This window comes from Clostridium coskatii, from assembly GCF_001675205.1.
GTDB classification, from domain to species: domain Bacteria; phylum Bacillota; class Clostridia; order Clostridiales; family Clostridiaceae; genus Clostridium_B; species Clostridium_B ljungdahlii.
On record NZ_LROR01000088.1, the window covers coordinates 1 to 57,120 of the forward strand.

Annotated in this window: 67 protein-coding genes and 7 tRNA genes (1 of these 74 only partly in view); 27 read left to right on the forward strand and 47 right to left on the reverse strand. The window is 31.7% G+C overall.

Features of this window, described 5'->3' with window-relative positions; translation table 11 throughout:
• The 13 genes from CLCOS_RS18500 to CLCOS_RS18555 form a co-directional block, all read right to left on the reverse strand.
• On the reverse strand, positions 1 to 496 hold a 496-nt coding region (locus tag CLCOS_RS18500; protein WP_193756609.1), incomplete at its 3' end, for a PD-(D/E)XK nuclease-like domain-containing protein.
• Between the two features lie 24 nt (positions 497 to 520).
• Complete coding sequence (locus CLCOS_RS18505) at positions 521 to 757, reverse strand: hypothetical protein (protein WP_063601170.1); 237 nt, start codon at positions 755 to 757, stop codon at positions 521 to 523.
• Positions 758 to 1,555, reverse strand: a complete 798-nt coding sequence (locus tag CLCOS_RS18510) for a RecT family recombinase (RefSeq protein ID WP_063601171.1) — start codon at positions 1,553 to 1,555, stop codon at positions 758 to 760.
• A gap of 10 nt (positions 1,556 to 1,565) precedes the next feature.
• The gene (locus CLCOS_RS18515) at positions 1,566 to 1,772 is read right to left on the reverse strand and encodes a hypothetical protein (protein ID WP_063601172.1); all 207 of its coding nucleotides are present in this window, start codon (positions 1,770 to 1,772) and stop codon (positions 1,566 to 1,568) included.
• A 7-nt stretch (positions 1,773 to 1,779) separates the two neighbouring features.
• A complete protein-coding gene (locus CLCOS_RS18520; protein ID WP_063601173.1) occupies positions 1,780 to 1,995 on the reverse strand; it encodes a hypothetical protein in 216 nt (71 codons plus the stop codon).
• The gene (locus CLCOS_RS18525; protein ID WP_063601174.1) at positions 1,961 to 2,194 is read right to left on the reverse strand and encodes a hypothetical protein; all 234 of its coding nucleotides are present in this window, start codon (positions 2,192 to 2,194) and stop codon (positions 1,961 to 1,963) included. Before CLCOS_RS18525 ends, CLCOS_RS18520 begins: the two co-directional genes overlap by 35 nt.
• Before the next feature lie 41 nt (positions 2,195 to 2,235).
• Positions 2,236 to 2,736 (reverse strand): helix-turn-helix domain-containing protein, encoded by a 501-nt coding sequence (locus tag CLCOS_RS18530; RefSeq protein WP_063601175.1) that lies wholly within the window; start codon positions 2,734 to 2,736, stop codon positions 2,236 to 2,238.
• A gap of 63 nt (positions 2,737 to 2,799) precedes the next feature.
• Positions 2,800 to 2,964: a hypothetical protein gene (locus tag CLCOS_RS22575; protein ID WP_156496374.1), complete on the reverse strand. Its 165-nt coding sequence runs from the start codon at positions 2,962 to 2,964 to the stop codon at positions 2,800 to 2,802.
• A complete protein-coding gene (locus CLCOS_RS18535; RefSeq protein WP_063601176.1) occupies positions 2,961 to 3,149 on the reverse strand; it encodes a hypothetical protein in 189 nt (62 codons plus the stop codon). Before CLCOS_RS18535 ends, CLCOS_RS22575 begins: the two co-directional genes overlap by 4 nt.
• Complete coding sequence (locus CLCOS_RS18540) at positions 3,143 to 3,406, reverse strand: hypothetical protein (RefSeq protein ID WP_063601177.1); 264 nt, start codon at positions 3,404 to 3,406, stop codon at positions 3,143 to 3,145. The genes CLCOS_RS18535 and CLCOS_RS18540 overlap by 7 nt, the downstream gene beginning before the upstream one ends.
• Positions 3,403 to 3,594: a hypothetical protein gene (locus CLCOS_RS18545; RefSeq protein WP_063601178.1), complete on the reverse strand. Its 192-nt coding sequence runs from the start codon at positions 3,592 to 3,594 to the stop codon at positions 3,403 to 3,405. Before CLCOS_RS18545 ends, CLCOS_RS18540 begins: the two co-directional genes overlap by 4 nt.
• Complete coding sequence (locus tag CLCOS_RS18550) at positions 3,587 to 4,000, reverse strand: hypothetical protein (protein ID WP_063601179.1); 414 nt, start codon at positions 3,998 to 4,000, stop codon at positions 3,587 to 3,589. Before CLCOS_RS18550 ends, CLCOS_RS18545 begins: the two co-directional genes overlap by 8 nt.
• Positions 4,001 to 4,921 (reverse strand): hypothetical protein, encoded by a 921-nt coding sequence (locus CLCOS_RS18555; protein ID WP_063601180.1) that lies wholly within the window; start codon positions 4,919 to 4,921, stop codon positions 4,001 to 4,003.
• Between the two features lie 82 nt (positions 4,922 to 5,003).
• Between CLCOS_RS18555 and CLCOS_RS22580 the strand changes: the two genes are divergently transcribed.
• Positions 5,004 to 5,174, forward strand: coding sequence for a hypothetical protein (locus CLCOS_RS22580; protein ID WP_156496375.1), 171 nt, complete (start codon positions 5,004 to 5,006; stop codon positions 5,172 to 5,174).
• Between the two features lie 4 nt (positions 5,175 to 5,178).
• Here the strand turns inward: CLCOS_RS22580 and CLCOS_RS18560 are convergent, their stop codons facing one another.
• Both CLCOS_RS18560 and CLCOS_RS18565 read right to left on the reverse strand, forming a co-directional pair.
• A complete protein-coding gene (locus CLCOS_RS18560; protein ID WP_063601181.1) occupies positions 5,179 to 5,412 on the reverse strand; it encodes a hypothetical protein in 234 nt (77 codons plus the stop codon).
• 92 nt (positions 5,413 to 5,504) lie between these two features.
• A complete protein-coding gene (locus tag CLCOS_RS18565; RefSeq protein ID WP_063601182.1) occupies positions 5,505 to 5,738 on the reverse strand; it encodes a helix-turn-helix domain-containing protein in 234 nt (77 codons plus the stop codon).
• Positions 5,739 to 5,919: 181 nt separating this feature from the next.
• Here CLCOS_RS18565 and CLCOS_RS18570 point away from each other — a divergent pair, with 181 nt between their 5' ends.
• The 5 genes from CLCOS_RS18570 (at position 5,920) to CLCOS_RS18595 (ending at position 9,445) form a co-directional block, all read left to right on the forward strand.
• Positions 5,920 to 6,309 carry a helix-turn-helix domain-containing protein gene (locus tag CLCOS_RS18570; protein ID WP_063601183.1) on the forward strand — a complete coding sequence of 130 codons (390 nt, stop codon included), beginning with the start codon at positions 5,920 to 5,922 and terminating at the stop codon, positions 6,307 to 6,309.
• A 21-nt stretch (positions 6,310 to 6,330) separates the two neighbouring features.
• A complete protein-coding gene (locus tag CLCOS_RS18575) occupies positions 6,331 to 6,774 on the forward strand; it encodes an ImmA/IrrE family metallo-endopeptidase (RefSeq protein WP_063601184.1) in 444 nt (147 codons plus the stop codon).
• Positions 6,775 to 6,793: 19 nt separating this feature from the next.
• Entirely contained in the window at positions 6,794 to 7,936 is a 1,143-nt protein-coding gene (locus tag CLCOS_RS18580; protein ID WP_192847902.1) for a tyrosine-type recombinase/integrase, read from the forward strand.
• 392 nt (positions 7,937 to 8,328) lie between these two features.
• Positions 8,329 to 8,982 carry an HAD family hydrolase gene (locus CLCOS_RS18590; protein ID WP_063601186.1) on the forward strand — a complete coding sequence of 218 codons (654 nt, stop codon included), beginning with the start codon at positions 8,329 to 8,331 and terminating at the stop codon, positions 8,980 to 8,982.
• Between the two features lie 64 nt (positions 8,983 to 9,046).
• Positions 9,047 to 9,445 (forward strand): hypothetical protein, encoded by a 399-nt coding sequence (locus CLCOS_RS18595; RefSeq protein ID WP_013240758.1) that lies wholly within the window; start codon positions 9,047 to 9,049, stop codon positions 9,443 to 9,445.
• A 38-nt stretch (positions 9,446 to 9,483) separates the two neighbouring features.
• Here CLCOS_RS18595 and CLCOS_RS18600 read toward each other — a convergent pair whose 3' ends face one another.
• From CLCOS_RS18600 to CLCOS_RS18610, 3 genes are all read right to left on the reverse strand, one after another.
• Positions 9,484 to 10,194, reverse strand: a complete 711-nt coding sequence (locus tag CLCOS_RS18600) for a 2-phosphosulfolactate phosphatase family protein (protein WP_063601187.1) — start codon at positions 10,192 to 10,194, stop codon at positions 9,484 to 9,486.
• Positions 10,195 to 10,531: 337 nt separating this feature from the next.
• The gene (locus CLCOS_RS18605) at positions 10,532 to 11,464 is read right to left on the reverse strand and encodes a TIGR01212 family radical SAM protein (RefSeq protein ID WP_063601188.1); all 933 of its coding nucleotides are present in this window, start codon (positions 11,462 to 11,464) and stop codon (positions 10,532 to 10,534) included.
• A 59-nt stretch (positions 11,465 to 11,523) separates the two neighbouring features.
• Positions 11,524 to 12,627, reverse strand: coding sequence for a hypothetical protein (locus CLCOS_RS18610; RefSeq protein WP_013240761.1), 1,104 nt, complete (start codon positions 12,625 to 12,627; stop codon positions 11,524 to 11,526).
• A gap of 415 nt (positions 12,628 to 13,042) precedes the next feature.
• Between CLCOS_RS18610 and CLCOS_RS18615 the strand changes: the two genes are divergently transcribed.
• Positions 13,043 to 14,092 carry a YkvI family membrane protein gene (locus CLCOS_RS18615; RefSeq protein WP_013240762.1) on the forward strand — a complete coding sequence of 350 codons (1,050 nt, stop codon included), beginning with the start codon at positions 13,043 to 13,045 and terminating at the stop codon, positions 14,090 to 14,092.
• 78 nt (positions 14,093 to 14,170) lie between these two features.
• On the forward strand, positions 14,171 to 15,070 hold the full coding sequence (locus CLCOS_RS18620; RefSeq protein ID WP_063601189.1) for a radical SAM protein: 900 nt from the start codon (positions 14,171 to 14,173) through the stop codon (positions 15,068 to 15,070).
• 103 nt (positions 15,071 to 15,173) lie between these two features.
• Here the strand turns inward: CLCOS_RS18620 and CLCOS_RS18625 are convergent, their stop codons facing one another.
• Both CLCOS_RS18625 and murI read right to left on the reverse strand, forming a co-directional pair.
• Positions 15,174 to 15,842: a S24 family peptidase gene (locus tag CLCOS_RS18625; protein WP_063601190.1), complete on the reverse strand. Its 669-nt coding sequence runs from the start codon at positions 15,840 to 15,842 to the stop codon at positions 15,174 to 15,176.
• An 87-nt stretch (positions 15,843 to 15,929) separates the two neighbouring features.
• The gene (murI, locus tag CLCOS_RS18630; protein ID WP_013240765.1) at positions 15,930 to 16,715 is read right to left on the reverse strand and encodes a glutamate racemase; all 786 of its coding nucleotides are present in this window, start codon (positions 16,713 to 16,715) and stop codon (positions 15,930 to 15,932) included.
• A gap of 341 nt (positions 16,716 to 17,056) precedes the next feature.
• Here murI and CLCOS_RS18635 point away from each other — a divergent pair, with 341 nt between their 5' ends.
• Positions 17,057 to 18,955 (forward strand): glutamine synthetase, encoded by a 1,899-nt coding sequence (locus CLCOS_RS18635; protein ID WP_063601191.1) that lies wholly within the window; start codon positions 17,057 to 17,059, stop codon positions 18,953 to 18,955.
• 229 nt (positions 18,956 to 19,184) lie between these two features.
• Here the strand turns inward: CLCOS_RS18635 and CLCOS_RS18640 are convergent, their stop codons facing one another.
• Complete coding sequence (locus CLCOS_RS18640) at positions 19,185 to 19,733, reverse strand: 2'-5' RNA ligase family protein (protein WP_063601192.1); 549 nt, start codon at positions 19,731 to 19,733, stop codon at positions 19,185 to 19,187.
• Positions 19,734 to 19,950: 217 nt separating this feature from the next.
• Here CLCOS_RS18640 and CLCOS_RS18645 point away from each other — a divergent pair, with 217 nt between their 5' ends.
• The 12 genes from CLCOS_RS18645 (at position 19,951) to CLCOS_RS18700 (ending at position 31,020) form a co-directional block, all read left to right on the forward strand.
• On the forward strand, positions 19,951 to 20,118 hold the full coding sequence (locus CLCOS_RS18645; RefSeq protein WP_013240768.1) for a DUF1540 domain-containing protein: 168 nt from the start codon (positions 19,951 to 19,953) through the stop codon (positions 20,116 to 20,118).
• Positions 20,119 to 20,378: 260 nt separating this feature from the next.
• Positions 20,379 to 21,641 carry a UDP-N-acetylglucosamine 1-carboxyvinyltransferase gene (locus CLCOS_RS18650; protein ID WP_013240769.1) on the forward strand — a complete coding sequence of 421 codons (1,263 nt, stop codon included), beginning with the start codon at positions 20,379 to 20,381 and terminating at the stop codon, positions 21,639 to 21,641.
• A gap of 29 nt (positions 21,642 to 21,670) precedes the next feature.
• Positions 21,671 to 22,456 (forward strand): MBL fold metallo-hydrolase, encoded by a 786-nt coding sequence (locus CLCOS_RS18655; protein WP_063601193.1) that lies wholly within the window; start codon positions 21,671 to 21,673, stop codon positions 22,454 to 22,456.
• Positions 22,457 to 22,519: 63 nt separating this feature from the next.
• Positions 22,520 to 22,681: a CxxH/CxxC protein gene (locus tag CLCOS_RS18660; protein WP_013240771.1), complete on the forward strand. Its 162-nt coding sequence runs from the start codon at positions 22,520 to 22,522 to the stop codon at positions 22,679 to 22,681.
• Positions 22,682 to 22,912: 231 nt separating this feature from the next.
• Positions 22,913 to 23,413, forward strand: a complete 501-nt coding sequence (locus CLCOS_RS18665) for an SEC-C metal-binding domain-containing protein (RefSeq protein ID WP_063601194.1) — start codon at positions 22,913 to 22,915, stop codon at positions 23,411 to 23,413.
• A gap of 123 nt (positions 23,414 to 23,536) precedes the next feature.
• The gene (locus CLCOS_RS18670; protein ID WP_063601195.1) at positions 23,537 to 25,354 is read left to right on the forward strand and encodes a DUF4434 domain-containing protein; all 1,818 of its coding nucleotides are present in this window, start codon (positions 23,537 to 23,539) and stop codon (positions 25,352 to 25,354) included.
• 244 nt (positions 25,355 to 25,598) lie between these two features.
• Positions 25,599 to 26,990: an asparagine--tRNA ligase gene (asnS, locus tag CLCOS_RS18675; protein ID WP_013240774.1), complete on the forward strand. Its 1,392-nt coding sequence runs from the start codon at positions 25,599 to 25,601 to the stop codon at positions 26,988 to 26,990.
• A 103-nt stretch (positions 26,991 to 27,093) separates the two neighbouring features.
• Complete coding sequence (locus tag CLCOS_RS18680) at positions 27,094 to 27,339, forward strand: TM1266 family iron-only hydrogenase system putative regulator (RefSeq protein ID WP_063601196.1); 246 nt, start codon at positions 27,094 to 27,096, stop codon at positions 27,337 to 27,339.
• Positions 27,340 to 27,637: 298 nt separating this feature from the next.
• Complete coding sequence (locus CLCOS_RS18685; protein WP_063601197.1) at positions 27,638 to 28,102, forward strand: dUTP diphosphatase; 465 nt, start codon at positions 27,638 to 27,640, stop codon at positions 28,100 to 28,102.
• A 114-nt stretch (positions 28,103 to 28,216) separates the two neighbouring features.
• On the forward strand, positions 28,217 to 28,648 hold the full coding sequence (locus CLCOS_RS18690) for a DMT family transporter (RefSeq protein WP_013240777.1): 432 nt from the start codon (positions 28,217 to 28,219) through the stop codon (positions 28,646 to 28,648).
• 97 nt (positions 28,649 to 28,745) lie between these two features.
• On the forward strand, positions 28,746 to 29,639 hold the full coding sequence (locus CLCOS_RS18695; protein ID WP_013240778.1) for a selenium metabolism-associated LysR family transcriptional regulator: 894 nt from the start codon (positions 28,746 to 28,748) through the stop codon (positions 29,637 to 29,639).
• A 181-nt stretch (positions 29,640 to 29,820) separates the two neighbouring features.
• A complete protein-coding gene (locus CLCOS_RS18700) occupies positions 29,821 to 31,020 on the forward strand; it encodes a S8 family serine peptidase (protein WP_013240779.1) in 1,200 nt (399 codons plus the stop codon).
• Positions 31,021 to 31,093: 73 nt separating this feature from the next.
• Here CLCOS_RS18700 and CLCOS_RS18705 read toward each other — a convergent pair whose 3' ends face one another.
• The 13 genes from CLCOS_RS18705 to CLCOS_RS18765 all read right to left on the reverse strand — a co-directional run bounded on the left by CLCOS_RS18705 (position 31,094) and on the right by CLCOS_RS18765 (position 42,820).
• The gene (locus tag CLCOS_RS18705; protein WP_013240780.1) at positions 31,094 to 32,041 is read right to left on the reverse strand and encodes a phosphoglycerate dehydrogenase; all 948 of its coding nucleotides are present in this window, start codon (positions 32,039 to 32,041) and stop codon (positions 31,094 to 31,096) included.
• Positions 32,042 to 32,079: 38 nt separating this feature from the next.
• The gene (locus CLCOS_RS22585; RefSeq protein WP_013240781.1) at positions 32,080 to 32,925 is read right to left on the reverse strand and encodes an acetyl-CoA carboxylase carboxyltransferase subunit alpha; all 846 of its coding nucleotides are present in this window, start codon (positions 32,923 to 32,925) and stop codon (positions 32,080 to 32,082) included.
• Positions 32,926 to 32,952: 27 nt separating this feature from the next.
• Entirely contained in the window at positions 32,953 to 33,828 is an 876-nt protein-coding gene (gene accD / locus CLCOS_RS22590; RefSeq protein ID WP_013240782.1) for an acetyl-CoA carboxylase, carboxyltransferase subunit beta, read from the reverse strand.
• Between the two features lie 101 nt (positions 33,829 to 33,929).
• Entirely contained in the window at positions 33,930 to 35,273 is a 1,344-nt protein-coding gene (locus CLCOS_RS18720) for an acetyl-CoA carboxylase biotin carboxylase subunit (RefSeq protein ID WP_013240783.1), read from the reverse strand.
• Between the two features lie 24 nt (positions 35,274 to 35,297).
• Positions 35,298 to 35,753, reverse strand: a complete 456-nt coding sequence (fabZ, locus tag CLCOS_RS18725; protein WP_063601198.1) for a 3-hydroxyacyl-ACP dehydratase FabZ — start codon at positions 35,751 to 35,753, stop codon at positions 35,298 to 35,300.
• Between the two features lie 22 nt (positions 35,754 to 35,775).
• Positions 35,776 to 36,273, reverse strand: a complete 498-nt coding sequence (gene accB, locus CLCOS_RS18730) for an acetyl-CoA carboxylase biotin carboxyl carrier protein (protein WP_063601199.1) — start codon at positions 36,271 to 36,273, stop codon at positions 35,776 to 35,778.
• Positions 36,274 to 36,275: 2 nt separating this feature from the next.
• Positions 36,276 to 37,514, reverse strand: a complete 1,239-nt coding sequence (gene fabF / locus CLCOS_RS18735; protein ID WP_063601200.1) for a beta-ketoacyl-ACP synthase II — start codon at positions 37,512 to 37,514, stop codon at positions 36,276 to 36,278.
• Positions 37,515 to 37,539: 25 nt separating this feature from the next.
• Entirely contained in the window at positions 37,540 to 38,286 is a 747-nt protein-coding gene (gene fabG / locus CLCOS_RS18740) for a 3-oxoacyl-[acyl-carrier-protein] reductase (protein WP_063601201.1), read from the reverse strand.
• 10 nt (positions 38,287 to 38,296) lie between these two features.
• Positions 38,297 to 39,235 carry an ACP S-malonyltransferase gene (fabD, locus tag CLCOS_RS18745; protein ID WP_063601202.1) on the reverse strand — a complete coding sequence of 313 codons (939 nt, stop codon included), beginning with the start codon at positions 39,233 to 39,235 and terminating at the stop codon, positions 38,297 to 38,299.
• A 21-nt stretch (positions 39,236 to 39,256) separates the two neighbouring features.
• Positions 39,257 to 40,195, reverse strand: coding sequence for an enoyl-[acyl-carrier-protein] reductase FabK (gene fabK / locus CLCOS_RS18750; protein ID WP_063601203.1), 939 nt, complete (start codon positions 40,193 to 40,195; stop codon positions 39,257 to 39,259).
• Positions 40,196 to 40,264: 69 nt separating this feature from the next.
• Positions 40,265 to 41,245 (reverse strand): beta-ketoacyl-ACP synthase III, encoded by a 981-nt coding sequence (locus CLCOS_RS18755; RefSeq protein WP_063601204.1) that lies wholly within the window; start codon positions 41,243 to 41,245, stop codon positions 40,265 to 40,267.
• Positions 41,238 to 41,714: a MarR family winged helix-turn-helix transcriptional regulator gene (locus CLCOS_RS18760; protein ID WP_063601205.1), complete on the reverse strand. Its 477-nt coding sequence runs from the start codon at positions 41,712 to 41,714 to the stop codon at positions 41,238 to 41,240. The genes CLCOS_RS18755 and CLCOS_RS18760 overlap by 8 nt, the downstream gene beginning before the upstream one ends.
• Positions 41,715 to 41,752: 38 nt before the next feature.
• Positions 41,753 to 42,820: an NAD(P)H-dependent flavin oxidoreductase gene (locus CLCOS_RS18765; protein ID WP_013240792.1), complete on the reverse strand. Its 1,068-nt coding sequence runs from the start codon at positions 42,818 to 42,820 to the stop codon at positions 41,753 to 41,755.
• A 355-nt stretch (positions 42,821 to 43,175) separates the two neighbouring features.
• Between CLCOS_RS18765 and CLCOS_RS18770 the strand changes: the two genes are divergently transcribed.
• Both CLCOS_RS18770 and CLCOS_RS18775 read left to right on the forward strand, forming a co-directional pair.
• Positions 43,176 to 44,174, forward strand: a complete 999-nt coding sequence (locus CLCOS_RS18770; RefSeq protein WP_013240793.1) for a DnaD domain protein — start codon at positions 43,176 to 43,178, stop codon at positions 44,172 to 44,174.
• Positions 44,167 to 45,153 carry an ATP-binding protein gene (locus CLCOS_RS18775; protein WP_063601206.1) on the forward strand — a complete coding sequence of 329 codons (987 nt, stop codon included), beginning with the start codon at positions 44,167 to 44,169 and terminating at the stop codon, positions 45,151 to 45,153. The genes CLCOS_RS18770 and CLCOS_RS18775 overlap by 8 nt, the downstream gene beginning before the upstream one ends.
• A 50-nt stretch (positions 45,154 to 45,203) precedes the next feature.
• On the opposite strand, the gene CLCOS_RS18780 is transcribed toward CLCOS_RS18775, so the two are convergent.
• The 9 genes from CLCOS_RS18780 to CLCOS_RS18820 form a co-directional block, all read right to left on the reverse strand.
• Positions 45,204 to 45,279, reverse strand: a tRNA-Thr gene (locus CLCOS_RS18780).
• Between the two features lie 5 nt (positions 45,280 to 45,284).
• Positions 45,285 to 45,361 (reverse strand) — tRNA-Asp (locus tag CLCOS_RS18785).
• A gap of 5 nt (positions 45,362 to 45,366) precedes the next feature.
• Positions 45,367 to 45,442 (reverse strand) — tRNA-Val (locus CLCOS_RS18790).
• Positions 45,443 to 45,457: 15 nt separating this feature from the next.
• Positions 45,458 to 45,532 (reverse strand) — tRNA-Glu (locus CLCOS_RS18795).
• A gap of 144 nt (positions 45,533 to 45,676) precedes the next feature.
• Positions 45,677 to 45,753: transfer RNA gene (locus CLCOS_RS18800), tRNA-Asp, on the reverse strand.
• Between the two features lie 5 nt (positions 45,754 to 45,758).
• Positions 45,759 to 45,834, reverse strand: a tRNA-Val gene (locus tag CLCOS_RS18805).
• A gap of 15 nt (positions 45,835 to 45,849) precedes the next feature.
• A tRNA-Glu gene (locus tag CLCOS_RS18810) sits at positions 45,850 to 45,924 on the reverse strand.
• Positions 45,925 to 46,149: 225 nt separating this feature from the next.
• Positions 46,150 to 46,965 carry a pyruvate, water dikinase regulatory protein gene (locus tag CLCOS_RS18815; RefSeq protein ID WP_013240795.1) on the reverse strand — a complete coding sequence of 272 codons (816 nt, stop codon included), beginning with the start codon at positions 46,963 to 46,965 and terminating at the stop codon, positions 46,150 to 46,152.
• A 10-nt stretch (positions 46,966 to 46,975) separates the two neighbouring features.
• Positions 46,976 to 47,356, reverse strand: a complete 381-nt coding sequence (locus CLCOS_RS18820; protein ID WP_013240796.1) for a CoA-binding protein — start codon at positions 47,354 to 47,356, stop codon at positions 46,976 to 46,978.
• A gap of 341 nt (positions 47,357 to 47,697) precedes the next feature.
• Between CLCOS_RS18820 and CLCOS_RS18825 the strand changes: the two genes are divergently transcribed.
• Positions 47,698 to 48,927: an NAD(P)/FAD-dependent oxidoreductase gene (locus tag CLCOS_RS18825; RefSeq protein ID WP_063601207.1), complete on the forward strand. Its 1,230-nt coding sequence runs from the start codon at positions 47,698 to 47,700 to the stop codon at positions 48,925 to 48,927.
• A gap of 24 nt (positions 48,928 to 48,951) precedes the next feature.
• Here the strand turns inward: CLCOS_RS18825 and CLCOS_RS18830 are convergent, their stop codons facing one another.
• The 3 genes from CLCOS_RS18830 to CLCOS_RS18840 form a co-directional block, all read right to left on the reverse strand.
• Positions 48,952 to 49,707 carry an acyl-[acyl-carrier-protein] thioesterase gene (locus tag CLCOS_RS18830; RefSeq protein WP_013240798.1) on the reverse strand — a complete coding sequence of 252 codons (756 nt, stop codon included), beginning with the start codon at positions 49,705 to 49,707 and terminating at the stop codon, positions 48,952 to 48,954.
• A gap of 281 nt (positions 49,708 to 49,988) precedes the next feature.
• Entirely contained in the window at positions 49,989 to 51,275 is a 1,287-nt protein-coding gene (locus CLCOS_RS18835; protein ID WP_013240799.1) for an adenylosuccinate synthase, read from the reverse strand.
• 64 nt (positions 51,276 to 51,339) lie between these two features.
• Positions 51,340 to 52,743 (reverse strand): NAD(P)/FAD-dependent oxidoreductase, encoded by a 1,404-nt coding sequence (locus tag CLCOS_RS18840; RefSeq protein ID WP_063601208.1) that lies wholly within the window; start codon positions 52,741 to 52,743, stop codon positions 51,340 to 51,342.
• Positions 52,744 to 52,919: 176 nt separating this feature from the next.
• Here CLCOS_RS18840 and CLCOS_RS18845 point away from each other — a divergent pair, with 176 nt between their 5' ends.
• The 3 genes from CLCOS_RS18845 (at position 52,920) to hydF (ending at position 56,029) form a co-directional block, all read left to right on the forward strand.
• A complete protein-coding gene (locus tag CLCOS_RS18845; protein WP_023162498.1) occupies positions 52,920 to 53,216 on the forward strand; it encodes a hypothetical protein in 297 nt (98 codons plus the stop codon).
• 160 nt (positions 53,217 to 53,376) lie between these two features.
• Positions 53,377 to 54,774: an aspartate ammonia-lyase gene (locus CLCOS_RS18850; protein WP_013240801.1), complete on the forward strand. Its 1,398-nt coding sequence runs from the start codon at positions 53,377 to 53,379 to the stop codon at positions 54,772 to 54,774.
• A gap of 19 nt (positions 54,775 to 54,793) precedes the next feature.
• Positions 54,794 to 56,029 (forward strand): [FeFe] hydrogenase H-cluster maturation GTPase HydF, encoded by a 1,236-nt coding sequence (gene hydF, locus CLCOS_RS18855; protein ID WP_013240802.1) that lies wholly within the window; start codon positions 54,794 to 54,796, stop codon positions 56,027 to 56,029.
• A 63-nt stretch (positions 56,030 to 56,092) separates the two neighbouring features.
• Here hydF and CLCOS_RS18860 read toward each other — a convergent pair whose 3' ends face one another.
• A protein-coding gene (locus CLCOS_RS18860) for an Nramp family divalent metal transporter (RefSeq protein ID WP_063601209.1) crosses the window boundary here: on the reverse strand, positions 56,093 to 57,120 show its 3' portion. The gene runs 202 nt beyond the window's last position; the window shows 1,028 of its 1,230 coding nt (coding positions 203-1,230); its start codon lies beyond the right edge, outside the window — the gene reads right to left on this strand; the stop codon is at positions 56,093 to 56,095.

The window sequence follows — 57,120 nt, forward strand, 5'->3', positions numbered from 1 at the left end:
ATAAATAGTCATAGTGTGTTATGAAATTCTCATTTCCATTAAACTTTGAATGAATATTCCTTGTAGTCTTTAAATCCACGATAACTTTTTTCTGAGGGTTATATATATCAAACATGGCTTTCCATGGGACACCGAACAGCTCCGCAGTTTGGATAACTTCTTTTTGACCTTCTCTAGCTTCTTTGACTAGTTTATCATCCTTTAAAGTGGCAATCATGCGGTCTGCAATCTGGAAGGTAGATTTTAGCTGCCCTTTGGTTTTACCCCTAGTGGAATACATTTCTGGATGCTGGACCTTGAATTCTTCTAATGAACCTTCTGACCATGCGTGAACATAGCTACCCAGTAAAAGAGCGTCTTTGTTGTCGTCCTCCCATTCTCCGTTAAGTCTTGCCATTGTTTTGGCTTCACATTTCTTAAAAGATTTAAACAAGCTTACAGACATATATTCTTTGTCATTTTCTGGTGTAAAATAATTTTCTTTAGTTACTACCATTTACTTCACTTCCTTTATAATTTTCTAGTGTAGAGTTGGACCTAGTAAATCAAATTCTTTTGCTAGTTCGCTTTCTTCGTACTCTTTTATAGCTTCATCTTCAAGTGTTAAACAAATTTTTTCTCTACACTTTTCACATAAGCTAAGTGAAATATTCGTTCTTTTTTTAGCTTTAATACTAAGAATCTTTACATTTTTAGTTGAACCGCATATCCAACATTCACTGCATTCTTTACTCTTTTTTATTTCTGCAATCTCCATTTACTCACCGTCCTCAGGAACATTGTTTTCATTATCATCTTGAACCTCTACATCAGCTTCAACTATTTTATCTTCATCAATATCTTTTTTATCAAAGTTTGAAACCTCATGTTGTTGATTTTCGAACTCAAAATCGGAAGTTTCATTGTAAACTTTTTTACACTCAACACTGTCAAAATCAAGTTCAATTAATTTGCATAACCTTCGGAGAACGGTTTTCTTGTACATTTCCCCCGGAGTCTTTGTCCATGCCGGGCTATTTGGAGCTTTTGAAAAATTTTTTCTTGTGTTTTCAATTTCTTGTTTTGCCATGGTTTCATATAACATACTGCCATCTTGGAAGAGGCATACCGCAAATGCCCCTATAATCTCACCATTATTAAACGGTACTGGCGTAAAGTTTATGGTTTGTTGGCCATTAATAATAGCCTCTTGAAAATCATCACCCTGTCTTACTATCTTGGCATATATGTCCTTTATAGGATTAAAACTATACTTTTTAGCAAGTTTAATTTCGCCCTTATAATCTGTTTGAAATTGCAAATTATCTTTATATGGTATTGCATAACATTCCTTATTAAAGAAGTCTAACCCTAGAAATGCACCCTTTAGCATTGTCCTTGCTACAGTTATAGGCTGACATTGTTCAATTCCCTTGGTGTCCTGTAAAACCGTCATGCAATTTTGCAAGAATCTTGCTTTGTTGAAATCCTTTGGCAATGCCTCCTGTTTAGTCTCTAGTAATTTATTTAACATTGTGTGGCTTTCATTTAAAACCACCATTTTTTTATCTGACATATTATCCCTCCTAAATTATTTCCCCTTCTTTTATTGAATTTCCAATCTGCTCTAAATAACTTTGTTTCAACGCAATTTTTACAAAATCTCTATCAATCATAAACATAGTGGGTATATTTGCTTTTACTCCTTCGCCATCTTTTAAACATTCCGCAGTTATTGTTGTTACATCTGGCTTTTTCTTAACTTCCACTATCTTGAATTTCAAATCATCCATACTTATATCAATCCTCCTTACAAGTAAATTTCAGTTCATCATCCTGCGGATCATAAGCAACCTTCCCGATATAATATTCAGGATTTTCAACATCATAAAGTTTGTAACCCATATCATTTAGCATTTGAATTTGACTGTTAATTGTTGCCACTAATGCTGTAAATGGTCTGTTTATCTCATTTGCTGACTTACTTATTTTCTTCAGCTTCTTTGGGTATTTCATAACCTGTAGGAGTAACTTCTAACTTTTCATCACCTAAAAACTCTATTGACAAATTTAACTTTACAGGATAGTCTTTGTAATTCTTTAGCTCAGGAAGGTTATTCCTAACAAGTTTTCCTAGATCTATACTGTTTATGCTTGCACCATAATCATTTACCTCTAACAAACAATTTTCTGATTTTATATTTAATTTTTTCACTTTCATTCCTCCATTTAATTTTTAAGTACTTTTTGAATCTTCTATTTTTCAACCTCTTGGTCTTCTTTAAACCTAGGTAACTTATCCTCTAATTCTTGCTTAACTACAGGTACGCCAACTAATTTAACAAAAACTCTAGTTCTTGGAGTACTGAACCATGTATGCCCTTCGTCATTTAGCTTTTTCTCAAGTTTTAAAAAAGCCATTCTTTTATTACTAGCTCTTGAGTATAACTGAAAGTTTTCGCAATTCTCCACATACACAAGATACAAACAGTCACCAGCTTGACTTTCTATTTCTGAATTAATTAGATTATTAACAGTTACATCTAACGCTTTTGCCAAATGTTCAATTTCATCAAGCTTTATACGATATTGAACATTCTCGATTTTACGCAATCTACTTAATTTTATTGCTGTCTTTTTACTTAATTCTTCTTGAGTTAACCCCAACTCTTTTCTTTTATTAACAATATTTATTGCAATATCGCAATAGAAATCGTATCCTATTTTTTCTAAAATCTCGTCTTCATAAAATTTCATTTTCATTCCTCCATTGACTTATTTCCAATCCTATATTAAGATTGAACTAACAATTTTTTTATTTTAGTCCTTTTGATAAGGGCTTTCTTTTTTTACTTCAAAACTAAGATTGCAGGCACTATTTGTGCTCTTACAAGCATTAGGACAATTTTTATTTTTTGTACAATAAATACAACATAAAGCTTCTTTTAACCCCCTTGGACATCTTCCAACCTTACAATAAATCAATTTATCATCACCCTCTCTATTACCTTATAAGCTCTTAGAGCTATACGAGATACTTCATTTAAGTTTGTCCTTTTATCAAATTTAATGCGGTTCTCTCTTATATCATCTGTAGTCATTTTTAAAATTTCTTTAAACTCCTGATCCGTTACTTCAATACCTACATCCTCAAATAATTGCTTTAACATGATTTCACCTTCTTTCTAAAAGCTTTTAACCTCCTAAATGTGGCGTTCATACTCATTCCATACATTTCGCCAATAGCTCTATATGTGAGGCCTTGAACTCTTAATCTTTCCATTTCCAGAAGATCCTCATTAGTTAGCTTTACATACTTTTCCTTTCTGCCTGTAATCCTTTTTCCACTGTCTAAAATCTGAAATGCCTGCTCGACAGTAACCGGAAACTGGCTTGCTATTATTAAAGCATACCAATTCTCATTCAACTCTTTTTCCTCCTTTCAATCTCCCTTCTAACTACTGCAATCCTTGTGCTAACTTTCTGTCCTTCCCTTTCTTCCTTTGTTAAACTTGCAAGCAGCATGTATAATCTAAAAATCTTTGTTTCCTTCAAACCTTTCCTGAATTCTTTGCCTTCTACTGGCTGCCTGTACCATGGCTTGTCCCTATTCATTTATTTGCCTCCTTTTCTGATCTGCTTCAATGTCCATAGATAACTGCCCATCCAAAATTTGTTCCCTCACATCAATCTTTCTAAGAGATTTATTTAAACCTCTATATTTCTTAGATAGTTGCTGCCTGACTTTTTGCAAGTCTGCTTTTTCTGTAGTCCTACTTACATTTACATACTCATTGCCGTTATCGGCTTTAACGGAGAAGCAATCTCTTACGCCCTTTTCGTCTTTATAACCAGACATAATCCTTTGAGCCATCCTTCTGTATTCCTGATTAATCAACTTATCTGTATCTGGTTTTGGTGCGTACTCTTTAACTATTTCCACGAGTTCATCCATGCCTATATGAGGTTTGCTCTCCATAATAGAATTGATTTTTTCTTTTATCCTTTTATCAAGTGCCATTTATTTCACCACCTTGATTTTTTTCATATTTTGAAAAATTGATTTAACCTCCTGCAATTTCTCTATTGCTTCATTACATCTAGCAATATGCTTATCCATATTTTCCTTTGGAGAATATTCCAAGTAATATCCTATTTTTTCCTCATCAATGTCTACAGTTAGAATTCCAAATATAGCATCTGCTATTTTATCCGCAATTTTCTTTTGCCTGTCTATCTCTTTGGCTTTAGTGTCATACTGCTGATTTAAAAGCTCTGTTGCTTTGTCTTGCTTTTTATCTTCCTGTAAGTCCTTAACTTCCTTTGTAATGTTATAAGCCTTATTTACACTTATATGATTTTCTTTAGCTGCATCCTTAATTACTGAAGGTGCTTCATGCTCTATGATCTCAACTTTGTGTATGGTATCATGGCTTACTCCTGCTATTTTCGCTAATTCTTTTTTAGTATCAATACTTGTTATTACTGGTTTGCTATTAGGGCTATTTTCCTCACTAACTATTTCTTTAAAAGTTGATTCTTCATTGCTTTTAACATTTGTCATATTTCTGACAGAAGTTAAGTCACTTCTAATGCCTTGATTTTCTTTAGCTTTCTCAGCTATGCTTTCCTTAAGTTTCAAAGCCAACGCTGACCTCTGATAAACAGATATATTTCTTCTAGCAAATTGATTTTTAATGATCCACTGTTTGACTTCTTCTTTATCCTCAAACTCATAATCCATACTAAAAGTTTCATATTCAATTCCATTCTCAGTACATAACTCATATCTGTTGTGACCATCTATTATAAAGCCATTCCAAGTTATAATTTTGTCTCTGCATCCAAACATCAATAGGCTCTTTTTAAGTCCTTCTCTTTCCTCTGGTGTCAATGGTGAAATGAGGTCTTTAAACTCCTCATTTACTTTTAATTTTTGCAACTTATCAACTCCTTTACATATTTTTCTAAAGGTATTGGTACTATTTTGTAGAATTATCACTTTGTGAAAGGTGGTGATAATCATGCCTGATACTGAAGACATTGCTCGTGATTTAACTGTTATATATCTTCAAAATAATTTTAATAAAAATCTTTCTCCAGAAGATTTAGTTAAAAAGTATAAAGAAGTATATAAAAAGTTTGAAAATGCATCTAAAGAGCCAATCCAAAATGTACAAATACTGGATTTATAAAAAGTTACTTTGAAAACCAAAAACCAAGTTTCATTTTATTGTCATGAATTACTATTTCAGTATTTGCGTCAATTAAAGAGCTACAATACTCTAGAGTTTTCTTTGCATCAGCAATTGAAAGTTTATAGTTACAAATTAAAGTAAACGTCTGTATTGCAATTTGTTCTTCGATACTACGTTTTGATTTTTGTTGCTCCTGAGCTTGTCCTTCAGGGGCAACTTTTTTATTATTTTCCATTTAATTTTCATCCTTTCTATTTTTTTATTGCCATTGCGGCACTATTGAAATGTAATATGTTTGATGTGATGTGATAGGCTTTGGAAATGATATTAGCTTACTTCTTGTTGCGTGTCACGTAACTCATGACTAAAAAAAATTTGCGCTGGATTTTTAATTTTAAGGACATTGACTATAGATTCCATTTCCTTTTGTGTAAATTTTTCTGGAGAATGGTTTAACTTAACTGACAATGTTTTAGGCGTAATGCCAATTTCACTAGCTAATTTTGTAATAGTATATCCATGAAGAGCCATTTGTGCTTTTAATAAATTAGATCTAAACATTTTATCACCTCTATTTCCTTGTAACGTATTACGTAACTTTATTTTTATAATAGCATGGACTTATTTTCATGTCAATACATATTGCGAAACTTTTTACATGAAAATTGATATTATCGTTGCATATTACGTAATTTGTGTTATAATATATGTAAAAATAGTAAGATAATATGAGGTGCGAAAGATGGAAATTAATGAAAAGATTAAAAATAGACGTGAAGAATTAGGATTGACACTTCAAGAAGTTGGAGAATATTTAGGAGTTTCAAAAGCTACTGTTCAAAGATATGAAAGTGGAGAAATTAAAAACTTAAAGCTTGGTACTATAGAAAAATTAGCTCAGATATTGAAAATATCTCCATCTTATTTAATGGGATGGAATGACCCTGAAGAAAATAAAGTGTCTAAAATTACAGATATTAAAGAAGCTATAAAGGTAATTATGACTCAACCTGGTTTAATGTTAAACGGAGAAGCTTTATCAGATGAATCTAAAATTGCTCTTGCAAATGCCATTCAACTTGGTATTCAATATGCAGAGCAAATGCAAAAGAAAGAAAAGGAGAATAATTGATTAATCTGAGGGGATGATTATATGATAAAAACTATTGTATCTAGACTGATTAAAACATACGGAACAAATAATCCTTTTGAATTATGTGATTTTTTGGGTATAAAAATTATGAAAAGTGATTTAGGTAATGAAATTAAAGGTTTTTTTCAAAGAACGGCTAATGGGTATAGCATTGTTCATTTAAATAATAATTTAAATAATAATGAAATTAAATATGTATGCTCTCATGAGCTCGGTCACGCAGTTATACACCCCGATTTATCTATTAGATTTTTTATGATAAATAAATTGCAAGTTAAAACTAAATATGAAATTCAAGCTGATAAATTTGCGGCTGAATTATTACTACCTAATAGATTAGATTGTGAATATAAAAATATGAATGTAAGCCAGTTAAGTTCTTGTTTTAGCGTCCCAAAAGAGCTTATAAACTACAGATATAGGAGGGAAAGCATATATGAGTAAACAACGTAATCCAAATGGCATGGGAACATTTAAACAACGTAAAGATGGACGTTATGAATGGCGTCAAAAGATTGATGGTCAGGAAAGATATATCTCGGCAAAAACTATGAAAGAACTAAGAGAAAAAATTAAAAAAATAACAGATCTCCCTATAATAAAAAATAAGTATAAAGTTGACGATTGGTTTCAAAGATGGTTGGAAATATATATAAAGCCTCTTAAAAAAAAGGCTACATATGACCAATACAGAATAATCTATAATACTCATATAAAAACAGTTCTTGGTAATAGAAAACTATCAACCATAAAAACATATGATATACAATCAGTTATAGCTAAAATGAATGAAAAAAAATTAAGCACTTGGACAATGAAACATGCAAGAAAAATTATGAATATAGCATTTTCTAAAGCATTTGAAGAAAAAATCATTGCAGAAAATCCAGTAAAAAGCATTGAAATACCTATAAAGCAAGCCAAACCTCGTAAGACCCTTACTATAGAGGAATTGCAAAAATTATTTAAGGCCATGGAAAATAGTCGTTGGCTATGGTCAGTAAAATTTGCTTTAGTTACTGGTTTAAGGCGTGGTGAACTGCTCGCTTTGAAATGGTCCGATATTGATTGGCAAAATAAAAGAATAAGTATAAATAAATCTAATAGTGTAACAGGGTTAGGAGACACTAAAAGCAGTAAAATACATTATGTTCCCCTTTCTGAAAATGCAATTCAGTTTTTAAACGAGCAAAAAGACATGCTAAAAAAAGAATTCAACCCAATTTTATATAATGAAGATTTAAAAGGTAAGGCTTTGATATTCCCGAGTGAATCTGGTAAAATGATCCGCCCTGATTCTTATTACACACTTATAAGACGTTTTTCCGTTAAAGCTGGAATAAAAGCTTCTCCTCATTGTTTTAGACATACCTTTGTATACTTAACTAGGGGGAACTTATCATTAAAGGATTTGCAAAATATTTTAGGACATTCAGAATCCACTACAACACTTGATATTTATGGTAATATGCTAAATGACAATACTAAGAAAAATATAGAACAAATTGACAATGTTTTTAATACTGTTGATAAAGAGATGGATAAAATCAAGGAAGAGAAAATAAAAAATACAGGAAAAATAATACCATTTAGAAGAGCAAAATAATACCCACCTTTTACCCACCTTTTTTGAAAAAGTATATAAATCATTGCATATTTTAAGAAAATGCATTTAACCTATAATTCCTTTAACCAGAACGTTTTTACTTGTATTGAGAAATTTACTTACCATGAAATATCTTGCTTCGGGAGCAAGAGGTCGCAGGTTCAAATCCTGTCACTCCGACCATTGATATAGGTAGGTTAAGATGGTTCTATTAATAGAAGAATTTAAAAAATACCCACCTTTTCTCAAATTTATATAAAGTTTATGAAAATAAGAAGCTCCAGCTTAATTTTAGGCTGGAGCTTTTAACTGTTAATTCAATTAATTGGAATATACCAGAACATTTATCTAAAATCATTTTGATGTTATACTTAAAATGAGGTGATATATAAATGCTTAAAAACATTAAAGGCGCTATTTTTGATATGGATGGCACTCTTATTGACTCAATGTGGATGTGGGAAAACATTGATGAAAAGTATTTGGCAAGAAAAAAGCTAACTGTTCCTCCAAGCTTAAAAAGTGATATAGAACATATGAGCTTTTATGAAACTGCGGAGTATTTTAAAAACAAATTTAATATTCTTGATAGTATAGAAGAAATTCAAAAAGAATGGTATGATATGGCCATTTATGAATATTCTCATAATATCTCACTTAAACCAAGAGCTAAAGAGTTTTTGCTTTTATTAAAGAAAAAAGGTATTAAAATAGCTTTAGCTACAAGCAATTATAGAGAAATAACAAACGTATGTCTCAAAAAGAATAAAATATATGACTTATTTGACTCAATAATTACAGGCGATGAAGTTTCAAAAAGTAAAGCTTTCCCTGATATATATATTTGTGCTGCACAAAAGCTAAATTTAAATTCAAAGGATTGTGTAGTTTTTGAAGATGTGCTGTGTGCCGTTAAAGGTGCAAAATCAGCAGGTATGACTGTAATAGGTGTACATGACCTATATTCTGAGTACCAGTGGAATGAAATAATAAACTATTCGGACATGCATATATCTAATTATACCGAATTAATAGAAGCAATATAATTTTCATTTTTAAGCACCTTATTGAATATACTAATATAAAAGTACTTAAATGAGGAGATTTGAAATGCTAGCTTTTTTATTCCTTCTAATTATAGCAGGAAATGCTGTTATTCTATACAAATTTAACGATAAGGTCTCAGTTCAGAGAAGACAAATACTTTCTTTAAAGTATGAAAATGATGATTTGAAATCAAAATTATCAAAACAAACTCCCAAGAAAATAGACATTAAATACGTCACTCCTCAATTTTTAAATGCAGTAGTTACTATAAGTGGAACTCTTCATCTTTCACCTATTTCAAACTCCAGCATAGTTAATACTTTAAAAGAAAATACTTCTTTAAAAATTCAAGATAGTGCTCAAATTCAAAGTCAACTTTGGTATGAAGTTTTTTTGCCTGGGGACAACAGGCTGAATTCTAAAGGATGGATAAAATCTAATTATATAAGGATAATTGAATAAAGCCCTTTGTTACTTAAAACTAGGGCTTTTTAACATTTCTATAATAATTTAATAACTCCATCTAAATATTCGGGAACACCTTTTATTATATCTTTCTTGCAGCAGTATTTTAAATCATCATACAAATCTAGCTGTTGTATCCTTTTGTAGTGAGATGCATTTTGTATAAATCCTACAATATCTGGATTCTTTTCATAAACATATAATGCGGTTTTGGATATATCTGTAAGTTCCACCTCTGTCTTTTCCAATATGCACTTTATTATATATCCGCTGCATATAAAATCGTCCATGGAAAATTGTCCGCTTGTTCCAGAATTAACTATCGTTACATCATTTCTTAAGTTTACTAGCTTATCTGCCACTTTAGCTCCATTTATAAGGGCTCCTATTAGCATATTTTTTGCTGCAGCACTTCTTTTTATTGCTCTAGTTCCATTAGTTGTAGTCATTATAAGAATTTTATCTTTTACAACTTCTCTAGTATACTCAAGTGGAGAATTTGAGCAATCAAATTCTGGTATTTTTAAGGCATTTCTCTCCCCTCCAAGTATATATTTTTTCCTATCTCTCCCTGCTATTTCTAGAGCTTCTTCTACAGTTAGAACAGGTATCACTGCCTTACATCCATTGTCCATAGCAGTGGTAATTACTGAAGTTGCCCTAAGCATGTCCACTATTACCACAGACTTGTCCGCAATTTTCTCGTCTTTTATATCATCTGCTGATATTATTACATCTATTTTCAATTTTTAATTTCCTCCTCTAAAAATAATCACACATTATTTATATCTCAACTTTCGCGCATACAAAATTTTTTTAGTTAATAGTTAAGAATGAATAATTAATAGTTAATGTGGATTTTTTTCCGTTACACTACAAAAAATCTTTAATTAAATTTTTGAAGACTCGTTTTGCTAAAGCAAAACATTACTAAGCACTGACTTATATAAACTTAAAAATTTTTTGCGAAAGCTAAAAATCATCCTTCACTATTAATTCTTCATTATCAATTCTTCATTATCAATTCTTAACTTGCCAAGCTTTACTTCGCAATATTTTAAACTGTATAAGTTGAGTAATTAATTACTTCTTATTACTTCCACAATATATTCCCTGATAGATGTTCCTATCCTTCATAGTTTTATCTATGTCATTTAAAACTTCCCACTTTTTAAGACTCCATTTGGGTCCTATAAGTAAACTTCTAGGCGCATCTCCAGTTAACCTGTGAATTACAATATCTGGTCGGGTATTTGACAGTGCTGAGCATATTACATCTACATAATCTTCTTGACTCATAAACTTCAACTGTCCTTCGTTATACAATTTTACAAGAGGAGTATGTTCCATTAAGTGAAGCAAATGGAACTTTACTCCCTGTATATCCTGAGTTGATACATATTTTACTGTATTCATCATAATGTCTTTATTTTCATAGGGCAGTCCCATTATTAAATGAACTACCACTTCAATTCCTATTTTTCTTAAATTTTTTACGGATCTTTCAAAAGTTTCTAATTTATATCCCCTGTTTATCTTTTCTGCTGTAAAATCATCGGAACTTTGCAGGCCAAGCTCTACCCAAGTATAAATTTTATTATTAAATTTCTCAAGTAATTCCAACACATCATCTCCAAGGCAATCAGGTCTAGTAGCTATTGCAAGACCAACTACACCTTCTTGATTTATAGCTTCCTCATACTTCTGCTTTAGTATTTCTACAGGAGCATAAGTATTTGTATATGCTTGAAAATAGGCTATATACTTTCCATCTTTCCACTTCTTATTCATCATTTGCTTTATACCCTGAAACTGATTTGATATAGATACATTCCTATTTCCTGCAAAATCCCCAGATCCTTTTTCACTGCAAAATATGCATCCGCCTGTACTTATAGTACCGTCTCTATTAGGACAAGAAAATCCACCATCCAAAGATATCTTAAATACTTTACATCCAAATTTTCTCCTCAAATAATAATTCAAACTATAGTATGTTTTGTCTCCCCACAGCATTCTAACCCTTCATCCTCTCAATCTCCCAATAAATAATACATTGTCATTATATCACAATATTACATTTTCACTGCTTTAAAATTCTTTAAGCTTAACTTCCACTTACCAGTTAGTTTAGAAAGCGATTCACTACTATTATTTTTTGGTGTAACATCAAAGTTTAATATATCTTCATCAAAAGAGGAAAAAACTACATCCACTTTATCAAGAGGAAATTTTTCTTCAAACTTGTAATCCACTATATCTCCTGAATTTGCCTTATATAGTCTTATACAATGCCCTATATTTGCATTTGTATATTGTGCCATGACAAACTTCTCATCTTGAGAAAATGTTACAAATTCTACTTTAGAACCCTTTAGAAGATCTAAAGTAGTTATATTTTTACCTACTGTTTTCTCGACTTCACCCTTTTTACCGCCTTCTCCTCCATCCTTACTATCACCGCCATCACCCTGTTGTCCGTCAGAATCTTGGGATTGTGCTGACATGCTTTCATCTATTTTTATTACACCTATATATGAATCTTTGTTATAAGTAACCATTGCCATGTTATCTCCTGTATAGGAAAAATCAATTATGCCAAAGTTGTTTTTTGGTACAGCAGCCTTATCTATATTTACCTTATCATCTTTTGGGAATACATAATTAGGTACATTTGTTATATCTATTACTACATTTGTCTTTACATCATTTTTATTTCTCATTTTTATTTTATCTTTTTCAATAAATGCTTCCCTATCGACAACATCACTAGTCTTATCAATCTTATAGTCATTACCTTCCTTTACTACTTTTATAGAATATTCATCTAACACTGCAAAAGGTTTGCTTAAATCTACTCTTGCCACCTTTACCTTAAATTGACCCGACTTTCCAATTTCACTGCTGTCACTTAAACTATATCCAACAATTTTTAGATTTTGATTTTCACTCTTTATGGGACTTTTTAAGAGTTCTTTGGAATATAATTTTTTAATATTCTCAACATCACTTTTCATGAGATATTTCATATAAGTATCTACCGTATTGCCTGCTGCTTTCATATCAAAACTTTCATTTGATTCTTTAGTATCTTCTTTTTTATTTAAATTGCATCCGCATATTAAACTACAAGAAAAAATTATAAGTACTAAGGTACAAATTATACTTCTTTTTCTCATATATTTCCTACTCTCAGTTTTTACTCTGCAGTAGAAATTCACCTCCTTCTATTAAGTTAAGTAATTTTGAAAGAAATAACTAGTTATCATGCCAGCCTATTTTCTTTCAAATGTCTTAACTAATTCACTTAAACTTTATTTTTCCCGTAAATAAAATTTTAATTTATAATTCATTATTTTTATATGTTATTTATATATTTATATATAGGACATATTTATCCGATGACTACCTGCTCTAATACTCCCACTTCTTCAAGTTGGAGTAAAAAGCAGCTACGTCCCTGGATAACGATTTCTAAACATCAGTTGGAGTCAAAACTCCATCTGATGCCAAGAACTCTGTTTATCCGATGGCTGCCTTTTCGGAAAAGTGGACATAAGTAAAATTAAAAATTATATTACTGGAGGTATATTTTTGAGTAAAGAGATTATTTTGATTTTCCAAGTAGCCGCTGTATTTATAGGTACAATAGTTGGTGCTGGCTTAGCATCAGGACAAGAGATAAGCCAATTTTTTACCCAATATGGTTACAAAAGCTTCATAGGTATATTGATCTGCTGTATTGTATACATAATAATGTCAATTATAATAATTAACATAAGTAAAAAATATAAGTTAAACTCTTATGACGGCCTCATATCCCTAGTAAGCCCTGGGTTTTTGGGTATAGTTACCAATTCCTTAACTACTTTTTTCTTAATTGGTGGATCAGCTATAATACTTGCTGGAAGTGGTGCCCTAATTCATCAATACTTTAGGGTATCACGGTGGATAGGTATAATATTTATGATATTTATAGCTATAATTATACTATTTAGAGATACTAAAGGTCTGCTTGAAATAAATTCAGTCATAGTTCCTTCACTTATACTAGTAATAGTAACCTTGTTTATATTGTATTTAGCTTTTTATAAAAACTTAAATGTATCTAGCTTAAAAAACATAAATTGCTGTAAAAGAAGCTGGCTTTTCTCTTCATTAATATACTCCGGCTTTAATATGTTATCTTGCAGCGGCGTTTTAGTACCTTTAAGTCTTTCCATAAACAAAAAGAAAAGTCTTATTGCAGGTTCTATTATAGGCTCCCTAATCCTTACAATATTGGTTTTTATAATAAACTTCATGCTAATTTTGAATATACCCTATATATTCAAATATGAAATTCCTCTCCTATACATAGCTAATCGTTTTGGAAAAATATTAGAAATAGTACTGCTTGCTATAATTTGGTTGGAGATGTTTTCTACAGAGGTATCTAATATATATAGTGTAGGAAAGAATTTTGAAGAAGTATTTAATATACCCTATAAAAGCTCAGTAATTATAATAATATTAATTACAATTCCTGTATCCCAAATTGGTTTTGTAAAACTAATTTCATTTTTATATCCTGCTTTTGGTTTAGTAAGTCTTATATTTATAGTACAATGTATTGTTTTTTATCTTAGAAATTATAATAAATGAATTTCTCCTTTATGTTATAATTAAAAAGCTATACTCATATTGATTTTTAATTATCTAAACTTTAAAGGAAGTGCTTTTATGCAAAACTATTTGGAAAATTGCATCTTATGTCCTAGATCCTGCAAAGCAAACAGATTAAAAGGCTCAACTGGCTTTTGTAATGCTGGCAAAAATGTAAAAATAGCCAAAGTATCCTTACACAAGTGGGAAGAGCCCTGCATTTCTGGTATTAATGGTTCAGGAACTGTATTTTTTTCTAATTGTAATCTAAGATGTGTTTTTTGTCAGAATCACACTATAAGTGCTGAAAACATAGGAAAAGAAGTATCCATAAAAAGACTTAGTGAAATTTTTCTAGAACAACAGGATAGAAATGCCCACAACATAAATTTAGTTACTCCAACCCATTACATTCCACAAATAATTGAAGCCCTGGATACAGCTAAATCAAAGGGGCTTCATCTACCAGTATTATTCAATACTAATAGCTATATAAATGCAGCTACTTTAAAAGACCTAAAAGGATATATAGATGTGTATCTTCCTGATTTAAAATATTTTAACAACAAATATGCAGTTAAGTATTCCCATGCCCCCGGCTACTTTAGCTATGCTTCAAAAGCCATAGAAGAAATGTTTAACCAAGTAGGCGCTATAAAATTTGATAAAAACGGCATGGTAACAAAAGGCGTTATAATACGGCACCTCATGCTGCCCGGTTTATTATTTGACTCAAAGAAAATAATAGATTATATATACAATACCTTTGGAGATTCAGTTTACATAAGCATAATGAATCAGTATACACCTATGTATAATTCTTATAAGTTTCCTGAAATAAATAGGCCTTTAAGCCCAAAGCACTATGATTCATTTATAAATTATTGTCTATCTCTAGGGATAAAAAATGCATTTATTCAAGAGAGTACAAGTTCTTCTAAAAGTTTTGTACCTAACTTCAACTTAGAAGGAATTTAAATTAGAAATTGGCCAGAATAGAATCTCTGTTCCTATCCTAGCCAATTTCATTATATTTTGTATTTACCTAGCTGCATCCTAAATATTCATCTTTAATTCCAAGTTAAAGTTTTATTTCAAGTCTATCCAATTTAGCAATTATCTTTAAACTTTTAATCTCAATAGTTTCTGTTCTTATACCACTTCTGCTGCTAATAAGAAGCACCTTATTACTATCCAATTTCTTTATCTGTCTCAATTCCCTTTTTCCGCTATACTCTACTAGATATATGGAATTATTATAAATTTCTCCTGTACTATGTACAAAAACTAAATCTCCCCTTTGTATTCTAAATACTTCCATATCATCACTTTCTACTTGCACATACATCACTTTATCCTGAGCATATCCTTCTATTTTATTATCAATCAACGGAAGCTGTCTAAATCCTACTACTGTTCTCATATCATATTTATAAATAGGTACCTTTTTTAAAACAGATCCAAAAGCTTCACTCCAAACGTCCTGCACTTTTTCCTTCTTAGTTATTGGAGAAGATTTTGGAGTTCTATCTTCCTTATATACTTCCTCTTCAAAAGACATGGTTATATCATTTATACTTTTACCTAATATTTTGGAAAGTTTATCAATTATATTTTGATTTACTATTCTCTTTCCAGATTCCGCTTCATTTATAAATTTCTCTGAAACTCCCAGTTTTTTAGCTAACTGTTTTTGACTAATACCCATTTCAGTTCTTGCTAATTTTATTTTTTGTCCTACTCTATTCATTTTCTCCTCCTAATTTAATAGATTTTGAATAGTATCTTTCTAATTTTGAATTATTATTTGAACTTTGATATTTGAACTTTAAACTTTCTATATACTTCCCTCTTTTAAAAGTTTATAACTCAATTGTATTATAAATTCACTGTCCATAGAATTAAATATTGTCACTTTTCCTGCTTTATTCTTATTATTTTTTATATGATATTTAACAAGCTGTCTTTTAAGTTGCTCTACAGTACCCTTGCTTCCATCTATTATAGGGATGTCCTCATTTAAAATTTTACGTATGCTTTTCTTTACAAACGGGTAATGAGTACATCCTAATACCACTGCTGCAATTCCTTCATCTTTTAGTGAATTTAGCTTTTCTTTTAAATAGCCTTCTACTTCCTCTCCTTCTGTCTTACCCTGTTCAATAAGTTCTACTAAACCAGGACATGGCAGTGGTTGTATCGATGATCTACTTTCATACTTTTTCATAAGATTACTAAACTTTCTTTCTGAAAGGGTCATAGTAGTTGCCATTATTACTATTTTACCTTTTCTATTAAATTCTACTGCAGGTTTTAAAGCTGGTTCTATGCCTATAATAGGCATAGATTTGCTATATTTTTTTCTCAAATCTATTATTGCTGCACTAGTTGCAGTATTACAAGCCACAACCAACGCCTTTATGTTCTTTGTTAATAGAAGCTCTACTGCATTAAAAGTAAGTCTTTTTACCTCTTCTGCAGTTTTTACCCCATAAGGAGCCATTTTAGAATCTCCAAAATACACAAAATCTTCATTTGATAAGATTTTAACTGCTTCTTTTAAAACACTTATTCCACCTATTCCAGAATCAAAAAAACCAATAGGTCTATCTTCTAAATCCACTCTATCACCTCATTATTCTAATCAAAAAACTTTCTATGTTCATTATATATTATACATTTAAACTATACAAAAAAAATCTAAAAAACTAAATTATGAGTATAATTAATCGTTTAAATCTACAACATAAGTATGTTATAAATTTCTTGCTTTCTTATTAATATTGCAATTACAATTATAAATTCCTTCAAAATTCTATTGACATATATCAATATTAATTATAAAATCATAGATATATAAAATTCAGTTATTAAAATAACGAAAGTAGCAATTTATTAGGTGTAAAAATATTAGAGTATTAAAAATGAGATACTCTTCTAATTATTTATAGGAGGAATGGAATTATGTTAAAAGATCTAGTGTATGTAGTGCCTAAAGAAACGCACTCAGAGGAAAATTTAAAGAAAATGCTAACTGCACATTCAGAAATAAAATTTGTGTCCCTTATAGGTATAGATCTTTCTGGTAACAACACTGATGAGAAAATCCCTATTGAGGTCTTTTTGAAAGATATAAATGGCTTTTTAAATGGAGCAATTCAAACTGATGGTTCATCTGTAGTTCTTCCAGGAATAGCAACTCTAAACAATGCAAAAGTAGATATGTTGCCCGATCTTGATGTAAATTGGTATGTAGAATACAATGACGAAAATGTTGACCTTGAAACAAATAAGCCTGTTGGAACACTGAGAATTCCTTGTTTCCTATATCATGAAAACAAAGCAGTAGATTCTAGATACGCTCTAAAAAATTGTGTAGAACATTTCAAATCAAATCTCTTAGACTTATTTAAAAAATACCCTAGTACCATATCATCTTTCGGAATAAAATATGAGGATATAGATGATGTAATTGCTACTTGTGCTACAGAACTAGAATTTTGGGTAATGACACCTAACGATAAAGCACACACTGAAGAATTATTCACATCTCAGGAACTTCAAGAACAGTATTGGACTAGAACAAAAGGTATAGTAAAAACAGCCTTAGAGAAAACTCTGTTAAATATGAACTTATACGGTTTAAAGCCTGAAATGGGACATAAAGAAGTAGGCGGTGTAAAGGCTAAAGTAGATAAATCAGGAAACTTCAATCATGTAATGGAACAATTAGAAATAGACTGGAAATACTGTACTGCTGTTCAAGCAGCAGATAATGAATTACTTGTAAAAAATATAGTTGAAGAAACTTTTAGAAGCAATGGATTAGATGTTACTTTCCTTGCTAAGCCTATTGAAGGAGTAGCTGGCAGTGGAGAACATACCCATATAGGAATAGCATTACAGCTTAAAAATGGTAAAGTTATAAATCTATTTTCTTCTACTAAAGAACACTTCTTAAGTATTTTTGGATATGCTTCTGTAATGGGAATACTTAAAAACTACGAAGTTATAAATCCTTTTGTTTCTAACACTACTGATTCCCTCAGAAGATTAAAACCTGGATTTGAAGCACCTATATGTATAGTAACTTCTCTAGGTCACTCTGCAGAGATTCCTTCAAGAAACAGAACTGTACTTATAGGAGTTATAAGAGATTCTGCAAATCCTTTAGCTACAAGATTTGAATTAAGAGCTCCAAATCCTCACACAAACACCTATTTAGCTGTAACTACATTATATTTAGCTATGATGGACGGAATAAAATATGCAGTTACAAATGAAAAAACAGAAGATGACTTATTAAAGGAACTTTCCAAGAAAGCTGAAGATGATGCAGATTATTTAGAAAAAGGAAGAGCATATAGAAGTGAGGAAAATGTATTTGAATCCTTTACTGATGAAGAAAGGGTAAGATTATTTGGTACAGCCCCTGCAACTGTATATGAAAATCTCAGCGCTCTCGATAAATACCCAGAGAAAAAAGCTGTCCTAACTGCAGAAGGTGTATTAGATGAGAAATTAATAAACAGCTTTAGATTAGGAGCTACAACTAGATGGCTAATAGAACTAAATCATAGAATATTAAATGATTACTCCAATGAAATAAGAGATTGTAAGATGTTACATTCCATAGATAAAGCTTTAGATCTAGATGTAGCTAATTGGCAAAAAATAAATGACTTAAGATATTACTTAATGAAAGATTCATATTCTAATAAAAGCTTATTTACTAGAATAAAACTTGCATCAGAAGCTGGAGATTACGAAGAAGTATCTAAACTTCAAGTAGAAGCTGAAAATAAAATTGCTGAACTCAAAGATTTATACTCAAGTTATAAGAAAAATTTATTAGATATCTAAATATCAATGAATCTTACTTAGTGGGAAAAGTGACTATGACCAAATCTTTGATTTGATGATAGTCACTTTCTCTTTAGAGTTTTATTTCTCTCACTAAGTTTAGATGAATTATCTAGGGGCGTAGCTACTGTTATCTCCCACTTTGATAGAAGTGAGAGATAACAGTAGGTAGCCATCAGATAAAGAAGGTAGTAAACTTAAAGTTTACTACCTTTTTAATCAAATTATATTAAAAATCCCTTAAAGGAAAATTTTTTATAAGTGTTTCCTTTCTATTGTTTATAGGTTTCCAAAGTGCTATTCTATCTATTCGAGCCATTTTATAAATTTCATCTTTTTTCCCATTATTACAAGCTGAAACATACTCCTTGGATGTCAATTCCTTAATGGAGTAATTCGTATTTGCAAGTACAGTATGTAAATCCCAATTATTTCCATTTTCTTTAACGTCAAACTTATAAAGCTTTAAAGTTTCATTTATCTGTCTTGCCAGCCTTATTACATATCCTTTATTCTCTACCTTTAAATTAACAGACTTATAAGATTGATTAAAACAAATAGCTTCATTCACTTTTACTTTAAACTTCTTATAAGGTTTTAATATATCAGAAACAATCTTAGTAAATTTCTCTATATCTGGATTTTCCACAGCTCCAAGAGTTATATGTAAAGGTGGTATATTTTTATACAGTCTATACTTTCTACATATATTCCTTTGTATATGCTCAATATAAGAATAAGAATCCTTATCAAACAAAGCTACTAAATAATATTTCATTATTTTCTCAATCCCCCAAATTAATTTTACAAAAATGTATAGTATGTAACTAACATTATATCACATAATTATCATTCTTATAGCATTAAAAATTACCAGTAATTATAGGTATATAAAATATGTCTAAGTGTAAAAATACTAATGTTATAAAATTTACAAAAAGAAAGAGGTGAATTCCTGCTTTAAAATATATTTATTTTTTAAAAGCAGGTATATTATGAATAATACTGAAAATAATAGTATTGGATGTATAGTAAACGAATGCAGATTTCATGCAAAGAATACAAATTATTGCACTCTCGACAAAATACAAGTTACAAAGCATGAATCTATGGCTAAAGACGTACAATGTACTGACTGTGGTAGTTTTATGAAACAAGAGTAATTATTCTTCACAGTATCTATCTGAAACAATAAAAACTTAAAACAATTCCGCCAGCCCAGCTTTGTCATTAAAGCTGGGCTCTAATTTTAAAAATAATTAATTTCACTTACACTATAATTTAAGAGTATCATTCATATTTTCAAATTTTATGTTAAAATAACACAAAATTATGATATAATAAATTTTGTGTAATATGAATTAAATTTGAGATTTTCTAAACTTTATATAAATATAAATTTGTGATAAGGATGGATACGTGAATGGATAAATTGGTAATTAATGGTGGAAGGCCTCTTTCCGGTTTTATAGAAATTAACGGTGCAAAAAATGCTGCTGTGGCAATATTACCGGCATCAATAATGGCCAGTAAAGGACTATGCTCAATTGATAATATACCTAATATAGAAGACGTCCACTGCATAGAAAGAATTCTTGAAAGTTTAGGCTGCGAAATAAAAACAGGTAAAAATTCAGTAGTAATTGATAGTACTACTATAAATAGTATAGATGCAAACACTGATGATGTACGAAAAATGAGAGCTTCTTATTATCTCATAGGCGCACTGCTGGGCAGATTTAAAAAAGCTAGGGTTGAACTGCCAGGAGGATGCCCTATAGGGGTTAGACCTATAGATCAGCATATAAAAGGATTTGAAGCTTTAGGCGCCCAAGTTAAAATTAAACACGGTTGTGTATTAGTAGAAGCTAAAAAATTGATTGGAACAAGTATATTTTTTGACGTAGTAAGCGTAGGAGCCACTATAAACGTAATGTTAGCTGCTTCCCTTGCAGAAGGTGTAACTACCTTAGAAAATGTAGCAAAAGAACCCCACGTAGTAGATGTAGCAAATTTCTTAAATAGCATGGGTGCAAATATAAAAGGTGCAGGCACTGATATAATAAGAATAGTAGGGGTTAAAGAACTAAAAGGTTGCTCCTATAGTGTTATACCAGATCAAATAGAAGCTGGTACATATATGATTGCAGCAGCAGCTTGCGGTGGAGAAGTAGTTGTACAAAATGTTATACCTAAACACCTGGAATCTATATCAGCAAAGCTTATAGAAATGGGAGCTGAGGTAATAGAAGATGGTGATTCTGTTACTGTAAAATCAAGTGGAAAATTAAAGGGTGTAAATATAAAAACCCAACCTTACCCTGGATTTCCTACAGATGTACAGCAACCTTTAAGTACTCTTTTAACCGTAGCAGAAGGAAGAAGCATTATAAATGAAAGTATATGGGAAAGTAGATTTAAGCATGTAGATGAGCTCAAAAAAATGGGTGCCAATATTAAAGTAGAAGGTAGAACCGCTATTATAGATGGCGTAAGTAAGCTCAGTGGAGCTATTGTAAAAGCAACAGACTTAAGAGCTGGTGCTGCAATGGTTATAGCTGGCCTTATTGCCGAGGGCACTACTGAAGTTTTAAGTATTAAGCACATTGATAGAGGATACCCCAACATAGAAGATAAATTTAGAGCTCTAGGTGCCGATATAAAGAGAGTATCTTATTCTGAGTAATACAAATATTGTTAATAGGGAGATTTATTATGATTTTTTGTCCTTTATACAGCGGCAGCAGTGGAAATTCCATATTTATAGCATCTGATAATGCTAAAATTCTGATAGATGCAGGACTTTCTGGTAAAAGTATAGAAAATGCTCTTTTAAAAATTGGACATAAGCCAAATGACATAGACGCCATACTAGTTACCCATGAACACAGTGACCATATTAAAGGTGTAGGTGTGTTATCTAGGAAATATGATATACCTATATATGCAAACACCCTTACCTGGAAAGCCATGTTAAAATCTATAGGCAAGATAAAAGAGCATAATATTAAAATAATTTATGACAATTATATAAACATAAAAGACATGGACATAGTAAGTTATAGTATATCCCATGATGCTGCAGATCCTTATGGATATGCAGTTAACTGCAAAAACAAGAAAGCATGTGTAGCAACAGACTTAGGTTTTATGTCAGATCACATCAAAGATATATTAAAAGATTCAGATTTAATTCTTTTAGAAAGTAACCACGATGTAGAAATGTTAAAGTTTGGACCTTATCCCTATGATTTAAAAAGGAGAATTCTAAGTAAAGTAGGTCACTTATCTAATGATGACTGTGGAATGGTCATCCCAGACATTTTAAATGGAAAATTCAAAAGAATTATTTTAGGACATTTAAGTAAAATAAATAATTATCCTGAATTGGCCTATGAAACTGTAACAAATAGTTTAAGAGAATGCGGTATTAAATTAAATACTGATGTAAGTATATCCATGGCAAGACGTGATCAGCCCAGCAATTATATAAGCTTTTAAAAGTATGGGAGGGTTTTATACCGTTAATTTTGTCTTGTGAAAACTGTCAGGAGTGATATTAGAATGGAAAGAGAAACTACATACTGCTGTGATCATCATGTTGACATAGCTTTTGATGACTTTTTGGTGGATAATGAAACTTTTCCCTATTTGGTGAATATAACAGGTCATAAGTGTACTTATTGCAACAAAGAGGCCTCTTACGCCTTAAAATCAAGACCTTAAAAAGGAATTGCAAAATATAATAATTTTTATTATAATACCTCAGTATAGGTTTTTTATTAAAGAGATTTTTAACTTAGACAAAATATTTAAAATAGAAGATAAATGTGGTTGTTTTAGGCAAAGGCTAGCATTGTATTAATACAAATTAGTCCTTAAATTAGAACACCTATATATTTATCTGTAGTTTGAAGGGAGGTACTGCTGTAAAAAATATATGCAGCAGGATAAAGTATGAGTTTGTATGAAGATTGGACAAATATGGTTGTGAATTTTGTAAAGTCAAAAGGTGAAGCTGCCTTTTGGAAAGAATATGGCTCAATTGAAAAAAATATTTATAAAAAAATTTTATCTGGACATGAGGGCACTATAGATGGAGCTATAAAGGATTTAGCAAAAAAATTTGAAACTTCAGAAGTATTTTTTATGGGATTTTTAGATGGAATAAATGACAGTCTTGAAAAACCTTTAGTTCTTGAAGACTTAAAGGTAGATTCAAAAATTGCTATAAAAATTAATTTTGAAAAATTGTATTTTAATATGTTAGATGCCAAAGCTGATTATCTGTATGATCTTCCTCAGTGGGAGTCTATATTTTCAAACCAAAAAAGAAGAGAAATACATAAACAATGGGTTTCTTCTAAAACCATAGTAAATAAAACTAAGGTTGGTAGAAATGATCCTTGTCCATGCGGCAGCGGTAAAAAGTATAAACAATGCTGTGGCAAAAAATAAGCATATGATTTTCATGTTTAATTTGGAGTAAGCTTTTTAAAGTTTGCTCCATTTTTATTATTATATTATATGTATTATTATTAAATAAACCTTAAGTTTTCATAAAGGAGGGATTTTATAAATATGAAAAATAAAAAAGCTATACTAATAGTTTCAATTTTAGCAATTGCTCTTTTTACGTTTATTTATTTTAATAGCCCACTCAAGTCTAATAAAAATTACCCCATAGTCACCGGATCATTTATCCAGTTAGATCTAACTCAAAATTGGTCCGATAGTGATTGGAAGAAGGAGATAACATATCTAAAACAAAACAAAATGAATTATTTGGTGCTCTCTGGTGTTTCCCAAACTAATGGCAACATTACTAAGATTTCATATAAAAATTCAAACACAAACTACCCAAAATTATATCCTAATGTTGATCCTGTGGATTTATGTTTAAAAAATGCCCAAAAATTAAACATGAAAGTTTTTATGGATACCAACTATAACGATGAGTGGTGGCAAATATCTCCTGAAAACTCCGTCTGGTTAAATTCTCAAATGGAAAGAAATAGTCTTATAGCTGATGATTTATATAGGAACTATCACCGTAAATATCCTAATGCTTTTTATGGATGGTACTTTCCCTATGAAGTAGACAATGCCAAATTTAATAAATTCAATAAGTATGACTATCTAATAAATGCTATAAATGTTCACCTTAAAACTCTTACTGAAAGAAAAGAGCGTCTTCCTATTTTATTATCTCCTTTCATGAATTCATCTGCAGGTACTGCCAAAGAATATGAAGCAGACTGGAAATATGTATTTTCAAAAACAAACTTTAGAAAAGGAGATGTATTTTGTCCTCAAGATTGCGTAGGAAGTGGCAGACTAAAACTAGAAGAAGTTAATTCATGGTATACTGCCCTTAGAAAAGCTGTAGATAGCAAACCTGGCATGTTATTTTGGGCCAACGCTGAAAACTTTGATTATGCCAATAACTCCAGTGTACCCTTAGACAGGTTTTTAAAACAACTCACTTTAGAACAGCCCTGCGTAGATAATATAATATGTTTTTCTTACAGCCATTATTATAGTCCAAATAATATAGACAGTGGCTTTAATGAGGCATATTCTTATTATGTAAAAAAAGGAAAGCTTCCTATAAAAAAATTAGATATTCCTCAAAATTTAACTGTATCAACTATAGAGAAAAATGAGTTTAAAATAACTTGGTCAAGCCCTAAAAACTCTAATAATATTTGCGGCTATGAAGTTTACAGAAACGGTACCCTAATTTCTCGTATTATGACCCAAAGGAAATATGGGGGTAATCCTCAATCTTTTACTAAATCCATTATAGATATACCTTTACTACGGGAAGATACAAAACATTGTACTTATGAGGTAAGATCTCTAGGTTTTTCAGGCAATGTATCAAAACCTTCAAAGCCTGCAGTAGTTGCAGTGGATTCTATAAAAAAGCTTCCGAACTTGCTTTCAAGGAATTGTACTTATACCTTGCTTCCTATGCCCCACGAAAATTACAATGATGCAATGCTTAAAAAACTTACTGACGGAAAGTTTGCTTCTGTAAATTCAGTAAAAGACAAAGCTTTGGTAGGTTGGTACACTAAACCCATAGATATAACTATAGACCTAGGAAGCTCAAAACAATTGGAACAATTCATGGTAAGTTATTTTAAAGACACAATTTCTTGGGCTGAACTTCCTGATAGAGCTTCCATTGCGGTATCTGAAGATGGTGTAAATTTTACACCTGTAGGACTTTTTAGGATTCCTTCTGTACCTTTTTCAGATAGATATGGTTCCAAATATCCACTATATTTAACTTTGTCCAGGCCTATAAATGCAAGATACGTAAAACTGACTTCTGTTACTAAACCTAATTATTATACTTTTATAGATGAATTTGAAGTACGAGGTAACTAAAAACACCACTGTACATATGTCTAATGTAAACTTTTCGTTTGCATACCTATTATATTATTGTATAATATAATAGAATGTGACTAAATAACGATTCCTAAGCATCAGATCGAGTTAAAACTCCCTCTGATACCAAGAACCTATTTATAAAGTTCATGCTAATCTTAAAAGCTGTGTATTCAGTTAATCCAATATTTTAAAGCAGTTATGAAAATTTAAAATACAATGTACCTATGGAGGAAAATTTATGGAAACCACATTGATAAGATCTCTTTATAGAGAAACTGAAAAATTTGTAAACAAAGATATTAAAATTTCAGGCTGGATTAGAACCCTAAGAGATTCTAAATCATTCGGCTTTATAGAATTAAATGATGGATCATTTTTCAAAAACATTCAAATAGTCTTTGATGAAAAATTGCCTAACTTTAAAGAACTAACAAAATTAGCTATCAGTTCATCATTGTCTATAGAGGGCACCTTGGTTCTTACACCTAACGCAAAACAGCCTTTTGAAATACAGGCCAAGGAAATAACATTAGAAGGTAATTCATCTTCAGACTACCCTCTTCAAAAGAAAAGACATACTTTAGAATATCTTAGAACCATCGCTCACTTGAGATCAAGAAGCAATACTTTTTCTGCAGTATTTAGAGTTCGTTCTATAGCCGCCTATGCAGTTCATAAGTTCTTCCAAGAAAGAGGATTTGTATATGCAAACACACCTTTAATAACTGGAAGTGACTGTGAAGGTGCTGGAGAAATGTTTAAAGTAACTTCTATGGATTTAAATAACATTCCTAAAAAGGAAGATGGCAGCGTAGACTATTCAAAAGATTTCTTTGGCAAAGAAACAAATTTAACTGTAAGTGGTCAATTGTCCGCAGAAACTATGGCTCTTGCTTTTAGAAATGTATATACCTTTGGTCCTACTTTTAGAGCAGAGGATTCAAATACAGCTAGACACGCTGCTGAATTTTGGATGATAGAACCTGAAATGGCCTTTGCTGAGTTAAAAGATTATATGGATGTGGCAGAGGAACTAGTAAAGTATGTAATAAATTACGTGCTTGAAAACGCACCAGAAGAAATGGCCTTTTTCAATTCTTTTATAGATAAAACTTTATTTAGTAGATTAGATAATGTAGCTAATTCAGAATTTGGTAGAATAACTTACACTGAGGCTGTAGATATATTAAAGAAAAGTGGGGCATCATTTGAATATCCAGTAGAGTGGGGTATTGACCTTCAAACAGAACATGAAAGATATCTAACTGAAAAGGTATTTAAAAAGCCTATATTTGTTACTGATTATCCAAAAGCCATAAAAGCATTTTATATGAGAGAAAATGAAGATGGTAAAACAGTTGCAGCTGCAGATCTTTTGGTACCAGGAGTAGGAGAAATAATTGGAGGAAGCCAAAGAGAAGAACGATATAAAGTTCTTGAAAAAAGAATAGAAGAGCTTGGGCTTAATAAAAAAGATTATTGGTGGTACTTAGAACTTAGAAAATATGGAGAAACTAAACATTCTGGTTTTGGCCTTGGGTTTGAAAGAATACTAATGTATATAACTGGTATGTCTAATATACGAGATGTAATTCCATTTCCTAGAACAACTGGTTCTGCTGAATTTTAACGCATTAATTGTTAGGCATTTTGAAAGAAATAACTAGTCAGTATGTTAGACTATTTTTTAACTTGTTATTTTCTTTCAAATGCCTTAAGGGGGGTAATATTGTATGGAAAAAAGAATAGGTGTAGTTGGTATAGTAGTAAACGATCTTGAAAACTCTCCAAAAGTAAATACTATACTTCACTCTTTTTCAAATATCATAGTAGGAAGATTAGGTATTCCATACAGAGAAAGAAACGTTTCAGTTATATCAGTAATAATAGACGGTACTTCAGATGAAATAAGTTCCATGACCGGCAAGTTAGGTAAACTAGATGGAATAACGGTAAAAACTGCTATAACTAAAAAGTAATTTTACTAAATAAGAATAAGAATAAGACTTCTAAAATTTGCATAAAATTAAGGAGGTCTTATTTTTGTGTTTAAAATAACCTTACATACTAGAATTGCTTTGTAAACCTTTTATTTTTGACATCAAAATTACTTTATACGAAAAATTATAAAAATTTATAAATTTTTATAATTTTTTTCATTGTAACCGGTTGCACATTGTTTCAATATTTATTAAATTTCGCTAAAATATAATATGTAGGAAAAGTCATTGTAAAAAAATTTTATAATAATTATATATAGAGAAAGGCGGCCTATGCATGAATATAGTAAAATTATTTGAATTACAAGAAAATTTAAATAGCAGAATTAGAAATAACATTTCTATAAAAAAAGATTCTTTAATTTCAAAGGAAACTCTTGCACTTCAAGTAAAGATGGCTGAACTGGCTAATGAAACCCAGTGTTTTAATTTTTGGAGTAATGATGTAACTGCAAACAATGATTTAATTTTAAAGGAGTATATAAATTCTTTAAATTTTATATTAACTCTAGGACTTGAAAAAGAATTTACTGATATTAAAATAAACATAAAAACCAACGATGGAGATATTACATCTCAATTTTTAAATTTATATATTGATATAAACGACTTTATCGTCTGTTCATCTAAGGATCATTACATAACTTTATTCGAAGATTTTTTGAGTTTAGGATACAGCCTAGGTTTTTCTACTAAAACTATAGAAAATGCTTACTACTCTAAACATTCTGTTCTTATGTAAATAATTTTAATTTCTAATATTCTCAAGTGCATAGCCTTGAGAATATTTTTTTACAAATAAAGTTTTAATAATATAGATCTCCTATGGTTAAACTACTGTGGGAGGCGATATAAATTGTTTGGTATACTTTATTCAATAGTAGCAGGAGTAAGCATGAGCATTCAGGGTGTATTTAATACTAGATTGAGCGATAAATTAGGGCTGTGGATCACAACTACAATAGTTCAAGGTACTGGATTTGTAATAGCTCTTATGTTAGCTTTTTTTAGCAAAAAAAACACCTTGCAAAACATAGGCTGCTGTAAAAAGTTATACCTTTTAGGTGGGATTTTAGGTATAATCATAACAGTAACTGTAATACAGGGCATTAAATTTCTAGGACCAACTCATTCTATTGCAATAATTTTAGTTGCTCAACTTGCTACTGCAGCCTTAATTGATTTTTGGGGACTGTTTGATTCCCAGAAAATAAGTTTTACAACAAATAAAATAATAGGATTAATTATGATGGTTCTAGGCATAATAATACTTAAATGGAGAAGCTAGTAATTTTTAATATATTAGACTAATTAATTAAATAAATATATAATTAATACAGGATATGTTAAAAAACTAAAGTTACCATTTTGAGGGGGAATCTTTAATGGATTTTAAACAGATAGAAGCTTTTATAAATGTAGCCAAATTTAAAAGCTTTTCAAAGGCTGCAAATTTCAGTTTTTTATCCCAGCCTGCCATTAGTTCTCACATTTCTATTTTAGAAAAAGAATTAAAAGTATACTTATTTGACAGGACTCCTAAAGAGGTACATCTTACTCCTGCAGGAGAATCTTTTCTAAACTTTGCATTAGAACTTTTAGAAATCCGTGATAACGCCATATATACATTAACTAATTTCAATGAAACTATAACTGGTAATTTAAAATTAGCTTCTAGTACTACTCCTTGTAACACCTTAGTTCCTTCCTTAATAGAAAAATTTCATAATATACATCCTAGTGTAACCTTCGATGTATTAGAATTAAACTCTTCAAAAATAATTGATAACATAATAAAATTTAATTTTGAAATTGGATTAATAGGAGAACCTATAGACGATGAGAAAATTGAAAGTTATGAATTAACTAAAGATGAGCTAGTGATTATATCTCATCCTTCCTTTAACTTTCCTGATATTATAGACATGCCTTCCCTTTTTAAATACAATTTTATATTAAGAGAAAAAGGTTCTGCTACAAGAAAGACCTTTGAAGATGCCTTAACAAAAAATGGATATAGCATTTCTCACATAACTTCAAGTTTAGAAGTAAATAATATAAGTACTCTTATACAATTTGTAAGAAAAGGATTTGGTATAGCTGTAGTTTCAAAAGAAGTACTTAAAAATTATGTATCCCTAGGACTTGTAAAGGAAAGTACTATAAAAAATATTCCACTAACTAGATCAATATATCTTATTATAAGTTCTAAAAGATCCCTTACTCCAACAGCAAAATCATTTTTTAACTTTTGTAAAAAATGTTTTAAGATAGATTAGTATGATATAGGGTTCTTTTTCCATAAATTAACTTATACATAAAACTTTGTTATTTTCAAAAGCTTTGCTTCGTAATTTTTTTAAACTGCTAAAATTGAGTTTTTAATTATCATTTATATCTATAGCACATATACTGTAATAAGCATTATAATATATTGTAATAAATTTTAAGGAGAATAATATGTTTTCCATAAAAAGCAAGTTGGAACTTAACCTAAAATTATCAATGGACAAGGGATTATATAAAACTTACAGAGTTATAATAAAATGCAATTCCCTTATGGAAACTATAGAAAAAAAAGTAAAGCTGTACAACGGTAAAATAATACGTTCAATTCCAATTATAAATTGCATATGTGCCACCTTAACCTCCCGTTCTATAAACAGGATAATAGAATTTCCTCAAGTACGTTATGTGCTAAATGACTGCTGTGCTCTACTGTGCGCTAATAATAGCGTGCTTGCTTCAAATGGTGTAGTCTTTGAAGGTAACTATAAGCTCACAGGCAAAAATGTGTGTATAGGGTTAATAGACTCAGGTTCTTACCCTCATCCAGATCTTTTGAATCCTAAAAATAAGATAACAAAATTTGTGGATTTAATAAACTCATATAAATATCCCTATGATGACAATGGACATGGTACTTTTATGAGTGGAATTATGTGCGGCAGCGGTATTGAGTCCAAAGGACTATATAAAGGTATTGCAGAAAACAGCAGTATTTACTCTATAAAAGCCTTTAATGCCCTAGGTAAAGGCTATGTATCGGATATATTATTTTCACTTCAATTATTATTGAATGAAAGCTCAGATGAAAAAATAAAAATAATTTGCCTTCCCTTTGAACTAGATATTGATAATCATTTCATACTATCCTTATTTGAAAAAATGTTTCAAATAGCTGTTAAATTAAACATAACAATTATAGTGCCGTCTGGTCACCAAGGTAACCTTCAAGGCAGCATAAAAGGCATTGCCACTTTAAACAATTGTATAACTGCTGCAGGTATTGATACAACTTTTAAAGATCCTAAATCCTATAAATACTCTTCTTGCGGTCCTATTAATAAAGTTCAAAAACCTGATCTGAGTGCTGCCTGCGTAAATATATGCTCTATAAACTCAAATACACAATATATACCCCAGCGAAATGGAGCAAAACTATATCCAAAACCGCTTGAAAATCCATATGTATATTATACTGGTACCTCCTGTGCCGCAGCCTATATAAGTGGTGTATGTGCCTTACTGTATGAAAATAATCCTGAGCTCACTTTCAATGATCTAAGTTCTCTTTTAAAAATATCCTGCAACCTACTCAACGTACCAAAGTGGTGTCAAGGTTCTGGTATGCTAGATTTAAATAAATTATTGCCTTAAATATAAAATAACTACAAATGAATAGTTTGATCTATTCTTTGTAGTTTATCATTTAACAAAATATAATTTAATTCTAATAACCCTTATTTATATCTACTATGTTTACTAATTTGTCTCCTGATGCATACCTTTTTAGATTATCATAAATCATATTAAATCTCCTAATGTCCACTTGATCCGATACCCAAGAATTATGAGGCGTTATAGTTACATTTTCAAATTTCCAAAAAGGACTACTCTCATCTAAAGGCTCATTTTCTACCACATCTAAAGCAGCTCCTGCTATTTTCCCATTTTTTATATTCTCTAGCAAAGATTTTTCATCTAATATAGATCCTCTAGCAATGTTCACTATGTAAACTCCATTTTTCATACTTTTAAATAAGTTTTCATTTACTAAATGATTAGTTTTCTTAGTATAGGGAATAGACACTACTACTATATCAGATAACTTTAACATATTTTCTACATTTTCCAAAGAAAAACACTTATCAAAATATTCCACGTCACTACCCTTTGTATTTAAGCCTAAAATTTTTACACCAAATGGTTTCAATCTACTTGCCGCTTCTTTAGCTATACTACCTGTGCCTATAAATCCTACCGTTTTGCCCCACAACTCCAATATTCCCATATCCATTTTCCAGATCTTATTTTTTTGTTTTTCATAGAATTTCTGGCTGTGTTTCAGCATTTCTAATATCTTTAATACTATCCATTCCCCCATAGGTATGCTATATCCACCCTTATTATTAGTCAAGATTATATTTTTCTTCCTAATATCATCCTTGGGAGCCTGATCTATTCCAACACTAAAAAGCTGTATCCATTTTAGCTTGTTCATTTTACCTATATCTAGAGTTTTAAAAGGATCATAGCATAATAAAACCTCTGCTTCCTTAAATTCATCCTTATAATACAAATTGTCATCTTCAACTACTTCTATGTCATATCCCAATCTTTGTATGCCACTGATACTTTTCTTACCAAAATCACGAGTACACAGTAATTTAATTCCCATAAGACTCACCCCTATAAAATCAAATACCTAACATCCAGCTATTCCATAAACTTACCCATTTTTCTAAATTTATTGTACCTTTGTTCAAGTAATTCCTCTTTAGACCTTTTCCTAAGTATGCCTATTTTTTCTATAAGTTCTTCTTTTATGGTGCAGGACATTTTATCTACATCCTTTTGTGCCCCTCCTGCAGGTTCCTTTAATATTTTATCTATTATACCGTATTTTTTTAAATCTTGAGCTGTAATTTTCATAATCTCAGCTGCTTCCTTAGCTTTGGAAGCATCTTTCCATAGTATACCTGCAAAACCTTCTGGGGTTAAAATAGAATATATAGAATTCTCCAGCATCCAAACTGAATCCGCTACAGCAAAAGCAAGAGCACCTCCGCTTCCACCTTCTCCAACTATTATAGATATTATAGGTACTCTTAAATTAAACATCTCCATCAGATTTTTGGCTATTGCCTCTCCCTGTCCTCTTTCCTCTGCTTCCATGCCGCAAAAAGCTCCAGGTGTATCCACAAAACATATAATAGGCCTATCAAATTTATCTGCCTGCTTCATGAGTCTTAATCCTTTTCTATATCCGTCAGGCTCCGGCATACCAAAATTTCTCTTTATATTCTCCTGTGTATTCCTACCTTTTTGCTGGGCCACAATGGTTACAGGCTCACCATTTAACAATCCAATGCCTCCTACTACAGAAGGATCGTCATTAAAATATCTATCTCCATGAAGCTCCATAAAAGAGTCAAATATTCTATTTATATAATCAAGTGAAGTTGGCCTTTCTATCATTCTAGCTAAAGTAACCCTATCCCACGCACTTTTACTCTCAAATTTTTTATTAAAAATTTTTTGAACCTTTTCTAATTTTTCCATATAAGAGCTTCCTTTCATTTAGAAAATTTACCTATTCCTATTATGAATATACAATATCTTCTTCAAGGTACTCTTTAAATTTTCCCTTGAAACTATACTATCTACAAATCCATGTTTTAATAGAAATTCTGCACTTTGAAATCCATCGGGAAGTTTTTGCTTTATGGTCTGCTCTATTACTCTCTTTCCTGCAAATCCAACAAGTGCTCCAGGTTCTGCTAAAATTATATCACCAAGCATAGCAAAACTTGCTGTAACTCCACCAGTAGTAGGATCTGTAAGAACCGATATATATAAAAGTCCTGCATCATTCAACCTGTTTATAGCTCCACTTATCTTTGCCATTTGCATTAATGAAAAAATACCCTCCTGCATTCTAGCGCCTCCAGAAGCTGTAAAAATAATTAGAGGTATTTTTAACTCAATAGCTTTTTCTACAGCTCTAGTAATTTTCTCTCCTACCACGGAACCCATGCTTCCCATCATAAAATTACTATCCATAACACAAATTACTGCAGACTCTCCTCCTATAGTACCCTTTCCTGTAATTACAGCTTCTTTGAGGTTAGTCTTTTTCTGCATATTGCTGATTTTATCTTCATATCCTTTAAATCCTATAGGATTAGTAGACGTCATGTTTTCATCAAATTGGCAAAAGCTATCCTTATCTGTTATAAGATCTATTCTTTCTTTAGCATTCATCCTAAAATGATGCTTGCAATACTGGCATACCCTATTATTTTTTTCTAGATCCTGCTTATACAGTACCTTACCACATCCATCACATTTTACCCACATTCCATTTGGTATACTTGGCTTTGAATCTAAATCTTCATGGATATTATTTAAAGCCCTCTGACTAACTGTAATATATTTTGTTTTTTTAAAGAATTTATTTAACAAGCTTTATCACCTCTCTTATAAGATTGACCACCAAATCGTAAATAGTCAATTTATTTTATAGTAAAGCAATATAACTATTTTACTACAAATAAAGGAAGGAATTAATACTTGAAATTATTTTCTATAAACTTTGTATCATAAGTTCCTTCTATAAATTCCTTACTATCTATGAGTTCAAATTGGAAGTCTATATTGGTACTAACCCCTTCTATAATAAACTCTCCCAAGGCTCTCCTCATTCTGCATATAGCCTCATCCCTATCTTTTCCATATACAATGAGCTTTGCTATCATAGAATCATAATAGGGAGGAATATTATATCCCGAGTACACTGCACTATCTACTCTTACATTAAAACCTCCAGGTACATATAAGTCTTTTATCTTTCCTGGAGAAGGCATAAAACCTCTTTTTACATCTTCTGCATTTATTCTGCATTCTATAGAATGACCGGTTATCTTAACATCCTCTTGAGAAAAATCTAACTTTTCTCCTGCTGCAATTTTTATCTGTTCTTTTACAAGATCTATACCTGTTACCATTTCTGTTATAGCATGTTCTACTTGAATACGAGTATTCATCTCCATGAAATAGTAATTATTATTTTTGTCTAAAAGAAATTCTACAGTTCCAGCATTATTATAATGTACAGCCTTTGCTGCCCTTACAGCTGTTTCTCCCATGGATTTTCTAAGTTCTTCCGTAACTACCTTGCTAGGTGCTTCTTCCATTACTTTTTGATTTCTTCTCTGCATGGAACAGTCTCTTTCCCCCAGATAAACTACATTTTCAAAATTATCTCCAAGTATCTGAATTTCTACATGCTTTGGTCTTTCTATAAACTTTTCTAAGTATATAGTGTCATCTCCAAAGGCTGCACTAGCTTCAGCTTTAGCATTTTCATAATTTTTTATAATCTCAGATTCATCATATACGACTCTTATACCACGTCCACCACCGCCTGCAGAGGCTTTTATCATAACAGGATATCCTATTTTTCTTGCAGTTTCCAAAAGTTCTTCATTTGTTTTTATAGCACCATCTGACCCTGGAACGATAGGAACTCCTGCCTTTCCCATTATATCTCTAGCATTAGACTTATTGCCCATATTGTCAATACATTCCGGAGTAGGGCCTATAAAAGTAATATTACACTGTTTACATATACTTGCAAACTTACTGTTTTCAGATAAAAAACCAAATCCAGGATGAATAGCTTGCGCTCCTGATAAAACTGTGGCACTTATTATATTTTGTACGTTTAAATAACTTTCTTTAGGAGATGCCGGTCCTATACATATGGCTTCATCCGCCATCTGAGTATGAAGTGCATCCCTATCTGCTTCTGAATACACTGCTACAGTTTCTATTCCCATTTCCCTGCAAGCTCTAATTATCCTAACTGCTATTTCTCCTCTATTGGCAATCAAAATCTTATTAAACACTTTTAAAATTCAACTCCTGACAATTTAATTTTTGTCTCCTATCATAAACAACAATTCACCTTCAGCAGCTTTTTTGCCTTCCACATAGGCTACTGCCTTTCCAATTCCTGCAGGTCCTTTAATTTTTACAATCTCTGCTTCTAATCTAAGTGTGTCCCCAGGCACTACCTTTCTTCTGAATTTTGCCTTATTTATTCCTCCAAAGAAAGCTATTTTTCCTTTAAATTCTTCTTTGCTTAAAATAGCTACAGCTCCAGCCTGAGCTAATGCTTCTATTATAAGTACTCCAGGCATTACAGGTTCTTCTGGAAAATGTCCCTGAAAAAAATATTCATTAGCAGTAACATTCTTATATGCTATGACTTTCTTACCTGGTTCCATATATGTTACCTTATCCAACAAAAGAAATGGATATCTATGAGGAATAATTTGTTTTATTTCATTTATTCCAAAATTCACATTAAATTCATCTTGTTCCATAAGTATTCTCCTCCCACAGCTATTAAGATTCAGTTTTTATTTTAAATAGTGGCTGACCATACTCTACCATCTGTTCATTCTTAACTAAAATATCCACTACTTCTCCATCTACCTCGCTTTGAATCTCATTCATAAGTTTCATAGCTTCTATTATACACAGAGTATCTCCTTTTTTTACTTTAGATCCTACATTTACAAAAACAGGTTTTTCAGGTCCTGATGAATTGTAAAAAGTACCTACTATAGGTGACTTTACTTCTTTTATATTGTCATCTTTGTTTTCTTCAGCTTTTTTTACCTTATCTATATTATCTTCTTTTACTTCAGTTTTGTCACTTTGTTTTTCAAAAACAGGTTTTACATTTTCTCTATTTTCTTTTACTATGTTTACCTGTTTTATGTTTCCTTCTTCGCCCTGCTTTTTCATAATTATAGATACATTATCCCAATTAACTTCTAAATATCCAAGCTTTGAATTATCCATAGTTTTTATCATATTCTCAATTGCTTTAAAGTCCATATTTACTCACTCCACTTTTTTAATAAAATCACTGCATTATGTCCACCAAATCCAAAAGAATTAGACATAACATATTTAAGCTCAGCTTCTCTTGCCTTGTTTGGAACATAATCTAAGTCACATTCCTCATCCTGAACTTTATATCCTATCGTAGGCGGTATAATTCCTTCTTCTAAAGCCTTAACACTTATTATAGCCTCTATTGCTCCTGCAGCTCCAAGCAAATGTCCAGTCATTGATTTTGTAGAACTTATAGGTATATTCTTAGCATAATCTCCGAAAGCTTTTTTAATTGCCTCTGTTTCAACTTTATCATTTATCTTTGTACTTGTTCCATGAGCATTTATATAAGATACTTCTTCCTTTTCAATTCCAGCTTCCTCTATAGCAAGGCTCATAGCTCTTGCTGCACCATCACCACCTGGTGCTGGTGATGTCATATGATATGCATCACATGTAAAACCATATCCAACTAATTCTGCATATATTTTAGCTCCTCTTTTTTGAGCATGCTCTAAAGACTCCAATATCAATATGCCAGAACCTTCTCCCATTACAAATCCATCTCTTTCCTTATCAAAAGGAACAGATGCTCTTTTAGGATCTGTGCTCTTAGTTAAAGTAGTTGCTGCAGCAAATCCAGCCATAGACAATGGTGTAATACATGCTTCAGTTCCACCTGCTATCATTACATCTGCAAGATTATTCTTAATCATTCTAAAAGCTTCACCCACACAATTTGTACCTGTAGCACAGGCTGTAACTATATTGCTGCATGGTCCCTTAGCTCCAAATTTTATAGCTATATTTCCAGCAGCCATATTGCTTATAATCATTGGTATAAATAAAGGAGTTATTCTGTTAGGTCCTTTTTCCTCTAACACAGAATGTTGTTTTTCTATAGTTCCTATTCCACCTATACCTGAACCAATAACTACTCCAAACCTTTCTTTCTCTACACCTTCAATATCAAGTTTAGAATCTTCTACAGCTTCCATTGCTGAAACCATAGCGAACTGACAAAATCTATCAAACCTTTTTGATTCTTTTCTGTCTAAACGTTCATGTGGATCAAATCCTTTAACTTCTGCTGCAACTTTTGCTTTATAATTTTCTACATCAAAAGCCTTAATAAAGTCTATTCCACAAACTCCATCTTTTATGTTATTCCAAAATGTATCGGTATCATTTCCTACTGGTGTAATTGCTCCAAGTCCTGTAATTACTACTCTTTTTTCCATATCTTTCACCAACCCTTAAAAATTTTTACATTACCATTCCACCATCTACGTTTATTACCTGGCCTGTTACGTAATCTGCACTAGAAGATGCTAAAAAAGCTACTACATTTGCTACATTTTCAGCACTTCCAAATTTTTTTAGAGGTATATTATTTAATGTAGCATCTTTAACTTTATCTGAAAGAACTTCTGTCATATCGGTTTTTATAAAACCGGGTGCTACAGCATTCACATTTATTCCTCTTGATGCTAATTCTCTAGCTGTAGACTTCGTAATGCCTATTATTCCTGCTTTTGCTGCAGAATAGTTTACTTGGCCAGCATTTCCTGTGACTCCTACTACTGAAGATATACTTATTATTTTACCACTTCTTTGTTTAACCATTATAGGACTCACATGTCTTATACAATTAAAGGCTCCTTTTAAGTTTACCTCTATTACCTTATCAAAGTCTTCTTCTTTCATTCTAAGTATCAGTCCATCTCTAGTTATTCCTGCATTATTTACGAGTACATCTATTCTACCAAAGGTATCTACCGCTTGCTTCATAATATTTTTTGCATCTTCAAATACACTTACATCACCCTGCACTGCAATAGCTTCAGAACCTCTTTTCTTAATTTCACCTATTACTTCTTCTACTGAATTTAAGCTGCTTCTATAATTAACTACTATATTAAATCCGTCTTCTGCCAATTTAAGTGCAATGGCTCTTCCAATGCCTTTAGCTCCACCTGTGACTACCGCTACCTTTTTACTAACAATATCCATTTTAGTTCTCCTATCTATTTTTTAATTCTTCCACAGTAGAATTTAATGATTTAATATCCTGAACATTTAACATAAGGGCTTTTCTGTCTATTTTTTTTACAAATCCACTCAAAACCTTTCCAGGCCCTATTTCTACAAAAGTATCTACCCCTGCTTCAAGCATAGTGTTTATACTTTTTTCAAAAAGTACAGTGCTCATAACCTGCCTTTTCAAATAAGGTTTTACCTTATCCAGTTTTTCAATTACCTCTCCTGTAACATTTGTTACAACTGGAATTGAAAACTCCTTAAGAGATAATTTATTTAATTCTCCTTCTAATTTTTCTGCTGCTGGCTTCAACATAGAAGTATGAAAAGGTCCACTAACTGAAAGCTCTATAGCTCTGCGAGCTCCTCGCTCTTTTGCTAGCTTGCAAGCAGCTTTTACCGCTTCTATTTCTCCTCCAATTACTACCTGACCTGGACAGTTCATATTTGAAGTTTCCACTATACCAAAAGAAGAACTATCTGCACATATTTTTTCCACTTTTACATAATCTAATCCTAGTATTGCAGCCATTGTACCAATACCTTCAGGCACTGCCTCCTGCATATACTTTCCTCTCTTTTTAACTAGGGAAACTGCTTCTTTAAATCCCATAACACCACTGCATACAAGAGCTGAATATTCACCAAGACTTAAACCTGCTGCTATATCAGGCTTAATTCCAAAGCCCTCCAATGCTCTTAAAGCTGCTATACTTGTAGTTAAAATTGCAGGTTGGGTATTTTCAGTTTTGTTTAAATTTTCTTCCGGGCCTTCAAAACACATATTACTTATTGAAAAATCCAATACCTCATCCGCATCTTTAAACACATTTTTACATACATCTATATTTTCAAAAAGGTCTTTTCCCATACCTACGTACTGGGCTCCCTGTCCCGAAAATAAGAAAGCTATTTTACCCATATATACCTCCAAATATTATTTTTAAAACATATTTTGAACTCTTTTTAAGTTCTCTTGAGTTTCTTTAAATATTTCCTGAATAATCTCATCACAGCTTTGTTCTTTACATACAAGTCCTGCTATCTGACCTGCCATGACAGAACCGTTATCTATATCGCCTTCACGAACTGCTTTTGCTAGTGCCCCTCTTCCTAATTTCTCATATTCTTCCATAGGTGCTCCATTTTTCTCTAGCAACTGAAATTTTCTCACTAATTTATTTCTAAGAACACGAACGGGATGGCCCGTGGCCCTACCTGTAACCTGGGTGTCTATATCTTTTGCCTTTAACACTTTTTCTTTGTAATTTTCATGGACTGTGCATTCATTTGCAACTAAAAATCTAGTTCCAAGCTGTATTCCCTGAGCTCCCAACATAAAAGCAGCTGCTGCACCTCTTCCGTCTCCAATACCACCTGCTGCAATTACAGGGATACTTACAGCATCTACTACTTGAGGTACTAATGCCATAGTAGTAAGCTCTCCTACATGTCCTCCAGATTCACAGCCTTCTGCAATAACTGCATCCACTCCTGCTCTTTCCATTCTTTTAGCTAATGCTACAGATGCTACAACAGGTATAACCTTTATATCATTTTCCTTCCACATATCTATGTATTTTCCTGGGTTTCCTGCTCCAGTAGTTACAACTTTAACCTTTTCTTCACATGCCATTTTAGCTACTGCTTCAGCTGTTTCTGATAAAAGCATTATATTTACGCCAAAAGGTTTATCTGTAAGTTTTTTCGCCTTTCGTATTTCATCTCTTACCCATTCAAGTGGTGCGTTTCCAGTAATTATTCCAAGTCCTCCTGCATTTGATACTGCAGCTGCTAGTGAGCTGTCTGCAATCCAAGCCATCGCTCCTTGAATAATTGGATACTTTATTCCTACCATATTTGAAAATACAGAATTAATCATAAATTAACCTCCCTTTATCCTCTTTAATTTTTTCTAATATCATTTTTAACCTCCAGAGTTTTATATAAATCATGAATTTACCTTTAATATAAATCCTCCATAGGTTAATCCTCCTCCAAAACCTACAATAAGTATTTTGTCTCCTTTTTTAACTAAGTTTTTTTTGCGAACTTCATCTAGAGCTATGCCTATACTTGCAGCAGAAGTATTGCCATAAGCATCTAAATTGATGTAAAACCTATCCATACCTATTCCAAGTTTTTTTGCAGCACATTCTATTATCCTATAATTTGCCTGGTGAGGAATTATATATTTAATTTCTTCTAAAGTACAATCAGCCTGTTGAAGCAGGGCTTTAACCGATTTTTCTAAAACTTTTACTCCAAATTTAAATATTTCTCTTCCTTCCATTCCAACTACACTCTTAATAGGGTTTATAACACCATTAACATAAGGATTATTTACTGCTACTGCAGGGCATGTTAATGAATCTCCCTTACTTCCATCTGATCCAGTATAAGTTGAAAGTATCTGATCTTCTTCTCCACTTTGCAAAAATGCAGCTGACGCACCATCACCAAACAATATACAAGTACTCCTATCTTTCCAGTCAAGTATTTTAGAAAATGTGTCTGCTCCTATGACAAGAACATTTTTAACCCTTCCAGCCCTTATAAATTGAACTGCAATATCCATTGCATATGCAAAACCTGAACAAGCTGCCGATACATCAAAGCATGTAGCATTTACTGCCTTTATATTTTTCTGAACTATACAGGCAGTAGAAGGCATAAAGCTGTCTGGAGTAACAGTTGCAAGTACTATAAGTTCAATATCTTCTACACTTATTTTAGCATCTTTAATTGCCTCTATAGCTGCTTTTGTTGCCATATCTGAGGTATCTTCTCCTTGAGATATCCTCCTCTCCTTTATCCCTGTTCTGCTTGTTATCCATTCATCACTGGTATCTACTATGAGAGACAGATCATTATTATCCACAATCTTGGGAGGAACATAGCTTCCTGTACCTATAATTTCTACTTTATTCATTATTCTTCTCCTTTGATCTAATTTTTAGATTATACTTTGATCTGAAGAAATTATTGAGTTTCTCCAGTGATTTAATTAAAACCTCTTCTTCTCCTTCCGTTAACTCTCCTACGATTTCTTCAACCATATTAGAATGAAACTTATGGTGAACTCTAAAGGCAAGTTTTCCTTCTTGGGTCAACTGTATGTATACAATTCTTCTATCTTCTTTACTCCTTGTTCGTGTAACATATTGCTTTCTTTCTAAACGATTTATGGCCGTAGTTAAGGTCCCCATAGTTATATCTAGTTGACAAGCAACATCTTTCATTCTCTTCGGTTTATCCATACCTATAGCTTCTATAGTGTGTACCTCCGTAACAGATAAATCTTTAAATGTTGCATATTGAAGGGATTTTTGTTCTATTACTAAAATATCGTTAAAAAGATCTACTAACAATTCATTTATAACATTTATACCTTTGTTCACTAGATCACCACTTTGACAATTAATTTATGCCACTTATATCAAATACTTTCTGCTTCTAAAACTAACTCTTTCATAAGTTCCTTAACCTTTACAATTTTGTTTACCCTATAAGCATTACTTCCAACAAAAATAAGCCCTTCATCTATATTTCCTTTAACAGCATTGATCAGTGCTCTAGATATACAATAAGGAGTTTCCTTAGGATTACACTTTTTCAAACAATTGTAACACCTTTTAGGCGCAATTCTCCCTTCTTCAGCTTGCCTTATAAGCTTATTTCTTAAAGCTCTTCCAGGAAGCCCTACAGGACTTTTTATTATTTTTATATCCTCTTTTTCTGAATCTATGTATGCCTTTTTAAAGTTTATGCTAGCATCACATTCTTCAGTTGCCACAAAACGTGTTCCCATCTGTACTGCATCTACACCCAACTTGAAGAATTTTGCAATATCCGCTCCTGTATATATTCCACCACCTGCTGCTACAGGAATATTTTTATTATATTTTTCTCTAAAATATTTAACTACTTTGATTACTTCACATACTATATCTTCTAAACATTCTTTTCCCTCTTGCAATTGTTCTAAATGAAATCCCAAATGTCCCCCAGCTTTAGGTCCTTCTACTACAACTAAATCCGGAAGTCTAGAATATTTTTTCAACCAGTGTCTAATTATAAGAGAAGCTGCCTTTCCTGAAGAAACTATAGGTGCTATCTTTATGCTGCTTCCCTCAACAAGCTTAGGTAGATTAAGTGGAAGTCCTGCTCCGGATATTATAATATCAGCTTTTTCCTCGATACAAGTCTTTACCATATCATTATAATCATTTATAGCCACCATAATATTTGCTCCAATTATACCTTTAGGGCTTAATTCTTTAGCTTTTTGTATTTCCTTTCTCAATGCTCTAAGGTTAGCCTCCGTTGGGTTAGCTTCAAAATCAGGTTCTCTATATCCTATCTGCACTGTAGAAATTATACCTATGCCACCTTCATTTGCTACTGCCTGTGCTAAATTATGTAGGGAAATTCCTACGCCCATTCCACCTTGTATAATAGGTATTTTAGCTTTTAGATCTCCTATGATTAATGGAGGTAATTTCATGTGACCCCCTCCTTCAAATAATTTTTGATACTCGAATATTTTGATATTCAAAGTATATATTAAAAACTTTTAACTGTCCAGCATCTTAAAATTTTAAGATTAAAGACTACTATATTCTAAAATTTAATTTTATCCTATTTGCCTTAGTATAATCAAGTAATTTTAATATAATATTAAAATAAAATAGTTTAAAACTATGTCTTTAAACTCTATAATATAATAAATTGAAAAGTTAGTAAACTTAAATATAGAAAATAATTCCAAAAGTATTACATTGTTATACTTTTTATATTTTGTTATAATATTTATATGATAGCTTTTTAAAACAAAGCTTATAAAGGTAGGTAAAAAATATATGAGTACTTTTGTATTTAAGACTGCTGAAGCTAATTATACTCCTGTAAGCAACGTTTTTATAGATAAGTTTATGCCTAAAGCCCGAGGGGAATTTGTTAAAGTATACCTGCTTGGGCTAAAATATTGCAAATCAGGTGAGTTAGGAGTTAGCTCTCAAATTGTTGCAAGTGCTTTGCATCTTTTAGAAACGGATGTTTTAAATGCTTGGAACTACTGGAATGACGAAAATGTTATTAAAATGGTACCTGTTGACAATATGGGGAATTATAACATAGAATTTTTAGATTTATCAGATAGAGACAATGAAAAAGAAGATGATATAAATTTACTTGAAGAATTAAATAAAACTTCTATTAAAGATATGCTTGAAGACATAGAAAAATCCTTGGGTAGGACCTTGTCTTCAAAAGAAATGACTATGTACATAAGCTGGTTAAATGATTTTAATTTTTCTCCAGAGATTATACTTCTTTTAGTTCAATACTGTGCTTTAAAAGGTAAAACCAACAGCAGATATATAGAAAAAACTGCAATATCTTGGTTTGACGCTAAAATAAAAGATATAAATGATGCACAGTCTTTTATAAAAAAACATGAAGATAAATGGATTAAAATAAGAAAAATTTTAGGCTATCTTGGTATAAAAGATGGGGAAATAATGAAGCCTCAAGAGGATTTACTTTCTAAATGGATTCAAGCTTATAATTTCTCAGTGGAAATTATATATAAAGCTTGTGATATATGTTTTCAAAGAATAAATAAGGCTGACTTTAAATATATTGATGGAATATTAACAAGCTGGAATAAAGATAAAATTAAGACATTAGAAGATATAGAAAAAAAAGATTTAAAGAAAGTAAATAAAAGCAACTTTAAAAATGTAAAGAGAATTACAGAAAATAAAAGTTCAAAAGGAACCTTCAACAATTTTAAACAGAGAAACTATGACTTTAAAGACTTGGAGAAAAAACTACTAGGATGGGATAAGAATGATTAAAAGCTATCACTCTAATATAATGAAAATATATGAAAAAATAAGAGACGATGATAAAAAAGCTTTAGGCTTGCGGAAGGAAGAAATTAAAAAAAACCTACCTGAAGTATTAAACATACAAAATCAAATAGGTAAACTTTCCTTAAAATTATCAATAAATATATTAAACAATGTTTCAGATAAGGATATTTACTTAAAGGAACTTCACCAAAAAATTTCAGATTTAAGGATAAAAAAAGCTCATATTTTAACATCTAATAATTATCCTGTGAATTATTTAGATATGTCCTATAAATGTGATAAATGCAAAGACACTGGATTCATTGGGAACAAAAAATGCAGCTGCTACAAACAAAAACTTATTAAACTTTACTACAGCAATTCTGACTTCAAAAATATGCTAGTTAAGAATAACTTCGATAACTTTAACTTTCAGCTATATTCCTCCACCAAAAGTGAGGGAAACCCTACAAGCCCTAGAAAAAATATAGAAATAATAGCATCTACATCATGGAAATACATAGAAAATTTTTCTAACTGCAGCGAAAACTTATTATTTTATGGATCTGCCGGAACTGGAAAGACCTTCTTATCAAATTGTATAGCAAAAGAATTGATAGACAGAGGTTTTTTAGTAATTTATAGAACCTCTGAATCCTTGATTAAAGACCTAAAGGATATACGGTTCAACAATAGCATAGAATTGGAAGATATTTTAATGAATTGTGATCTACTTATAATAGATGATTTAGGATCTGAACAAATAACCGATTTTTCTAAAACTGAACTATTTAACCTTTTAAATAAAAAACTATTGAAACAAAGCAAAATGCTTGTATCAACAAATTATGACTTAGAAGAAATTTTAAAATGCTATTCAGAGAGAATTTCATCTAGATTGCTTGGAGAATTTACCTTATACAAATTTTTCGGAGAGGACATAAGAATAAAACAAAATATACAAAATAAAAATTTCAAATAAAATATCTAAATAAAAAAATAAGAATGTATTTAAAAATACATTCTTATTTTTGGTGCTGGCAGTAGGAATCGAACCCACGACCTACTGATTACAAGTCAGTTGCTCTACCTGCTGAGCCATGCCAGCACATATGGCGACTCAGGAGGGGATCGAACCCTTGACCTCCGGCGTGACAGGCCGGCACTCTAACCAGCTGAGCTACTGAGCCATATGTGGTGGGCACAACAGGGCTCGAACCTGTGACCCTCTGCTTGTAAGGCAGATGCTCTCCCAGCTGAGCTATGCGCCCACATATACTTATTCTTGGTGACCCCTAGCAGACTTGAACTGCTGTTACCACCGTGAAAGGGTGGTGTCTTAACCACTTGACCAAGGGGCCTTATTTAATTGTCAATGCAAATCTTTAACTATTACTACACAGCATAAACTAAGAGCTTTAACTTAAACAAGTAACCCTCACCTTAAGTGTAGACTTCTCTTTAAGTTAAACTTAAAAATCAACTCTATGCATAACCATAGATAATGGCGACTCAGGAGGGGATCGAACCCTTGACCTCCGGCGTGACAGGCCGGCACTCTAACCAGCTGAGCTACTGAGCCATATGTGGTGGGCACAACAGGGCTCGAACCTGTGACCCTCTGCTTGTAAGGCAGATGCTCTCCCAGCTGAGCTATGCGCCCACATATACTTATTCTTGGTGACCCCTAGCAGACTTGAACTGCTGTTACCACCGTGAAAGGGTGGTGTCTTAACCACTTGACCAAGGGGCCTTATACTGTTTTATTAAGTCGTACCTGACGACCTGACATACACTATAATACAAAATTTTTTATAAAGTGTCAATACTTTTTTGTGATATTTTATTGGACATCTTTAGGCTTTTCTTTGTAATCCCTTATGTATCAACGTATTAAGTAAATTTCATAATTTAAAATTTCTCATATAATTTTGAATCTAAAAGCAAAAAACGGCCTTCTTATAATAAAATTTGTACTTTAATAACCTTTTGATTCCATGTATCCTATATATTCCATTACAATTAATGCTGTATCCTCTATTGCCCTTTTTGTCACATCTATTACCTTACACCTTAATCTTCTTATAAGCTTATCTGAAAATTCTAATTCCTGAAGAACCCTTTCTTCATTTGCATACTTAAACCTATTAGATATAGTATTGTATCTATCTATTCTATGTTTTCTTACTTCGATTAAGTGGACTGGATCTATAGTAAGGGCTACAATCTTTTTTCTATCAATCTCAAACAACTCCTCTGGCACAGGTACTTCCGGCATAAGCGGTATGTTCAAAGCTTTTATTCCCTTATTTGCAAGGTACATACAAAGTGGCGTTTTAGAAGTTCTAGAAAGGCCTAAAAGAACAACATCCGCATATTTTATTCCTGAATTATCCTTGCTATCATCATACTTTATGGCAAACTCTACTGCCTCTACCTTTTTATAATACTCAGAATCTATTTCCCATACAGCACCTGGCCTATATTCAGGTATTTTATTTAGTATCCTTGATACCATACTTATACAAGGTCCTAAAATATTATTTATAGGAATACCACATTCTACACACCTTTGAACCAGAAATTCTCTTACTTCTACAAGGACTATTGTAGATATAACCATGATATTTTCTTTGCTTTCTAACCCATTTATAAATTCATTTACATCCTCATAACTCTTTATATAAGGTACCCTATGTACTTCTATCTCTGAATAAAATTGGCTAGCAGCACCTTTAGCAACAAGTTCTGCAGTCTCACCTATAGAGTCAGAAACTGCATATATTTTAAGCATAAAAAACCTCCTAAGCTTTATGTTTTTTCGTAAGTTCTACAAGTGCGCATCCTTTTACTGCAGAAATTCCATTATTACTGCAGAAATTTAATATTTCCTCACTTTCTGCACCTGGCTGTATTAATATTTTGTCTATACCAATCTCAAAAGCCTTTTTAACTATATCAATACCAGTTTTAGGATTTATGCATAAATCAAGTACATCTACTTTAAAAGGTATTTCACTTAAAGATTTGTATACCTTTCCGCTAGCATCTCTAGGATTCACTCCCTCTGCATTATACATTGCACCCTTAAGAGAACTTAATATTTTAAAAGCATATTTTTCTTCATTAGACACATCACCAACTACTACCCAGTTCTTATAGTATAGAAAATTAGCAGCTTCCATTTGGACAACACTCCTTTTTACAAAATATATAAGGTTATAGAAACGAATTTTTACTTCGTTCATGTTTATAATGTTGTTTTTATTATATTACAAACTGCCGTTAAATATATATTTTTTTGCAAACTGTATTAAAAAAAGTACAAGTAAGTTAAAATATAACTATCAAGTGATTCTTAGGCTCAGATGGAGCTTGCTTATAAGGATGACTTTCTCCAGCTGAACCTTAGGAGAACTTATCCAGGCGCGTAACAGTGCTTATCCCCCACTTTGATAAAAGATGGGGGTGTTAGCAATGGTAGCGATCGGATAAATGAATTTTTTTAAATAGGAGATGTATCTACATGTTTCATGAAATCATAGTAATTGGTGCAGGTGCTTCTGGTATCATGGCTGCAATTACAGTAAAAGACAGAGGAAAAGACGTAGCAATTTTAGAATCTAAAAGTAGAATCGGTAATAAAATATTATCAACTGGAAATGGTAGATGTAATATAACTAATAAAAATATAGATTTTTGCAGATATCACAGTAAAAATACTCATTTTTTTGAAAGTGTCTTAAATAGTTTTTCCCTTGACGACACAATAAACTTTTTTAATTCACTAGGTCTTCCAATTACAACCTTGGAAAATGGAAGGATGTATCCCCTTTCCCTTCAATCATCTTCCGTACTAGATATATTAAAAATGGCTATTGAAGATCGAAATATACCTGTTTATTTAAATTCAAAAGTCAGTAATATAGCCTTTAATAAAAAATCCTTTAAAATATACTGTAATGATGAAATTTACGAATGTAATAAACTAATATTATGTACAGGTGGCAAATCTGCCCCTAATACAGGATCTGACGGTTCGGGATTTACTCTATGTAAAAACCTTGGCCACAGTATAATACCTCCCCTTCCTGGCCTTGTACAATTGAAATTAAGCTATAATCATTTAAAAGCCTTATCGGGAGTAAAATTCAATGGGTATGTATATATAATTGTGGATAATATAATACAAAAAAGAGAATATGGAGAAATATTATTTACAGACTATGGAATATCAGGGCCACCTATACTTGATATAAGTCGTATAGCCTCCTGTAATTTATTTAGTAAAAAGTCCGTTAAGATCAAAATTGACATGCTTCCAGATTTTGAAGAAAAGGATTTAATAGAATTCTTAGAAAATCGTTGGGGAATTTTTGGTTACAGAAGTATATTCGACTCCTTCATAGGAGTGATAAATAAAAAAATCATACCTATACTTTTAAAGGAATCATCCGTTGAAGATATTCACAAACCATGTAGTGAATTAAACTGGCAGGAAAAAAAGAATATATGTCACTTGCTCAAATCCTGGCAATTTACAGTATATGATACTAATTCCTTTAAAAATTCTCAAGTTACCTGCGGAGGAGTCGACACCTCTCAAGTAAATAGCATTACTTTAGAATCAAAAAAAATAAAAAATTTATATCTTGCAGGAGAGATTTTGGATGTGGATGGTGACTGTGGTGGTTTTAATTTACAATGGGCCTGGAGTTCAGGATTTACTGCAGGGAAAAGTGCTGCTGAAACATAATTCATCAGCCTTTCTCTCTGCTTTTTATTCTTCATTTTTATCCCAAACCGCTTCTATTACTGATAATTCCTTTTCCTCTTGATCTACTATCTTATGCAGAGATATATAACTATTTTGTTTCTTTTGCAGTTTAGTATATATTTTTATTTTTTCTCCATATAATGCCTCTTTTTCATAAGTTATATTTAGATTTTTTATAGTAAAATTAAGCACTATATCAAGAGGTATAGTTTCCACAATCCAGTCTACATACTTAACATTATTGACATGCCTGTTGGTATCTATATCACTGTACCTTACATTAAAACTTTTTTCTATGTCAAACTGTTCTGGTAACTTTATCTTTTTAATGATCAACGGTTTTATCTCATTTTCAGCTACACCATACATTTTATACATATCTTCAGTTATCCTGATTACTTTACGTTTTTCCTTATCTATAAGAAGCCATATTGAATTGGCTGATGCAATGACATTTCCCTTATCATCTAAAGCCTTAAAGGTCCTATATCCATAGAACTTTCTAAAGGAATATGCTTTAGTTTGAACTGCTATTTTTTCACCATAATTAGGATGCCTATCAATATGTATATCCCATTTATATAGTACCCAAGCTACCCCTTTTCGTTTTAAGTAATCAAGTCCTCCTCCTATGTCTTCTGATTGTTTTGTAGATACATCTTCAAAATAATTCATAAGACTTGTTACAAGCAACTTCTTTCTAAAATCTATTTCATAGTATTGGACCTCGTATTCTTTTTCAGTAACTAACTTTCCCAATTTTATTTACCCTCCTCACCTTATGCATTTTCATCACATCTATATTATAATATAATTTTCATTTTTTCTGTAGAATAAAATTGCTAAAGATAAAAAATTCACCCTTAAATAAACTTAATTTAATAAACTTATTTAAGGGTGATAACTTTAATTTTATCCGATGCCTACCTGCTCTAATACTCCTACTTCTCCAAGTAGGAGTAAAGAGCAGCTACGTCCCTGGATAACGATTTCTAAGTATCAGGTGGAGTCAAAACTCCATCTGATACCAAGAACTCTGTTTATATTTCACTTACATCTATTGTCTGATCTCTTCTTGGTCCAACAGATACTATAGATACTTTTGTTCCCGTAAATTCTTCTATTCTATTTAAATATTTTTTAGCATTCTGTGGTAACTCGTCATAAGTTTTGGCATTTTCTATTTCCCTGCCCCAACCTTCAAATTCTTCATATACAGGTTCACATTTAGCTAAATCTTCTAAACTTGCAGGTACGTAGTCTATAACTTTTCCATTAAATTTATATCCTACACATGCTTTTACCCTTTCAAGTCCTGCTAAAGTATCTATTTTTGTAATAGCAAAGCTTGTAAGTCCAGAAACTCTGCTGCTAGTCTTAAGTATTACTAGATCTAGCCATCCACATCTTCTAGCTCTTCCTGTAGTAACTCCATATTCATGACCATTTTCCCTAATCCATTCTCCTGTTTTGTCAAAAAGCTCTGTAGGGAAAGGTCCTTTTCCTACTCTTGTAGTATACGCCTTTGCAATACCTACTGCTCCTGTTATCATAGTAGGTCCTATTCCTGAACCAATACATACTCCACCAGCAATAGTGCTTGAAGATGTAACATAAGGATAAGTTCCATAATCTATATCTAGCAAAGTACCCTGTGCACCTTCAAATAATACCTTTTTTCCACCTTTTATACTATTATATACTTCTACAGATATATCTTTAACATAAGGGGCTAATTTCTTTGCATAATCAATATATTCATTGTATATAGTATCAAAGTCAAGAGCCTTTTCTCCATAAACCTTAGTTATTATGTCATTCTTTATTTTTAAATTTTCTTTTAGGTTTTCTTCAAATATGTTCTGGTGCATAAGGTCACAAACCCTTATGCCGCTTCTTTCCATTTTATCCGTATAGCACGGTCCAATTCCTTTTCCTGTAGTTCCTATATCTTTTTTACCTCTTGCTCTCTCTTTTATACCGTCTAATATCTTATGGTACGGCATAATAAGTTGGGCTCTATCACTTATTATTAAATTTTCAGGTGATATGTCTACTCCTAGGTCTTTTAAATAATCCATTTCTTCAAATAATGCTTTTGGATCAAGCACTACTCCATTTCCAATTACATTCACCTTATCTTTATACAATATTCCAGATGGTACAAGATGAAGTTTATATTGCTTATCTCCTACTTCAACTGTATGACCTGCATTATTTCCACCTTGAAATCTGACAACAACATCTGCCCCTTTTGCAAGATAATCTGTCATCTTTCCTTTTCCTTCATCACCCCATTGGGATCCTAAAACAATAAATGCTGACATGAGAATTTCCTCCCCTTTTTTTGTATAACCCAAATCTTTCAAAATAATATATAATAATTTACAATTACTTGCTAACTATGTCTCTTCCAACTACTACACCTGTTACTGATGCCTGCATAAGTCCTCTTGTAATACCTGCACCATCTCCTATGGCATATAAATTCTTTATAGGAGTTTCAAACTTATCATTTGTATCAAATTTACTAGAATAGAATTTTACCTCCACTCCATACAAAAGTGTATTTTTACTATAAAGTCCTGGTGCAACATTATTAAAAGCTTTTAGTGCCTCGACTATAGATGTAAGATATCTCTGAGGCAAAACATAACTTAAGTCTCCAGGCACTGCTGATTTTAAAGTTGGAATAGTAGTAGATTTTTTAAGTCTTGAATAATCAGTTCTTCTTCCATTTAATAAATCTCCCAGCCTTTGCACCATTATGCCATTTCCAGTAAGCATATTTCCAAGCTTTGCAATATACTTACCATAGGTTATAGGTTGGTTGAAGGGCTCCGTAAAGGATGTAGAAACGAGCATTGCAAAGTTTGTATTTTCTGTTCTCAATTCTTTTTCTTCATAACTATGCCCATTTACAACTGCTATGGTGCCATCATAGTGCTCTTCTGATACTACACCACCTGGATTCATGCAAAAAGTTCTAACCTTATTATCAAAAGTATCAGAATAATATACAAGTTTGGCTTCATATAAGTCTTTAGTCAAATGATCCATTATTGAATTTGGTACTTCAACTCGAACACCTATATCTACAGCATTATTTGTAGTTCTTAATTTTAACTTTTTGGATTCATTTGAAAACCATTCTGCACCACCCCTGCCTGGAGCAACTACTACATTATCTGCTAAAACCTTTTTCTTACCATCCTTGTTTTCCACACAAACTCCAATTACACTATCACCTTCTACCAATATCTCATCTACTGTAGTAAGTTCACTAAATTCAGTGTTTGTGTTATTCAAAAGATGGTAATACATTTTTTTCAGTACTTCATAGGCTAACTCTGTTCCCAGGTGCCTAACAGGACACTGTATAAGACGAATATTATATTTGCTTGCTTCATATTTTATCTTATCTATATTTTCATTGTTTAATCCATATACAACCTTGTTAGCTCCAAAATTTAAATATATATCATCACAATATTTTATTAACCTTTTACATTCATCTTCTGAAAAATACTCTAAAATTCTACCCCCGACTTCTGGGCTTAAAGAAAGCTTTCCATCAGAAAAAGCTCCTGCACCTGACCAGCCAGAAGTGATACCACATGGATTGCAATTTACACACTTTCCATTTATCCTAGCCGGACACTTTCTATCCTCTATATTTCTGCCTTTATCAATTATAAGTACACTTAGATTTTTGTTAAGCTTTGTAACTTCTAAAGCAGTAAATATTCCCGCAGGACCAGCTCCAACTATTATTACATCATATTTTTCTTTCAAATAGCATCCCTCCTACAATATGGTATCAAAATTGTATGTTACAGTCAACAGAAAAGTACGAATAATTTTTATTAAAATAATAATAAAATTCGTAAAACTCCATAGTTAAATTTTCTGTAACAAGTTTTTCCTTTCATCATACTATGATAATATAGTAAATCTTATGGAGGCATTAAATGAATACCAGTCAAAATAACTCAAATGATAAAGAAGAAAACATCCAGTATTATGATCGTGCTGATGAAGATACTTATACTTCTTCCCCTGCTTATTACTGCCCTGTATATAACTGCCCCTACAATCCAGAAATGATGGATGAAGAGGATGATTTTGCTGAATCAGGAGATGATCTATACAGACAACATGGAAGAAGGAGAAGAAGACACAGACGTAGACGTAGACACAGAATGCCATATTCCCCATTCATATTCCCGATTGTATTCCCAATTGATTTTGATGACTGGGATTGGTAAACCTTAATACTTCTATACCTCTTGAAAATAAGTACTTAATTAAATTTAAGTGCTTATTTTTATGTTTGTCTTCAAAATTGCATTCTATTTTATTTTTAGCTTTTTTGTTATAAAATATTAATAAGTTAAATTTTAGTTATTAACTTAAGGGGGATAAAATGTGAACTTTAGAGTAGAAAAAGATTTACTTGGAGAAAAGGAAGTTGAAGCCTCTTCCTATTTTGGTATTAATACTGAAAGAGCTTTAGAAAATTTTAATTTACAGAACAAAACTATTAATTTAAATTTAGTTAAAGAAATTGCACTCATAAAAAAAGCAGCTGCCCTAGTCAATAAAGATTTAGGAGAACTTAAAATTGAAAAAGCCGATGCCATAATTAAAGCTAGTGAAGAAGTTATCGGCGGCAAATTTGACAATCAATTTAAGTTAAGTGCATTTCAAGGTGGAGCCGGCACATCCACAAATATGAATGTAAATGAAGTCATAGCAAATAGAGCTATAGAAATACTTGGCGGCGAAAAGGGAAACTATTCATTAGTACATCCTTTAAATGATGTTAATATGTCTCAATCCACAAATGACGTTTATCCTACTGCTCTTAGAATCGCAGCTATACGACGCATAAGAAAACTAAGCAGTTGCCTGTCCGATCTTCAGGAAGAACTTCAAGTTAAAGAAAACGATTTTTCAGATATATTGAAATTAGGTAGAACTCAGCTAATGGATGCGCTTCCCATGATGGTAGGACAAGGTTTTGGGGCTTACGCCAAAGCAATCGCTCGAGATAGATGGAGAATATATAAAGTAGAAGAAAGACTCAGGGAAATCAACATAGGCGGTACCGCTATAGGTACAGGCCTTAATGCAACTAATAAATTTATATATAAGATAACCGATGTACTTCAAGACTTAACCGGTCTTGGAATTGCCCGTTCCGATTATCCTATGGATGTTACTCAAAATTGCGATGTATTTGTTGAGGTCTCAGGACTTTTAAAGTCCCTAGCCTGCAACCTTTTAAAAATCTCAAATGATTTAAGGCTTTTAAATTCAGGACCTTTTGGAGGAATAGGAGAAATCATTCTTCCAAAGGTACAAGCAGGTTCTACTATTATGCCAGGAAAAGTAAATCCAGTCATAGCTGAAATGGTGGCACAAGTAAGTATGAGAGTAATATCAAACGACACAGCAATTACTATGGCCAGCAGTTCAGGTCAATTGGAGTTAAATGCATTCACTCCTCTCATTGCAGAATGTCTACTTGAATCTCTAGAACTTTTAGAAAGAACAGTTACACTATTTAGAGAAAAGTGCATTAACGGAATCAAAGTAAATGAAGAAAATTGTAAAAAAAATCTTGAAAATTCCACAGCACTGGTAACTGCATTAGTACATTACATAGGTTATGATAAAGCTAGTGAGCTTGCAAAGAAAGCCTTAAAAAATCATAAAACTATAAGAGAAATTCTATATGAAGAAAAAATACTGCCTAAGGAAAAAATAGATGAAATAATAAATCCATATCAGCTGACAAAACCAGGTATACCTGGCAAATAAATATTGGAGGAGATTACTTATGAGTTTAAATGAAACACCTCGCTCAGTAAGAACACATATAGCACTCTTTGGCAAAAGGAATGCAGGCAAATCAAGTATTATAAACGCCTTAACAGGACAAGATATAGCCATTGTATCAGATGTAAGGGGTACTACTACAGATCCAGTCTATAAATCTATGGAGATACTTCCCATAGGCCCCTGTGTAATAATAGATACCGCAGGTCTTGATGATGAGGGCGAGCTCGGCGAACTTAGAAAAGAAAAAACATTAAGTGTTTTAAATAAAACTGACATATCAATAATTGTAATAGATTCAACTGTTGGAATTACAGATTATGACGAGTCTATAATAAATCAAATAAAAAATAAAAAAATTCCCCTTATAGGAGTCTTAAACAAAATCGATGCTGCTGATATAAAAGATTTAGATGTAGAACATATGAAAAAAGAACTCAAAATACCAATTGTAAAAGTATCTGCACTTAAAAGAAAAGGTATACTTGAGTTAAAAAATCAAATAATAGCTGCGCAACCTCAAAGTGAAGATAAATTTAAAGTAATTGGTGATTTAATAAACCCTGGAGACTTTGTGGTTCTTGTAACTCCAATAGATAAAGCAGCTCCTAAAGGAAGACTTATTCTCCCTCAGCAGCAAACCATAAGAGATATACTGGAAAGTGATGCTACTGCAGTGGTAACTAAAGAATTCGAACTTAGAGAAACCTTACAAAACCTAGGGAAAAAACCTAAAATAGTAGTTACAGATTCTCAGGCATTTTTAAAAGTAGCAGCAGATACCCCAAAAGATATATTGATGACTTCCTTCTCCATCCTATTTGCAAGATGCAAAGGAGACCTAGTAGAACTTATAAAAGGAGTAAAAGCTGTAAAAAAATTAGAAGATGGAGACAAAGTACTTATTGCAGAAGGCTGCACTCACCATAGACAATCTGATGATATAGGTAAAGTAAAAATTCCTAGATGGATACGACAAATTACCGGTAAAAAAATAGATTTCGAATTTTCATCTGGCGTTTCTTTTACAGAAGAAATAAAGAAATATGCCTTAGTAGTTCACTGCGGTGCTTGCATGTTAAATAGAGCCGCAATGCTTTATAGAATAAATACTGCAAAAGAGCTTAATGTCCCTATTGTAAACTATGGCATACTTATTGCATATGTCCAAGGTATACTAGATAGAGCTTTAAAACCATTTCCACTAGCTAAAATGGCATGGGATGATGAAAATTGACCTAAAAAAATCAGCGGCTGCAATTTTTACCGTTGATTTTTTATTTCTAATTTTTTATATATACTAAATTTTAATAAAAGGTGAAACAAAAAGAATTACTGAAAGAACAATTATAAATATTACTGTTACCCATATAATAATATTTTGTAATCCATTGTTAACATACTCACCCATAAGTTCTTTGTTATTAGTAAGTAATACCATAAATATTAATATAATAGGACATAAAATTCCTGCAAGCTGTTGGGTAATAAGCATAACCCCTACTAATGATACATTAGGTATCAATACTATTATTGAACTAAATATTATCATAAAAGTAAAAATACCATAAAAAGCAGGTGATTCCTTATACTTATGATCTAATCCGCTTTCAAGTCCAAAGCACTCGCATATTGCATATGAAGTAGACAATGGAATAACCATACATGCAAGCACAGATGCTCCGAAAAGTCCAACTCCAAAGAGGATCGACGCATAGTTTCCTGCTAGCGGCTTAAGTGCCTGTGCAGCTTGTCTGGCACTATCTATTTTTATTCCTGCTTTGTATAAGGTAACAGCAGTACATATTATTATAAAAAATGCAACCAAATTTCCCCAAATGGAACCTAAATATACATCTAATTTTTCATATTTATAGTCTTTTATTTGCAATCCCTTATCTACTACAGAAGATTGAAGATAAAACTGCATATATGGTGTAATTGTAGTACCTATCATTCCTATAAATGCCAAAATAAATCCACTGTCAAATTTTAAAGTAGGAGTAAAAGTTGCTCTTATTACATGATTCCAATCTGGTTTTTCTATAAAACAAGTTATTATATAAGAAAAAAACACAAATGTAAAAGCTAAAAATATCTTTTCTATATTTGAATAAGACCCTTTTGTAATAAGAAACCAAACAACAAACGCCATTATAGGAACAGAAATATATTTATTTATTCCAAACATATCCATGCTAGCAGCTATACCAGCAAAATCACCTACACAAACACCAAAATTAGCAACAAATAAAATTATCATTGCAAAAAAAGCAAGCTTAACGCTAAAATTTTCTCTGATTAAATCAGAAAGTCCCTTTCCTGTCA

Coding starts and splice junctions, on each gene's coding strand:
- CLCOS_RS18655 (WP_063601193.1), top strand. CDS start 21,671: ATGATTTTTTGTCCTTTATACAGCGGCAGCAGTGGAAATTCCATATTT.
- CLCOS_RS18685 (WP_063601197.1), top strand. CDS start 27,638: ATGAATATAGTAAAATTATTTGAATTACAAGAAAATTTAAATAGCAGA.
- CLCOS_RS18515 (WP_063601172.1), bottom strand. CDS start 1,772: ATGGATGATTTGAAATTCAAGATAGTGGAAGTTAAGAAAAAGCCAGAT.
- CLCOS_RS18705 (WP_013240780.1), bottom strand. CDS start 32,041: ATGGGAATTAAATTACTGTGTACTCGTGATTTTGGTAAGAAAAGTATC.
- CLCOS_RS18670 (WP_063601195.1), top strand. CDS start 23,537: ATGAAAAATAAAAAAGCTATACTAATAGTTTCAATTTTAGCAATTGCT.
- CLCOS_RS18565 (WP_063601182.1), bottom strand. CDS start 5,738: ATGTTTAGATCTAATTTATTAAAAGCACAAATGGCTCTTCATGGATAT.
- CLCOS_RS22585 (WP_013240781.1), bottom strand. CDS start 32,925: ATGGAAAAATTAGAAAAGGTTCAAAAAATTTTTAATAAAAAATTTGAG.
- CLCOS_RS18700 (WP_013240779.1), top strand. CDS start 29,821: ATGTTTTCCATAAAAAGCAAGTTGGAACTTAACCTAAAATTATCAATG.
- CLCOS_RS18590 (WP_063601186.1), top strand. CDS start 8,329: ATGCTTAAAAACATTAAAGGCGCTATTTTTGATATGGATGGCACTCTT.
- CLCOS_RS18640 (WP_063601192.1), bottom strand. CDS start 19,733: ATGAAATATTATTTAGTAGCTTTGTTTGATAAGGATTCTTATTCTTAT.
- CLCOS_RS18770 (WP_013240793.1), top strand. CDS start 43,176: ATGAGTACTTTTGTATTTAAGACTGCTGAAGCTAATTATACTCCTGTA.
- CLCOS_RS18620 (WP_063601189.1), top strand. CDS start 14,171: ATGCAAAACTATTTGGAAAATTGCATCTTATGTCCTAGATCCTGCAAA.
- CLCOS_RS18610 (WP_013240761.1), bottom strand. CDS start 12,627: ATGAGAAAAAGAAGTATAATTTGTACCTTAGTACTTATAATTTTTTCT.
- CLCOS_RS18660 (WP_013240771.1), top strand. CDS start 22,520: ATGGAAAGAGAAACTACATACTGCTGTGATCATCATGTTGACATAGCT.
- fabD (WP_063601202.1), bottom strand. CDS start 39,235: ATGGGTAAAATAGCTTTCTTATTTTCGGGACAGGGAGCCCAGTACGTA.
- CLCOS_RS18560 (WP_063601181.1), bottom strand. CDS start 5,412: ATGGAAAATAATAAAAAAGTTGCCCCTGAAGGACAAGCTCAGGAGCAA.
- fabG (WP_063601201.1), bottom strand. CDS start 38,286: ATGGATATTGTTAGTAAAAAGGTAGCGGTAGTCACAGGTGGAGCTAAA.
- CLCOS_RS18650 (WP_013240769.1), top strand. CDS start 20,379: ATGGATAAATTGGTAATTAATGGTGGAAGGCCTCTTTCCGGTTTTATA.
- CLCOS_RS18605 (WP_063601188.1), bottom strand. CDS start 11,464: ATGCTGTGGGGAGACAAAACATACTATAGTTTGAATTATTATTTGAGG.
- CLCOS_RS18835 (WP_013240799.1), bottom strand. CDS start 51,275: ATGTCAGCATTTATTGTTTTAGGATCCCAATGGGGTGATGAAGGAAAA.
- CLCOS_RS18680 (WP_063601196.1), top strand. CDS start 27,094: ATGGAAAAAAGAATAGGTGTAGTTGGTATAGTAGTAAACGATCTTGAA.
- CLCOS_RS18575 (WP_063601184.1), top strand. CDS start 6,331: ATGATAAAAACTATTGTATCTAGACTGATTAAAACATACGGAACAAAT.
- accB (WP_063601199.1), bottom strand. CDS start 36,273: ATGGACTTTAAAGCAATTGAGAATATGATAAAAACTATGGATAATTCA.
- CLCOS_RS18535 (WP_063601176.1), bottom strand. CDS start 3,149: ATGTTAAAGCAATTATTTGAGGATGTAGGTATTGAAGTAACGGATCAG.
- CLCOS_RS18520 (WP_063601173.1), bottom strand. CDS start 1,995: ATGAAATACCCAAAGAAGCTGAAGAAAATAAGTAAGTCAGCAAATGAG.
- fabZ (WP_063601198.1), bottom strand. CDS start 35,753: ATGGAACAAGATGAATTTAATGTGAATTTTGGAATAAATGAAATAAAA.
- CLCOS_RS18820 (WP_013240796.1), bottom strand. CDS start 47,356: ATGGAAGCTGCTAATTTTCTATACTATAAGAACTGGGTAGTAGTTGGT.
- CLCOS_RS18530 (WP_063601175.1), bottom strand. CDS start 2,736: ATGAAATTTTATGAAGACGAGATTTTAGAAAAAATAGGATACGATTTC.
- CLCOS_RS18695 (WP_013240778.1), top strand. CDS start 28,746: ATGGATTTTAAACAGATAGAAGCTTTTATAAATGTAGCCAAATTTAAA.
- CLCOS_RS18845 (WP_023162498.1), top strand. CDS start 52,920: ATGAATACCAGTCAAAATAACTCAAATGATAAAGAAGAAAACATCCAG.
- CLCOS_RS18625 (WP_063601190.1), bottom strand. CDS start 15,842: ATGAATAGAGTAGGACAAAAAATAAAATTAGCAAGAACTGAAATGGGT.
- CLCOS_RS18645 (WP_013240768.1), top strand. CDS start 19,951: ATGAATAATACTGAAAATAATAGTATTGGATGTATAGTAAACGAATGC.
- CLCOS_RS18545 (WP_063601178.1), bottom strand. CDS start 3,594: ATGAATAGGGACAAGCCATGGTACAGGCAGCCAGTAGAAGGCAAAGAA.
- CLCOS_RS18635 (WP_063601191.1), top strand. CDS start 17,057: ATGTTAAAAGATCTAGTGTATGTAGTGCCTAAAGAAACGCACTCAGAG.
- asnS (WP_013240774.1), top strand. CDS start 25,599: ATGGAAACCACATTGATAAGATCTCTTTATAGAGAAACTGAAAAATTT.
- CLCOS_RS18775 (WP_063601206.1), top strand. CDS start 44,167: ATGATTAAAAGCTATCACTCTAATATAATGAAAATATATGAAAAAATA.
- CLCOS_RS18550 (WP_063601179.1), bottom strand. CDS start 4,000: ATGGCACTTGATAAAAGGATAAAAGAAAAAATCAATTCTATTATGGAG.
- CLCOS_RS22580 (WP_156496375.1), top strand. CDS start 5,004: ATGCCTGATACTGAAGACATTGCTCGTGATTTAACTGTTATATATCTT.
- CLCOS_RS18665 (WP_063601194.1), top strand. CDS start 22,913: ATGAGTTTGTATGAAGATTGGACAAATATGGTTGTGAATTTTGTAAAG.
- fabK (WP_063601203.1), bottom strand. CDS start 40,195: ATGATTAATTCTGTATTTTCAAATATGGTAGGAATAAAGTATCCAATT.
- hydF (WP_013240802.1), top strand. CDS start 54,794: ATGAGTTTAAATGAAACACCTCGCTCAGTAAGAACACATATAGCACTC.
- CLCOS_RS18765 (WP_013240792.1), bottom strand. CDS start 42,820: ATGAAATTACCTCCATTAATCATAGGAGATCTAAAAGCTAAAATACCT.
- CLCOS_RS18505 (WP_063601170.1), bottom strand. CDS start 757: ATGGAGATTGCAGAAATAAAAAAGAGTAAAGAATGCAGTGAATGTTGG.
- CLCOS_RS18510 (WP_063601171.1), bottom strand. CDS start 1,555: ATGTCAGATAAAAAAATGGTGGTTTTAAATGAAAGCCACACAATGTTA.
- CLCOS_RS18570 (WP_063601183.1), top strand. CDS start 5,920: ATGGAAATTAATGAAAAGATTAAAAATAGACGTGAAGAATTAGGATTG.
- CLCOS_RS18755 (WP_063601204.1), bottom strand. CDS start 41,245: ATGAATAAAGTAGAAATTATAGGTACAGGAAGCTATGTTCCTCCCAAG.
- CLCOS_RS18595 (WP_013240758.1), top strand. CDS start 9,047: ATGCTAGCTTTTTTATTCCTTCTAATTATAGCAGGAAATGCTGTTATT.
- CLCOS_RS18580 (WP_192847902.1), top strand. CDS start 6,794: ATGGGAACATTTAAACAACGTAAAGATGGACGTTATGAATGGCGTCAA.
- CLCOS_RS18825 (WP_063601207.1), top strand. CDS start 47,698: ATGTTTCATGAAATCATAGTAATTGGTGCAGGTGCTTCTGGTATCATG.
- CLCOS_RS18815 (WP_013240795.1), bottom strand. CDS start 46,965: ATGCTTAAAATATATGCAGTTTCTGACTCTATAGGTGAGACTGCAGAA.
- fabF (WP_063601200.1), bottom strand. CDS start 37,514: ATGGAAAAAAGAGTAGTAATTACAGGACTTGGAGCAATTACACCAGTA.